At 72.4% G+C, this 55,692-nt stretch carries 56 protein-coding genes, 1 tRNA gene, 1 pseudogene and 1 riboswitch (2 of these 59 running past the window's edge); of the genes and pseudogenes, 35 read left to right on the forward strand and 23 right to left on the reverse strand.

Annotated elements, in window-relative coordinates:
• Nucleotides 1-79: the beginning of a DUF4190 domain-containing protein gene (locus tag ACF07V_RS27375; RefSeq protein ID WP_392158040.1), read on the reverse strand. It extends 728 nt beyond the left edge of the window; the window shows 79 of its 807 coding nt (coding positions 1-79); its start codon is at nt 77-79; its stop codon lies beyond the left edge, outside the window.
• A 382-nt stretch (nt 80-461) separates the two neighbouring features.
• Between ACF07V_RS27375 and ACF07V_RS27380 the strand changes: the two genes are divergently transcribed.
• The 7 genes from ACF07V_RS27380 to ACF07V_RS27410 all read left to right on the forward strand — a co-directional run bounded on the left by ACF07V_RS27380 (nt 462) and on the right by ACF07V_RS27410 (nt 9,556).
• Nucleotides 462-2,516 (forward strand): N-6 DNA methylase, encoded by a 2,055-nt coding sequence (locus tag ACF07V_RS27380; RefSeq protein WP_392158171.1) that lies wholly within the window; start codon nt 462-464, stop codon nt 2,514-2,516.
• A gap of 123 nt (nt 2,517-2,639) precedes the next feature.
• Complete coding sequence (locus tag ACF07V_RS27385) at nt 2,640-3,215, forward strand: hypothetical protein (protein WP_392158041.1); 576 nt, start codon at nt 2,640-2,642, stop codon at nt 3,213-3,215.
• On the forward strand, nt 3,212-4,822 hold the full coding sequence (locus ACF07V_RS27390; protein ID WP_392158042.1) for a protein kinase: 1,611 nt from the start codon (nt 3,212-3,214) through the stop codon (nt 4,820-4,822). Before ACF07V_RS27385 ends, ACF07V_RS27390 begins: the two co-directional genes overlap by 4 nt.
• A 122-nt stretch (nt 4,823-4,944) precedes the next feature.
• On the forward strand, nt 4,945-5,325 hold the full coding sequence (locus ACF07V_RS27395; protein ID WP_392158043.1) for a hypothetical protein: 381 nt from the start codon (nt 4,945-4,947) through the stop codon (nt 5,323-5,325).
• Between the two features lie 165 nt (nt 5,326-5,490).
• Nucleotides 5,491-7,638, forward strand: a complete 2,148-nt coding sequence (gene helR, locus ACF07V_RS27400) for an RNA polymerase recycling motor ATPase HelR (protein ID WP_392158044.1) — start codon at nt 5,491-5,493, stop codon at nt 7,636-7,638.
• Nucleotides 7,639-7,694: 56 nt separating this feature from the next.
• Nucleotides 7,695-8,129 carry a VOC family protein gene (locus tag ACF07V_RS27405; protein WP_392158045.1) on the forward strand — a complete coding sequence of 145 codons (435 nt, stop codon included), beginning with the start codon at nt 7,695-7,697 and terminating at the stop codon, nt 8,127-8,129.
• Nucleotides 8,130-8,917: 788 nt separating this feature from the next.
• Nucleotides 8,918-9,556: a hypothetical protein gene (locus tag ACF07V_RS27410; protein WP_392158047.1), complete on the forward strand. Its 639-nt coding sequence runs from the start codon at nt 8,918-8,920 to the stop codon at nt 9,554-9,556.
• On the opposite strand, the gene ACF07V_RS27415 is transcribed toward ACF07V_RS27410, so the two are convergent.
• Together ACF07V_RS27415 and ACF07V_RS27420 are read right to left on the reverse strand one after the other, a co-directional pair.
• Complete coding sequence (locus ACF07V_RS27415; protein ID WP_392158048.1) at nt 9,531-9,737, reverse strand: DUF397 domain-containing protein; 207 nt, start codon at nt 9,735-9,737, stop codon at nt 9,531-9,533. The two genes, ACF07V_RS27410 and ACF07V_RS27415, sit on opposite strands and share 26 nt — an antisense overlap.
• Nucleotides 9,725-10,564, reverse strand: coding sequence for a helix-turn-helix domain-containing protein (locus ACF07V_RS27420; protein ID WP_392158050.1), 840 nt, complete (start codon nt 10,562-10,564; stop codon nt 9,725-9,727). The genes ACF07V_RS27415 and ACF07V_RS27420 overlap by 13 nt, the downstream gene beginning before the upstream one ends.
• 145 nt (nt 10,565-10,709) lie before the next feature.
• Here ACF07V_RS27420 and ACF07V_RS27425 point away from each other — a divergent pair, with 145 nt between their 5' ends.
• Entirely contained in the window at nt 10,710-11,093 is a 384-nt protein-coding gene (locus ACF07V_RS27425) for a hypothetical protein (protein WP_392158052.1), read from the forward strand.
• Here the strand turns inward: ACF07V_RS27425 and ACF07V_RS27430 are convergent.
• Genes ACF07V_RS27430 through ACF07V_RS27440 form a run of 3 tightly spaced genes read right to left on the reverse strand, consistent with a single transcriptional unit; the run spans nt 11,090 to nt 12,695 of the window.
• The gene (locus ACF07V_RS27430) at nt 11,090-11,695 is read right to left on the reverse strand and encodes a GNAT family N-acetyltransferase (RefSeq protein WP_392158054.1); all 606 of its coding nucleotides are present in this window, start codon (nt 11,693-11,695) and stop codon (nt 11,090-11,092) included. The genes ACF07V_RS27425 and ACF07V_RS27430 overlap by 4 nt on opposite strands.
• 59 nt (nt 11,696-11,754) lie before the next feature.
• A complete protein-coding gene (locus tag ACF07V_RS27435) occupies nt 11,755-12,327 on the reverse strand; it encodes an HAAS signaling domain-containing protein (RefSeq protein WP_392158056.1) in 573 nt (190 codons plus the stop codon).
• Entirely contained in the window at nt 12,324-12,695 is a 372-nt protein-coding gene (locus ACF07V_RS27440; RefSeq protein WP_190105300.1) for a PadR family transcriptional regulator, read from the reverse strand. The genes ACF07V_RS27435 and ACF07V_RS27440 overlap by 4 nt, the downstream gene beginning before the upstream one ends.
• A 76-nt stretch (nt 12,696-12,771) precedes the next feature.
• Between ACF07V_RS27440 and ACF07V_RS27445 the strand changes: the two genes are divergently transcribed.
• The 5 genes from ACF07V_RS27445 (at nt 12,772) to ACF07V_RS27465 (ending at nt 16,343) form a co-directional block, all read left to right on the forward strand.
• Nucleotides 12,772-13,509 carry a DUF2625 domain-containing protein gene (locus ACF07V_RS27445; RefSeq protein WP_392158057.1) on the forward strand — a complete coding sequence of 246 codons (738 nt, stop codon included), beginning with the start codon at nt 12,772-12,774 and terminating at the stop codon, nt 13,507-13,509.
• 115 nt (nt 13,510-13,624) lie between these two features.
• Nucleotides 13,625-14,608, forward strand: coding sequence for a helix-turn-helix domain-containing protein (locus ACF07V_RS27450; protein WP_392158059.1), 984 nt, complete (start codon nt 13,625-13,627; stop codon nt 14,606-14,608).
• A gap of 143 nt (nt 14,609-14,751) precedes the next feature.
• Nucleotides 14,752-15,249 (forward strand): GNAT family N-acetyltransferase, encoded by a 498-nt coding sequence (locus ACF07V_RS27455; RefSeq protein ID WP_392158060.1) that lies wholly within the window; start codon nt 14,752-14,754, stop codon nt 15,247-15,249.
• A gap of 42 nt (nt 15,250-15,291) precedes the next feature.
• A complete protein-coding gene (locus ACF07V_RS27460) occupies nt 15,292-15,942 on the forward strand; it encodes a GNAT family N-acetyltransferase (RefSeq protein ID WP_392158061.1) in 651 nt (216 codons plus the stop codon).
• Nucleotides 15,939-16,343, forward strand: coding sequence for a hypothetical protein (locus tag ACF07V_RS27465; protein ID WP_392158063.1), 405 nt, complete (start codon nt 15,939-15,941; stop codon nt 16,341-16,343). The genes ACF07V_RS27460 and ACF07V_RS27465 overlap by 4 nt, the downstream gene beginning before the upstream one ends.
• On the opposite strand, the gene ACF07V_RS27470 is transcribed toward ACF07V_RS27465, so the two are convergent.
• On the reverse strand, nt 16,318-18,618 hold the full coding sequence (locus tag ACF07V_RS27470; protein ID WP_392158065.1) for a YfhO family protein: 2,301 nt from the start codon (nt 18,616-18,618) through the stop codon (nt 16,318-16,320). The two genes, ACF07V_RS27465 and ACF07V_RS27470, sit on opposite strands and share 26 nt — an antisense overlap.
• 126 nt (nt 18,619-18,744) lie before the next feature.
• Between ACF07V_RS27470 and ACF07V_RS27475 the strand changes: the two genes are divergently transcribed.
• The 4 genes from ACF07V_RS27475 (at nt 18,745) to ACF07V_RS27490 (ending at nt 21,647) form a co-directional block, all read left to right on the forward strand.
• The gene (locus ACF07V_RS27475; protein ID WP_392158067.1) at nt 18,745-19,728 is read left to right on the forward strand and encodes a glycosyltransferase family 2 protein; all 984 of its coding nucleotides are present in this window, start codon (nt 18,745-18,747) and stop codon (nt 19,726-19,728) included.
• Between the two features lie 80 nt (nt 19,729-19,808).
• On the forward strand, nt 19,809-20,453 hold the full coding sequence (locus ACF07V_RS27480; protein ID WP_392158069.1) for a SurA N-terminal domain-containing protein: 645 nt from the start codon (nt 19,809-19,811) through the stop codon (nt 20,451-20,453).
• 19 nt (nt 20,454-20,472) lie between these two features.
• Complete coding sequence (locus ACF07V_RS27485; protein ID WP_392158071.1) at nt 20,473-21,432, forward strand: nucleoside triphosphate pyrophosphohydrolase; 960 nt, start codon at nt 20,473-20,475, stop codon at nt 21,430-21,432.
• Nucleotides 21,429-21,647 (forward strand): hypothetical protein, encoded by a 219-nt coding sequence (locus ACF07V_RS27490; RefSeq protein WP_392158072.1) that lies wholly within the window; start codon nt 21,429-21,431, stop codon nt 21,645-21,647. Before ACF07V_RS27485 ends, ACF07V_RS27490 begins: the two co-directional genes overlap by 4 nt.
• 69 nt (nt 21,648-21,716) lie before the next feature.
• Here ACF07V_RS27490 and ACF07V_RS27495 read toward each other — a convergent pair whose 3' ends face one another.
• Together ACF07V_RS27495 and ACF07V_RS27500 are read right to left on the reverse strand one after the other, a co-directional pair.
• On the reverse strand, nt 21,717-22,373 hold the full coding sequence (locus ACF07V_RS27495; protein ID WP_392158075.1) for a hypothetical protein: 657 nt from the start codon (nt 22,371-22,373) through the stop codon (nt 21,717-21,719).
• A gap of 72 nt (nt 22,374-22,445) precedes the next feature.
• Nucleotides 22,446-23,657: a globin domain-containing protein gene (locus ACF07V_RS27500; RefSeq protein ID WP_392158076.1), complete on the reverse strand. Its 1,212-nt coding sequence runs from the start codon at nt 23,655-23,657 to the stop codon at nt 22,446-22,448.
• 224 nt (nt 23,658-23,881) lie between these two features.
• Here ACF07V_RS27500 and ACF07V_RS27505 point away from each other — a divergent pair, with 224 nt between their 5' ends.
• From ACF07V_RS27505 to ACF07V_RS27545, 9 genes are all read left to right on the forward strand, one after another.
• Nucleotides 23,882-25,177, forward strand: coding sequence for a cytochrome P450 (locus tag ACF07V_RS27505; RefSeq protein ID WP_392158078.1), 1,296 nt, complete (start codon nt 23,882-23,884; stop codon nt 25,175-25,177).
• 94 nt (nt 25,178-25,271) lie between these two features.
• Nucleotides 25,272-26,291, forward strand: coding sequence for a transglycosylase family protein (locus ACF07V_RS27510; protein ID WP_392158079.1), 1,020 nt, complete (start codon nt 25,272-25,274; stop codon nt 26,289-26,291).
• A gap of 258 nt (nt 26,292-26,549) precedes the next feature.
• Nucleotides 26,550-26,723: riboswitch (cyclic di-AMP (ydaO/yuaA leader) on the forward strand.
• Between the two features lie 3 nt (nt 26,724-26,726).
• Nucleotides 26,727-27,434 (forward strand): transglycosylase family protein, encoded by a 708-nt coding sequence (locus tag ACF07V_RS27515; RefSeq protein ID WP_392158081.1) that lies wholly within the window; start codon nt 26,727-26,729, stop codon nt 27,432-27,434.
• 360 nt (nt 27,435-27,794) lie between these two features.
• A complete protein-coding gene (gene eno / locus ACF07V_RS27520; RefSeq protein WP_382870488.1) occupies nt 27,795-29,081 on the forward strand; it encodes a phosphopyruvate hydratase in 1,287 nt (428 codons plus the stop codon).
• Between the two features lie 90 nt (nt 29,082-29,171).
• Nucleotides 29,172-29,642: a septum formation initiator family protein gene (locus tag ACF07V_RS27525; RefSeq protein ID WP_189805618.1), complete on the forward strand. Its 471-nt coding sequence runs from the start codon at nt 29,172-29,174 to the stop codon at nt 29,640-29,642.
• Nucleotides 29,643-29,669: 27 nt separating this feature from the next.
• Nucleotides 29,670-30,209, forward strand: a complete 540-nt coding sequence (locus tag ACF07V_RS27530) for a DUF501 domain-containing protein (RefSeq protein ID WP_392158082.1) — start codon at nt 29,670-29,672, stop codon at nt 30,207-30,209.
• The gene (locus ACF07V_RS27535) at nt 30,206-31,120 is read left to right on the forward strand and encodes an exopolyphosphatase (RefSeq protein WP_392158084.1); all 915 of its coding nucleotides are present in this window, start codon (nt 30,206-30,208) and stop codon (nt 31,118-31,120) included. The genes ACF07V_RS27530 and ACF07V_RS27535 overlap by 4 nt, the downstream gene beginning before the upstream one ends.
• 370 nt (nt 31,121-31,490) lie before the next feature.
• A complete protein-coding gene (locus tag ACF07V_RS27540; RefSeq protein WP_392158085.1) occupies nt 31,491-32,876 on the forward strand; it encodes an NAD(P)/FAD-dependent oxidoreductase in 1,386 nt (461 codons plus the stop codon).
• Nucleotides 32,877-33,068: 192 nt separating this feature from the next.
• Nucleotides 33,069-34,367 (forward strand): class I SAM-dependent methyltransferase, encoded by a 1,299-nt coding sequence (locus ACF07V_RS27545; protein WP_392158086.1) that lies wholly within the window; start codon nt 33,069-33,071, stop codon nt 34,365-34,367.
• Nucleotides 34,368-34,428: 61 nt separating this feature from the next.
• Here the strand turns inward: ACF07V_RS27545 and ACF07V_RS27550 are convergent, their stop codons facing one another.
• Both ACF07V_RS27550 and ACF07V_RS27555 read right to left on the reverse strand, forming a co-directional pair.
• On the reverse strand, nt 34,429-36,960 hold the full coding sequence (locus tag ACF07V_RS27550) for an ABC transporter permease (RefSeq protein WP_392158087.1): 2,532 nt from the start codon (nt 36,958-36,960) through the stop codon (nt 34,429-34,431).
• A gap of 53 nt (nt 36,961-37,013) precedes the next feature.
• Nucleotides 37,014-37,784 (reverse strand): ABC transporter ATP-binding protein, encoded by a 771-nt coding sequence (locus tag ACF07V_RS27555; protein ID WP_392158088.1) that lies wholly within the window; start codon nt 37,782-37,784, stop codon nt 37,014-37,016.
• A 391-nt stretch (nt 37,785-38,175) separates the two neighbouring features.
• Here ACF07V_RS27555 and ACF07V_RS27560 point away from each other — a divergent pair.
• Nucleotides 38,176-38,260, forward strand: a tRNA-Leu gene (locus ACF07V_RS27560).
• Nucleotides 38,261-38,268: 8 nt separating this feature from the next.
• Here ACF07V_RS27560 and ACF07V_RS27565 read toward each other — a convergent pair.
• Nucleotides 38,269-38,886 (reverse strand): hypothetical protein, encoded by a 618-nt coding sequence (locus ACF07V_RS27565; RefSeq protein ID WP_392158089.1) that lies wholly within the window; start codon nt 38,884-38,886, stop codon nt 38,269-38,271.
• Nucleotides 38,887-39,070: 184 nt separating this feature from the next.
• On the opposite strand from ACF07V_RS27565, the gene ACF07V_RS27570 reads away from it, so the two are divergent.
• Nucleotides 39,071-39,973, forward strand: coding sequence for a Bax inhibitor-1/YccA family protein (locus ACF07V_RS27570; RefSeq protein ID WP_392158091.1), 903 nt, complete (start codon nt 39,071-39,073; stop codon nt 39,971-39,973).
• A gap of 83 nt (nt 39,974-40,056) precedes the next feature.
• Here ACF07V_RS27570 and ACF07V_RS27575 read toward each other — a convergent pair whose 3' ends face one another.
• Nucleotides 40,057-40,614, reverse strand: coding sequence for a TetR/AcrR family transcriptional regulator (locus ACF07V_RS27575; protein ID WP_392158092.1), 558 nt, complete (start codon nt 40,612-40,614; stop codon nt 40,057-40,059).
• A gap of 103 nt (nt 40,615-40,717) precedes the next feature.
• On the opposite strand from ACF07V_RS27575, the pseudogene ACF07V_RS27580 reads away from it, so the two are divergent.
• Nucleotides 40,718-41,589: pseudogene (locus ACF07V_RS27580) on the forward strand (alpha/beta fold hydrolase).
• A gap of 13 nt (nt 41,590-41,602) precedes the next feature.
• Here ACF07V_RS27580 and ACF07V_RS27585 read toward each other — a convergent pair.
• Complete coding sequence (locus ACF07V_RS27585; RefSeq protein ID WP_189805629.1) at nt 41,603-41,833, reverse strand: DUF4287 domain-containing protein; 231 nt, start codon at nt 41,831-41,833, stop codon at nt 41,603-41,605.
• Nucleotides 41,834-41,942: 109 nt separating this feature from the next.
• On the opposite strand from ACF07V_RS27585, the gene ACF07V_RS27590 reads away from it, so the two are divergent.
• Nucleotides 41,943-42,272 (forward strand): hypothetical protein, encoded by a 330-nt coding sequence (locus ACF07V_RS27590; protein ID WP_392158093.1) that lies wholly within the window; start codon nt 41,943-41,945, stop codon nt 42,270-42,272.
• 39 nt (nt 42,273-42,311) lie between these two features.
• Here ACF07V_RS27590 and ACF07V_RS27595 read toward each other — a convergent pair whose 3' ends face one another.
• The 3 genes from ACF07V_RS27595 to ACF07V_RS27605 form a co-directional block, all read right to left on the reverse strand.
• Entirely contained in the window at nt 42,312-43,154 is an 843-nt protein-coding gene (locus tag ACF07V_RS27595) for a hypothetical protein (RefSeq protein WP_392158095.1), read from the reverse strand.
• A 356-nt stretch (nt 43,155-43,510) separates the two neighbouring features.
• Nucleotides 43,511-44,731: an acetyl-CoA C-acetyltransferase gene (locus ACF07V_RS27600; protein WP_392158097.1), complete on the reverse strand. Its 1,221-nt coding sequence runs from the start codon at nt 44,729-44,731 to the stop codon at nt 43,511-43,513.
• 482 nt (nt 44,732-45,213) lie between these two features.
• Entirely contained in the window at nt 45,214-46,200 is a 987-nt protein-coding gene (locus tag ACF07V_RS27605; protein WP_392158173.1) for an SGNH/GDSL hydrolase family protein, read from the reverse strand.
• A gap of 119 nt (nt 46,201-46,319) precedes the next feature.
• Between ACF07V_RS27605 and ACF07V_RS27610 the strand changes: the two genes are divergently transcribed.
• From ACF07V_RS27610 to ACF07V_RS27620, 3 genes are all read left to right on the forward strand, one after another.
• Nucleotides 46,320-47,708: a cystathionine beta-synthase gene (locus ACF07V_RS27610; protein ID WP_392158098.1), complete on the forward strand. Its 1,389-nt coding sequence runs from the start codon at nt 46,320-46,322 to the stop codon at nt 47,706-47,708.
• Nucleotides 47,709-47,959: 251 nt separating this feature from the next.
• Complete coding sequence (locus tag ACF07V_RS27615) at nt 47,960-48,439, forward strand: hypothetical protein (protein WP_392158099.1); 480 nt, start codon at nt 47,960-47,962, stop codon at nt 48,437-48,439.
• Between the two features lie 61 nt (nt 48,440-48,500).
• Entirely contained in the window at nt 48,501-49,334 is an 834-nt protein-coding gene (locus ACF07V_RS27620) for a MurR/RpiR family transcriptional regulator (RefSeq protein ID WP_392158100.1), read from the forward strand.
• 11 nt (nt 49,335-49,345) lie between these two features.
• Here the strand turns inward: ACF07V_RS27620 and ACF07V_RS27625 are convergent, their stop codons facing one another.
• The 6 genes from ACF07V_RS27625 to ACF07V_RS27650 form a co-directional block, all read right to left on the reverse strand.
• Nucleotides 49,346-49,717 (reverse strand): hypothetical protein, encoded by a 372-nt coding sequence (locus ACF07V_RS27625; protein ID WP_392158102.1) that lies wholly within the window; start codon nt 49,715-49,717, stop codon nt 49,346-49,348.
• Nucleotides 49,718-49,758: 41 nt separating this feature from the next.
• Entirely contained in the window at nt 49,759-50,193 is a 435-nt protein-coding gene (locus tag ACF07V_RS27630) for a roadblock/LC7 domain-containing protein (protein WP_392158104.1), read from the reverse strand.
• Entirely contained in the window at nt 50,193-50,957 is a 765-nt protein-coding gene (locus tag ACF07V_RS27635; protein ID WP_392158105.1) for a transcriptional regulator, read from the reverse strand. The genes ACF07V_RS27630 and ACF07V_RS27635 overlap by 1 nt, the downstream gene beginning before the upstream one ends.
• Nucleotides 50,954-51,346, reverse strand: coding sequence for a hypothetical protein (locus ACF07V_RS27640; protein WP_392158107.1), 393 nt, complete (start codon nt 51,344-51,346; stop codon nt 50,954-50,956). The genes ACF07V_RS27635 and ACF07V_RS27640 overlap by 4 nt, the downstream gene beginning before the upstream one ends.
• A 152-nt stretch (nt 51,347-51,498) precedes the next feature.
• Complete coding sequence (locus ACF07V_RS27645) at nt 51,499-51,978, reverse strand: SRPBCC family protein (RefSeq protein ID WP_392158108.1); 480 nt, start codon at nt 51,976-51,978, stop codon at nt 51,499-51,501.
• A gap of 44 nt (nt 51,979-52,022) precedes the next feature.
• Complete coding sequence (locus ACF07V_RS27650) at nt 52,023-53,360, reverse strand: diaminopimelate decarboxylase (protein WP_392158109.1); 1,338 nt, start codon at nt 53,358-53,360, stop codon at nt 52,023-52,025.
• A gap of 94 nt (nt 53,361-53,454) precedes the next feature.
• On the opposite strand from ACF07V_RS27650, the gene hutU reads away from it, so the two are divergent.
• The gene (gene hutU / locus ACF07V_RS27655) at nt 53,455-55,131 is read left to right on the forward strand and encodes a urocanate hydratase (protein ID WP_392158110.1); all 1,677 of its coding nucleotides are present in this window, start codon (nt 53,455-53,457) and stop codon (nt 55,129-55,131) included.
• A 17-nt stretch (nt 55,132-55,148) separates the two neighbouring features.
• A protein-coding gene (locus tag ACF07V_RS27660; RefSeq protein ID WP_392158175.1) for an allantoate amidohydrolase crosses the window boundary here: on the forward strand, nt 55,149-55,692 show its 5' end (the start). The gene runs 653 nt beyond the window's last position; 544 of the gene's 1,197 nt are visible here — the first part of the coding sequence; the start codon lies at nt 55,149-55,151; the stop codon falls past the right edge of the window.

Consider the following 55,692-nt stretch of genomic DNA (forward strand, 5'->3'; position numbering starts at 1 on the left):
CGAGGATCAGGGCCGCGGTGCCGAGGCCGTTGCGCATGACCTGCGGGGCGACGGGCGGGACCTGGGTGTCGTACGACATGGGTGTGTCCTCCCGGACGAAGAAGATGTCTCGTTCGATGGGTCAATCACAGCAGAGGCTGTGAACCGAGTCAACACGGTTCACGGAAAACGGGTCGACTCACACTGTGAAGTGGTGCGGCGCGTGTTCCTCGCTAGGATTGGTGTCACAGCCAGACGGCGAGTCAGGGGAGATGGGTCACGTGCCGGAGAACGCAGCAGAGGCGGGTGCGGAGCACACGGGTGGCACGGAACCCGGTGGCACGGAACCCGCTGCCGCGGAGACGCCCGCCGCCGAGGTGACCGCCTCCGAGACGCCCGCCGCCGAGGTGACCGCCGCCGAGACGCCCGCCGCGGAGGTGACCGCCGCCGAGACGCCCGCCGCGGACACGCCCGCCGCCGAGGTGACCGCCGCCGGGATCGCCCGGCTCGCCGGGGTCGGCCGGGCCGCCGTCAGCAACTGGCGCCGCCGCCACCCCGACTTCCCCAAGCCCGTCGGCGGCACGGAGACCAGCCCGTCCTTCGCCCTCGCGGACGTCGAGCGGTGGCTGCGCGCCCAGGGCAAGCTGGCCGAGGTCCCGCTCAAGGAGCGCGTCTGGCAGCAGGTCGCGGGCCACCCGGCCGGCGCCGTCACCGCCCTCGTCCACGCGGGCTGCGCCCTCCTCCTCGTACGGGACAGGTCCGCGGCCTGGCCCGCGCTCGCCGAGCTCTCCGACGAGCGGCTCGCGGAGGTGCTGCCGGTCGCCCTGGAGGAGACGCTCACCGAGCGCCTCGGCCCCGAGCGGGCCGTCCTCACCCCCACCAGCGCCGCGCTCGCCGCCTCCGTCCCGCTCCTGCGCGGGGCCGCCGAGCTCGCGGCCGGGAGCGGGGTCCGCGGGGCCTTCGAGTTCCTGCTCGGCCGTCACCTCGACGCCAACCCCCGGCAGTACACCCTCACCCCGCCCGGCCCCGCCGCCCTGATGGCGGCGCTCGCGGCGGCCCCGAAGGCGGGGCGCGGCGGTGCCCCGCTCACCGTGCTCGACCCCGCGTCCGGGACCGGCGGTCTGCTGAGCGCGGTCGAGCGTCCCGGCGCCGTCTGCGGCCAGGACGCCGACCACGACCTCGCCGCGCTCACCGCCCTGCGCCTGGCGCTCGCCACCGACGCCGACATCCGCGTCCGGACCGGCGACAGCCTGCGCGCGGACGCGTTCCCGACGCTCGCGGCGGACGCGGTCCTCTGTCATCCGCCGTTCAACGAGCGGAACTGGGGCCACGACGAGCTGGCATACGACCCGCGCTGGGAGTACGGCTTCCCGGCCCGCACGGAGTCCGAGCTCGCCTGGGTCCAGCACGCCCTGGCCCGCCTCCGCCCCGGCGGCACCGCCGTCCTCCTCATGCCGCCCGCCGCCGCCTCCCGCCGCTCCGGCCGCCGCATCCGCGCCGATCTGCTCCGCCGGGGCGCCCTGCGCGCGGTCGTCGCCCTCCCGGCCGGCGCCGCCCCGCCGTACGGCATCCCGCTCCACCTGTGGGTGCTGCGCCGGCCCGTCCAGGGCGATCGTCCCGCCGCCGAACTCCTCCTCGTCGACGCCGCGTCCGAGCAGGCGGGGCCGGGCCGGGAGGGCCGCGACCGGCTCGACTGGCCGGCCGTCCACTCCGCCGTACTGGACGCCTGGACGCCCTTCGACCGGGACGGGACCCTGCCGGGGACGCCGGGCGCGAGCCGTTCCGTGCCGGTCATCGAGCTCCTCGACGACGACGTCGACCTCGCCCCCGCCCGCCACCTGCCGCCGCCGGCCGCCGCCGAGGGCGTCGTGCAGCTGGCCGGGGTGCGCGAGCGGCTCACGGAGACGCTGCACCGGACCCGTGAACTGACCCCGCCGCCGGTGACCGACCCGGGCTCCGGCACCGGGTCCGGCCGGCCCACGACCACCGTCGGCGAACTCGCCCGCGCCGGAGCCCTGGCCCTGCGCGCCGGCGGCGTCGGCACGGCCCCCGCCGCCGCCCCGGTCGCGGTCCTCACCGACCACGACGTCCTCGCCGCCCAGCCGCCGTCCGGGACGCTGCCCGACGGCCCGCCCGAGGAGCCGGTGCTCCTCGCCGCCGGGGACGTCGTCGTCCCGGTCCTCGGCGGCGGCGCGGCCGTCCGGGTCGTCGACGCCGCCGCCGAGGGTGCCGCGCTCGGCCGCAACCTCCAGCTGCTGCGCCCCGATCCGGCGGCCCTCGACCCCTGGTTCCTGGCCGGTTTCCTCCGGGCCACCGCCAACACCCGGCAGGCCAGCAGCTACGCCTCCACCGCGACCCGGCTCGATGTGCGCCGGCTGCAGCTCCCGCGCCTGCCGCTGGCCGAACAGCGCAGGTTCGGGGAGCGGTTCCGGGCGCTCGCCGAGTTCGAGGAGTCGCTGCGGCTCGCGGCCCGCCTCGGCGACCAGCTGGTCCAGGGCCTTTACGACGGTCTGGCGGACGGCACGGTGGCCCCGTAGGCCCCGCTGGGGGAAGGGCGCTTCTGATCTGTTCGACAACGGTTCCGGGTATCCCGGAACCGTTGTCCGCGGGGGTGTATACGCTCGTCTCCGCACCCGATCCGTTCGAGCAGGAGCAGCTGGATGTACGGCCCCCCGCAGGCCCCGCAGGTTCCGCAGCCGCCGAAGAGCCCCGTCTCCGGTGGCCGGATCGCGTTGCTCGTCCTCTTCTCCGCCCTCGCGCTGCTGAGCTGCGGCCTGCTGGCGTGGGCGCCGATGCTGCACCTCGCGAGCGTCACCCGCAGGGCGCTGGACTGGACGCTGTTCGGCCTGACGTTCCTGGTGGCGGGCGGCCTCTTCACGTACGCGGGGGTCACCGGCGACCAGGAGCCCACCACCGCCGAGTCCTTCATCGGCGTCGGGGTCATGGTGCTCCTGGTGGCGGGCTCGATCACGTACTACCTGGTGACGGAGATCCGCCGGTTCGACCGGCCCGCCGCGCCTCCCGCGTTCCGCCCGCCGGGCTACGACCACGCCGCCGCCGTCACGGTCCCGAGCGCGATCGGGAACCCGAATCCGTACACCCGCCCGGTCGTCCCGCCGCCCGCCGCGCCCGCCCCCGCGCCCCGCATCGACCAGGTCCGCGCCGAGCTCGACGAGCTCAGCGACCTGCTCAGGAAGGACACCGGGAACGGCGGGGAAGGCGCGGGCGGCAGATGAACGGGCGGGTCATCGGCGGGCGTTACGAGCTCGCCACCGTCATCGGCCAGGGCGGGATGGGCCAGGTCTGGACGGCGTACGACGGACGGCTCGACCGCCGGGTCGCGGTGAAGCTGCTCCGGCCCGCCACCATGACCGGTCCCGCCACCGCCGCCGAGGAGCTCCGGCGCCGCTTCGTGCGGGAGTGCCGGGTGACCGCGCAGGTCGACCACCCGGGCCTGGTGACCGTGCACGACGCGGGCAGCGACGGCGACGACCTCTACCTCGTCATGCAGTACGTGGAGGGCGCGGACCTCGCCGACCACCTCGCCGAGCACGACCCGTACCCCTGGGAGTGGGCGGTCAGCGTCGCCGCGCAGCTCTGCGCGGTGCTCGCCGCCGTGCACGCGGTGCCGATCGTGCACCGCGACCTCAAGCCGCGGAACGTGATGATCCGCCCGGACGGGGCGCTGACCGTCCTCGACCTGGGCGTCGCCTCCGTCCTGGACACGGACACCACCCGGCTCACGCAGACCGGTTCGCCGATCGGCAGCCCGGCGTACATGGCGCCGGAGCAGGCCATGGGCGGTGCCGTGGGCCCGTCCACCGACCTGTACGCGCTGGGTGTCCTGCTCCACGAACTCCTCAGCGGGAACGTGCCGTTCGCGGGCTCCACCGCGCTCGGCGTGCTGCACCGCCATCTGCACGAGCCGCCCGCGCCGCTCCGGCAGCTGCGCCCCGAGGTCCCCGAGGCGCTCGAAGCGCTGGTCCTGCGGCTGCTCGCCAAGGACCCGCAGGCGCGGCCGTCCGGCGCGCACGAGGTGTACGAGCACCTGCTGCCGCTGCTTCCGGCGCGCGGGGCCCCGGCGGGGCCGATGGACCCGACCCGGCCGTTCCTGCGCCCGCACGCGCCCTGGCCGGACCGGGCGGCGGACCGGGTCGTGCCGCTGCCGCCGGTCCCCGTGCCGCCGGTCCCGGTGGCGCCGCCGTCCGTGCCGGCCGATCCCCGTACCGATCCGCGTACTGATCCCCGTTCGGATCCCCGGGTGTACGCGAGTGGTGCGCGGCCCGCGCGTCCCGACGTGGCCGCGGCCGTCGACGAGGTGAAGCGGCTGCTCGGGGAGGGCTCGCTCACCCAGGCCGTGGACATGCTGGGCGGGATCCTGCCGGCCGCGGCGGCCGAGCACGGCGAGGGGTCGCCGGTCGTCCGGATCCTGCGCAAGCAGTACGCGTCGACGCTGATGGACGACGGGCAGTACCGGCGCGCGCTGCCGGAGCTGCGCCGGCTGGCGGAGGACCGCGGGGCGGAGGCGGGTCCGGCGGACCCGCAGTTCCTGCAGTTCCGTTACGACGCGGCGCTGTGCCTGGAGCAGCTGGGGGAGACGGCGGCCGCGCTCGCGGAGTTCCGCGCGGTCCTGCCGTCCTACGAGCGGGATCTGGCGCGGGCCTTCGACATCCGGCAGCGGATCGGGCTGCTGCTTCTGGCGGCGGGCGAGTACGCGGCGGGTCAGGAGGAGCTGCAGCGGCTGCTGTTCGACGCGGAACGTGCGTACGGCCCGTATCACCCGCTTCCGGTGGAGTTGAGGCGGGCGCTCGACCATCAGCGGCAGCTGGGGCAGGGGCCCTGACGGGGTGACAGGGTCACGACTCGACAACTGATCACGTAGTGGATCTTCATGATCCTTTTTGACCGTTTTGGTGCATGTAGCCTTCGCGTCTGATCATGTCCGCGTCCCCCAAGGAATTCCACATGACGACGCCGTCCGCTCCGTTCACCCCCGAGCAGCCCGCCGCCCCCGCCAAGAAGGGTGGCGCCCTCCTGAAGAAGGTCGGCGGCATCGTCGTCGCGATCGTCGTCGCCGTCGCGGTGAAGCTCGGCCTCCCGCACCTCACGGGCGACGCCCCGGTGCACGCCGAGGCCGGCGAGTGCGTCACGGTCACCGGCCCCGACAACGACCCGAAGGTCGACACCGTCGACTGCTCCTCGGGCAAGGCGGACCTCTTCAAGGTCGTCAAGGTCATCGACAACACCTTCGACCTGAACAAGTGCGGCGAGGAGCTCTCCGCGCTCGCGCAGCAGCTGGGCTCGGACAAGTTCGTCCTCTGCCTGGACGAGGTCGCCGCGAAGTAGTCGCGCGCCTCACCCGTACAACGCGAAGGGCCGGAACCCGATGGGTTCCGGCCCTTTCCGCTATCTCAACGTATAGCGCACAGGGGGCCTTGCGGCAAGGCCCCCTCCGTGGCGCACAATCGCTCCTCGAAGCCAGAAGATGCGTGAAAACGGGGTATTTACTACATGACGTCCCTTACTGCCGGTGTGTTCGACCTCTCCGGCAACCTCTCCGCCAAGGCCGACCCGGCGCTCATCGCCGGCGACGAGCAGCACTTCGCCGCCATCGCCCGGTGCCTCGACGAGACGATCGCCGAGCTGTCCGAGCGGCTCGACGCCGAGCGGAAGGCGCCCGGCGGCGTCGGCCGGGAGGCGATGGACCGGGACGCGGAGATCCACCGGCTGAGCGGCCGCCTGCGGACACTGCGCCGCTTCGGCCTCGACCTGTGCCTGGGCCGCGTGGTCGGCACGGACGACCCCGAGCCCGTCTACATCGGCCGCCTCGGCCTCACCGACAGCACCGGCCGCCGGCTGCTCATCGACTGGCGCTCCCCGGCGGCGGAACCGTTCTTCGCGGCGACGCACGCCACCCCCATGGACCTGGCGAGCCGCCGCCGCTACCGCTGGACCGGCGGCCGGATCACCGACTACTGGGACGAGGTCTTCACCGCCGAGGGCCTCGAAGGGCACGCCGCGCTCGACGACCAGTCCGCGTTCATCGCCAGCCTCGGTGGCAACCGCTCGCCCCGGATGCGTGACGTGCTCGCGACGATCCAGTCCGACCAGGACGCCATCATCCGCGCGGGCTCGCGCGGCGCCCTCGTCGTCGACGGCGGCCCGGGCACGGGAAAGACCGTCGTCGCCCTGCACCGCACCGCGCACCTGCTCTACTCCGACCCGCGGCTCGGCCACCGCCGGGGCGGCGTGCTGTTCGTCGGCCCGCACCAGCCCTACCTGAACTACGTCGCCGACGTGCTGCCCAGCCTCGGCGAGGAGGGCGTACGGACCTGCACCGTGCGCGACCTGGTCGCCGAGGGGGCGAAGGCGCCGGCGGAGACCGACCCGGAGGTGGCCCGCCTGAAGTCCTCCGCGGACATGGTGCGGGCGATCGAGAAGGCCGTGGCGTTCTACGAGGAGCCGCCCACCGAGGGCATGACCGTCACCACCCACTGGTCGGACATCCCGCTGACCGCCGCCGACTGGGCGGAGGCCTTCGACGCGGCCGAGCCCGGGACCCCGCACAACGAGGCCCGCGAGCAGATCTGGGAGCACCTGGTCTCGATCCTCTTCGACAAGTACGACGGCGAGGAGATCCCCGAGGAGCAGTTCCGGAAGTCGCTGCGCCAGGACCGGGAGCTGACCGGGGCCCTCCACAGCGCGTGGCCGATGCTGGAGGCGGCCGACCTCGTCGGCGACCTGTGGACGGTCCCCGCGTACCTGCGGATGTGCGCGCCCTGGCTGACCCCCGACGAGGTGAAGCGGCTGCGGCGGGCGGACGCGCAGGCGTGGACCGTGTCGGACCTGCCGATCCTGGACGCGGCCCGGCAGCGGCTCGGCGACCCGGAGACGGCCCGCCTCAAGCTCCGGCGCAAGGCCACCGTCGCCGCCGAGCGCGAGCGGATGGCCGGGGTCATCGACAGCATCGTCGCGGCCGACGCGGACGGCGAGGGCGCGGTCACCATGCTCCGCGGCAAGGACCTCCAGGAGAGCCTGATCGACGAGAGCGCCCTGCCCACGGCCGAACTGGAACCGCTGGACGGTCCGTTCGCGCACATCGTGGTCGACGAGGCGCAGGAGCTGACCGACGCCGAGTGGCAGATGCTGCTGCAGCGCTGCCCGTCCCGCAGCTTCACGATCGTCGGTGACCGCGCCCAGGCCAGGAACGGCTTCACCGAGTCGTGGCGGGAGCGCCTGGAGCGGGTCGGCTTCGACCGCATCGGCATGACGTCCCTGAGCGTCAACTACCGCACGCCGGAAGAGGTCATGACGGAGGCCGAGCCGGTCATCCGCGCCGCCCTCCCGGACGCCAACGTGCCGACGTCCGTCCGCAGCAACGGCATCCCGGTCACCCACGCCCCGGTCGCCGAGCTGGAGGAGATCCTCGACGGCTGGCTCGACGAGCACGCGGAGGGCGTCGCCTGCGTCATCGGCGCGCCGGCGTTCGAGGAGCGCCCCCGCGTCCGCTCGCTCACCCCCTCGCTGTCGAAGGGCCTGGAGTTCGACCTGGTGATCCTGGTCGACCCGGACTCCTTCGGCGAGGGCGTCGAGGGCGCGGTCGACCGCTACGTGGCGATGACCCGCGCGACGCAGCGCCTGGTGGTCCTGACGTCCTGACAGGCCTCCCCGAAAAAGGAAATGAGCTGCTGAGGGCCCCCTGCTACGGTGGTCGGATGGCATCGATCAAGGAATTCCAGGTCACCATCGACTGCGCGGAGCCCGTGCGCCTCGCCGCCTTCTGGTGCGAGGTCCTGGGGTACGTCCTGCCGCCGGCCCCGGAGGGGTTCGACTCCTGGGAGGCGTACCGCCGTTCGGTGCCGATCGAGGAGCAGGACCGTTACTTCGCGTGCAGCGACCCCACGGGCAAGGGTCCGCGCCTGCTCTTCCAGCGCGTCCCCGAGGGCAAGGTCGTCAAGAACCGGGTGCACCTCGACGTGCGGGCCGGCACCGGACTCGTGGGCGACGAGCGCCTCGCGACGCTGGAGGCCGAGTGCGAGCGCCTGGTGAAGCTGGGCGCGACGCACCTGAACACGCTGTACGCCGACGAGGAGAACGAGTCCTGCATCAACATGCAGGACATCGAGGGCAACGAGTTCTGCCTCGACTGAGCGGATCCTCATCAGCGCCTGACGGTACGAAGCGGCCTCCACCCCTGCTGGGTGGAGGCCGCTTCGGCGTGCCGTGTCCGGGGTTTCCGCGACCCGGCCTGCGCCGACGTCCTTTAAAGCACCGGGGGAAAGAACCCACCACCCCCCACCTGCTCTGGGTGGTCACAGCTGAGGGCGCGCGGCCCGGACCTGCAGCCGGACCCGGCCCCGGACCTGCAGCCGGACCCGGAGCCGTCGCCGAAGCCGGTACGGGACGAGACCCCGGCCCTCCCCATCACCCCGGCCACCGAGCTGCTGCGTGACCTGCGCCGCCGCGACGCCCGCTTCCTGCTCTCCGCCCGGGACATCCGGCACCTGGCCCCGGCCGTCGACGCCTGGTTCGCCAGGGGAGCCACGCCCGACGCGGTCCGCCGCACGCTCCTCGCGGCTCTCCCGGAGACCCTCAAGCACCCGGCGGGGATCCTCTCCCACCGCCTGAACACCCTCCTCCCGCCACCACTCCCCACGGCGCCCTCGGTCAAGGGCCCACCGCCGATCCAGACCTGCGTCACCTGCGAAGAGTTCACCTTCCGCGCCTGGGAACCGGGCGGGTGCTCCGACTGCAAGGCGGACGCGGACGCGGCCGAGGCCGAGGCGGCGGCGAGGGCCTGGCTCCTCGCCTACGCGGCTGCATGCTGACGTGCACGAAGCGGTAGGCGATCGAGAGGAGTGCTGGTCCGAAGGTTCAGGCGCTGAGCCGCCACCGGAAACGGGGGGCCGGGTCGCCCGGGGCGTGACAGCCTCGGGGCATGTCCAATGACGTCGCGTATCCGATCTTCCGCAGCTCCGACCGCACCGAAGCCCTCCGCGTGGCCCGGGAGATGGTGGCGGTCGGCCTCCAGCCGGGCTGCGAGGTGAGCGTGGAGGCCGAGGCGCACAGCCTGGACGAGCTCAAGCGGCTGCGCGGCGAACTGCCGGACGCGTGGGTCATCTGCTGGGACGACAGGGGCGCCCCCGCCGAGCCGCCGCCGGGTCTCCCGGACCTGACGCACCCGCTCCACGCCCACGAACTGCCCGACGACCTGACCGGCGCGGAGCCGTACCTCCCGCTCGCCTTCGCGATCAACGAACAGCCCCTCGGCAGCGTCGAGGACCGCTTCGTGCACGCCGCCGGCGTCGCCCCGGCCGAGCTCCGCTGGGAGCACCTGGTCTGGCCGGAGGCGCCGGAGGACGGGGTGTACGGCGAGGAGGCCACGCACGCCGAGGTCACGCTCGTCCTCAACAACGACTCACGTGGACTCGACGTCCCCGCCGACACGCACCTGGTCCTCGTCCACGTCCGCCGCACCGAAACGCTCGACGGCCGCATGCCCTACGCGGAACGCCACGCGAAGTGGCTCGCCGAACGGATCGGCCGACAGGTCATCGGCCCCGGGCAGTGCCAGTGACTCCGTCGATGAAGGCCGTCCAGGCCTCGGCGCCGAAGACGAGCGTGGGGCCGGTGGGGTTTTTGGAGTCGCGGACGGGGACGTGGGGGAGGTGGTCGGCGACTTCGAGGCACTGGCCGCCGTCCTCGTTGCTGTACGAGCTCTTGCGCCAAGTGACGGTGCTCGGGTCTACGGCTCCCACGATGCTTCCTCCCACGTCCGCATGATGAACTTCCTTGAATCTGCCGGAGAAAGGGCCAGATCACGGACGAGATCGTATCGAAGCTGGAGTCGGTCGACGGCGGCTGTTTCCTCGACGAGTTCACCGGAGTAGGCGGTCTCCACCCAGGCCACCGTTCGGCCGTCCGTCGGCTTCAGGAACATCACGTCCGTGTTCGCGAGGCCGAGCAGTCCGGCGGAGTGTGGCACCACTTGGATGGTGACGTTCCGGCGGTCGCCCACCGCGAGGAGGTGTTCCAATTGCTCCTGCCACTGCGCCCGAACCGGTAGCGGCGTGCGCAGTACGGTCTCCGAGAGGATCGTGCGGAACGTCGGGGCGTTCTCCCCTTCCAGCAGGGCCTGCCGTCCCACGCGCGCCTCGATCTGCCGGGTCAGTTCGTCGCCCTCGAAGCCGCCGGCCCACTGCATCAGGCTGCGTACGTATGACTCGGTCTGGAGCAGGCCCGGCAGCAAATACGGCGCGTAGTGCCACAGGCTGATCGCCTCCGCCTCCAGCGTCATGTATCGCCGGTACCGCTCCTTGAACTGCGTCGGGTCCCCCACCGCCAGCTCCCACAGCGCCAGGAGCATCCGTCCCGTCCGGTAGTACTGGTCCAGCGCCTGGACCACCTCCGGGCCGCCGAGTGTCTCGCCCTTCTCCATCTTCGAGAACAGCGACCAGTCCCAGCCCGCCACCTCGCCCAGCTTCCGCAGGCTCAGGCCCCGTTCGGTCCGCAGTAACTTCAGTTCCTCCGCGAACCGCTTCCTCGGTTCCTGGCTGCGGCCCGTCACCACCCGTCTCGCCGGCATCGCGCGCACTCCCTTGTGGAAGATGTGGAACTACCCGCGCGACCTGGGGAAGTACAGCCCGACACCGCTCCGGGTTCCCTGTTTCCCGGTCCATTCTCGTAGCGCCGGGATCACAGAGGGTAGTCCACCGGAGGGAGCGGTATCCATGGAACTCGGAGCTTGGGTCTACGACCAAGTGGCAGGTGTGGTCGGTGAGTTCAAGGGGTCCGTCGGGCCCTACGCGATGCTCCGGCCGGTCGGCGGCGGCCGTGAGTGGCAGGCCGATCCCGCCGACCTCCGTCCGGCCACCCCCGCCGAGCGGCTGAGCGCGGGCGTGCGGGCGGCCAACGGGCGGGCCAGGGCGGGGGCGGTGGAGCCCGTACCCGATCCGAGCCGCCCGCCGGAGCCCGTACCGCACTGTGTCGCGTGTGCGCTGCTCGTACGGGACCGGCGGGCGGCGCGGGAGCGGTTCGACCACAGTGCGGTGACGGACGCGAACGTGCTGCTCCGGCGCCACCTGTGGCAGGACCATCCCCAGGGTCATCCCTAGGTGCGGGGCTCCCGCTTCATGGACCACAGGACGGGGCCGCCGCCCGGCAGGGAGAACTCGTCCCGTACGACGAAGCCGAAGTGCTCGTACACCGGCAGGTTGTCCGGCTTGGAGGACTCCAGGTAGACCGGCAGGCCGTCCGCGTCGGCCTTCGCGAGGCCGGAGCGGAGCAGGGCCGAGCCGTGGCCCTGGCCGCGGGCGGCGGGGTCGGCGCCGATGACGGCGAGGTACCAGTGGGGTTCGGCGGGCCCGTGCTCGGCGGCCGCCATCACGGCCTCCTGGAAGACGGGGGCGCGGTCTCCGAGGATCTCCACGAGCTGCTGGATGGTCTCCGCGTCGGGGACGGCCTTGTCCGCACCCTCGGGCGACACCCAGAAGGCGGCGGCCGACTCGGTCCGCTCGCAGACGCCGTGGAGGCCGTACTGCCGGGTGAAGAGGGTCGTGAAGTAGCGGACGAGGTCCGTCTCGCGCGAGGCGCCGTCGGGGAAGAACCACTGCATCATCGGGTCGTCGCCGAAGGCGGAGGCCAGGGTGTGGCCGACCGTGCGAGCGTCGTCGATCGTGGCCGTCTTCGGTGTGTTTGCCAGGGTCATAAGGGTCATTCTGCACCCGTAATGATCTTGGTCGGCGAGGGGGTCGCCCCTTCGGGTTCCGCCCCTGGTCAGGCCGCCTTGGGCTGGGTCCGGAGCAGTCGCACGGCCGCGACGGCCGGCAGCGTGATGCCCACGGCGAGGACGACGAGCAGCTCCGTCGGGCCGAAGCGGGCGGCCAGGAGGACGGCGCCGAGCGCGACGACGACCGGGGTCGCGAGGGTGAGGGCGGTCGCCAGGACCTTGGTGGCCCGGTCCCACGCGTCGGACGTCCACAGCAGGACGAGGCCCACGATCAGGGCGGCCACGGCGGGCAGGGAGCCGCCGAGTCCGGAGAGTCCCGTGATGCCGATCAGGACCGCGGTGACGACGTTCCGCGTCGGGGTCTTGGCCTTCGGCGCCTCCGGCGCGGCCGGTGCCTCCGGCTCCTCCGCGCGGGCCGCGGCCACGATCGCGGAGGGGCTGCCGAGCCGTTCGAGGGCCGCGCGGACGGCCTCCGGGTCCTCCTCGTCCCCGACGGCGACCGCGAGGTGTTCGCGCAGGTCGGCGAGGAGTTCCTCGCGGCGCCCCGCGGGCAGGAAGGACGCCTCCCGCTCGATCGTGGCCAGGTAGTCGGTCACGAGGGGGTGTTCGGTGCCGGTCATGCGGAGCCTCCGTGGGATGCGGTCAGGAAGTGGTCGACGCCGTCGCGGAAGCGCGGCCAGCTCTCGGCGAACTCGGTGAGCGCGGTCCTGCCCGGCGCGGTGAGCGTGTAGTAGCGGCGGGCGGGGCCGGTGGCCGACTCGCGCAGCTCGGTGTCGACGAGTCCGTCGCGGCGAAGCCGGGACAGCAGGGGGTAGATCGTGCCCTGGCTGGTGGTCATGACGCTGACCGCGGCCAGTTCGTCGAGGATCTCGACGCCGTAGCGCGGGCCGTCGCGCAGCAGGGCGAGGACGCAGTACTCCAGTACGCCCTTGCGCAGCTGACTGGCGACCTTTCCGGCCGCCTCGGATCTTGCTTCGCCAGGAACCATGTAATGCAAGATACCCCCGAGTGCGCCACCGATCAACGGCCGCCGATCAACGGGAGCCGCGTGCGACGATGCCCGGGTGCGAGAACTGCGTGAACTGAACGAGCTGACCCGGGTCGACGAGCCGGCGTGGCCGCTGCTCGAAGAGGAACTGCGGGCCGCGAAGGTGCCCGTCGAGGTGCTCGACCCCGACCCCGGACAGGCGGCGGCCACCCTCCTCCAGACGCAGGTCACCGTCCGCTCGTACCTGGGGGCGTTCCTCTTCCACACCGGCGGCGTGCTCGTCGACGACGGCTGGCTGCGGGTGTACGGCAGCCCGGCCGCCCACAACGACCGGCGGCTGCCCGGCCTCGCCCGGGTCAACGGCTACCCCGCCGAGCCCGACGCCGACTGGCGGCCCGCCGCCGGGCTCGTCGTCGCGCACGACGTGCTCGGCGGGGCCTTCGCGATCCAGGGCGGCACGGAGGAGGAGACCGGACTCCCGGGCAGCCCCGGCGAGATGGTCTACTTCGCTCCCGACTCGCTGCGCTGGGACGCCATCGGCGCCGGCTACGGGGCCTGGCTGTCGTGGGTGCTCGCCGGGGGTGCGGAGGAGTTCTACGAGGGGCTGCGCTGGCCCGGCTGGCGGGACGAGGTGCCGAGCCTGACCGGCGGGGAGGGGCTCAGCCTCTATCCGCCCCTGTGGTCGGCCGAGGCCCACCAGGACCTGGCCGGGACCAGTCGCGCGGTCGTCCCCCTGGAGCAGCTCCTCGGCCTCGGACGCGAGACGGCCCTGCAGCTCGACGGCGTCGACCCCGGCTTCCTCGGGACCCCGTGACGGCCTGCCGGAGGACCCTCCCCGGCGCGCCACGCCGAGCGCAAAACCCGGCGACAAACGCGTTCGCGCCACTGCATTCTGACCGCCGACAGAAGGCTCGACGGGGGAGCGTGCGATGTGGTCCGTGGTCTCGGCAGGGGAGTTGCCCGCTCAGGAACGATTCGACTGGTTCGCCGACCTCGTCACGCGGGAGGTGATGCCCACCGCGCTCAGCGTCGACCGGCCCGCCGACTTCCAGGCCGAGGCGGCCGTCCTCGACCTGAAGACCGTCCGCGTCGCGCGGTTCTCCTTCTCGCCCCTGCGCTCCCGCCGCACGCCCGCGCTGATCCGGCGCGGCGACCCGGAGCAGTACCAGCTGGGCCTGATGCGGCGGGGCGCCACCGTCCTGTCCCAGCACCGCAACGACTGCAGCGTCGGCGCCGGCGACCTGGTCTTCTGGGACACCTCGCGGCCCTCCGACGCGGCCATGCCCATCGACGCGGGGCCCGTGCAGCTGCTGATGCTCCAACTCCCGCGTGACGGCCTGCCCCTGCGGTCCCGGCGGATCGACCGGCTGCTCGCCAGCCGCATCCCCGGCGGCCACGGGCTCGGGGCGGTCCTCGCCTCCTTCCTCGGCTCCCTGGAGGGCCACGCGGGGCAGTGCGCGCCCGAGGACCTGCCACGCCTCGGCTCCGTCGTCGTCGACCTCGTCGCCGCCTGCCTCGCCCAGAACCTCGACGTCGAGGAACAGCTCCCCGCCGAGGCCCGGGCGCGGGCCCTGCTCCAGCGGATCCACACCTTCGTCGACACCCATCTCGGCGACCCCGACCTCACCCCGGCCGCCGTCGCCGCCGCCCACCACGTCTCCGTACGGACCCTCCACCAGCTGTTCCAGGCGCACGGCGACGGGGAGACCGTGCACGCCCGCATCCGGCGCCGCCGCCTCGAACGGTGCCGTGCCGACCTGGCCCGCCCCGAACTCCTCGGCCGTCCCGTGCAGGCCGTCGCCGCGCGGTGGGGGTTCAGCGGCCCGGCGGTCTTCAGCCGCGCCTTCCGGGCGGCGTACGGAGTCAGCCCCACCGAGTTCCGTGCGCTGAGCGTCAAGGAGGCCCGCGCCTGAGGCACAGCGGGACGGGCGGTCGCGTTCCTAGGCTCGGAGCCGTCCGGCAGGTTTCGAGAGGACGGGGGGACCACAATGAGCGCCGACGACAACGGACAGGCGATCTGGGACTTCGACGCGTGAACACACCACGGACAGACCTCGTGACGACCGTACGGACGGGACGGCTCGACCTCGTCCCGCTCGCCGTCGCGCACGCCGGCGAGATGGCCGGGGTCCTCGCCGACCCCGCCCTGCACACCTTCATCGGCGGCGCCCCGCCGACCGGGCCCGAGCTGCGGGCCCGGTACGAGCGGCTGGTCGCCGGATCGCCGGACCCGGCCGTCGTCTGGTGCAACTGGGTGGTGCGGCTCCGCGCCGAGGACCGACTCGCCGGGACCGTGCAGGCGACCGTCACCGGGGGCGGCCGGACCGCCGAGGTCGCGTGGGTGACCGGGACGGAGTGGCAGGGGCGGGGCATCGCCCGCGAGGCGGCCGGGGCGCTCGTCGGACTGCTCGTCGACCGGGGCGTCCGTACCGTCGTCGCCCACGTCCACCCCGACCACACGGCCTCGGCGGCCGTGGCCCGCGCGGCGGGCCTCGCGCCGACGGAGGAACGGCAGGACGGCGAGGTCCGCTGGGAGCTGCGGACCGCCCCGTAAACGAGGTGCGGCCGGGCGCGTCGGCTGTGCAGACTCGCCCCCGTGCTCACCGACCACTGGCCGCTCACGGCCCTCCGTGTCCGTTCCCCCCGCCTGGAGCTGAGGCTCCCCTCCGAGGAGGAGCTCGCCGAGGTGGCCGACGTCGCCGCGCGCGGCGTGCACGCCCCGGGCGCCCGGCCGTTCCTGACGCCGTGGACCGACCTGCCGCCCGCCGAGCGGGCCCGGCACGTGATCCAGCTGCACTGGAGCCGCCTCGGGCGGTGGACCCCGCGGGACTGGGCGCTGAACCTCGTCGCCTTCCACGAGGGGCGCCCCATCGGCATCCAGGACGTGCGGGCCGTGGACTTCGGCGTCCGGCGCGAGATCGTCTCCGGCTCGTGGCTCGGCCTCGATCACCAGGGCAGGGGCCTCGGCACCGAGATGCGGGTCGCCGTGCTGCACCTGGCGTTCGCGGAGCTCGGGACGGTCTCGGCGACGTCGCTGTCCTTCACCGACAACCACTCCTCGGCGACCGTCTCCCGCAAGCTCGGCTACCGCCCCGACGGCATCACCCGCGACGTCCTCCACGGCGAGGTCGTCGAATCCCTCCGCTTCCGCCTCTCCCGGGAGGACTGGGCCGCCCGGGACCACCCGCCGGTGACCGTGGACGGCCTGAAGGGATGCGAGGAGTTCTTCGGGATCGAGGGGCCGTGAGCGCGGAGACGTTCCTCCTGCGGTTCGTGGACGGCGAGCCCGCGGACCTTGACGTCGAGCGGTTCCGCCGGGAGGTCGAGCCGTACGTGGTGGCGGGGGCGCCGGAGCTCGGCGAGGTCCTCCTGCGCGCGGCGGACGGAGGGACGGCGGAGCTCTTCGTACGCGGCGGAGGCGCCGACGGACCGACGTCCCTGACGGCGATGCACCTCTCGCGCGGCGCCGTGCTCGACGTGCTCGCCCGCCTCGCCGACGCGCTCGGGGCCGTCGTCCTTCCCGTGGGCGGCGCCGCCCTCCTCTTCCACGAGGACCAGCGGAACCACCTCCCGGAACTCCTCCGGGAGGCGGCGCTCGTCGTCCCGCCCACGGGCGCCGCGGTCAGCGAGGCGATCGCCCGCTCCTGACACGCAGCAGGACCAGCCCCAGGAGCAGCAGCGCCGCCGTCCCCGCCGCCAGGCCCGCCCGCAGGCCCGGCGGCCGGAACGCGCACGAGAGTGCGCCGTCCCGGGCCGGGACGGCGAGGAGGCCGCCGTACGGGACGGGGGCGGCGCCCTCGCAGTGCCAGCCCGCGATGTGCGGGGTCGCCACGACCGCCGTGCCCGTGGTGCCCTGCGGGAGGGCGGCCCGTACGCCGGAGGCCGTGACCTCGATCGAGGTCGCCGCGCGCGCGTGGAGGGTCTTCACCGCCGCGTCCAGGCGGGTGTGGTCGAGGCAGCCCAGCTCGCCCGCCCCGGGAAGGACCGGCTTCAGGCCGGGGACCCGCTGGACGCCCAGCGAGGTCAGGGCCGCGCGCCGCTTGGGGGCGCCGCCGAGGAGGTGGACCGGGGCGTTCCCGCCGAGTCGGGCCGTGCCCGTCGCGTCCGGGGACCAGAGGAAGACCTCCGTACCGACCGGGCACGCGCCCGCGTGCGGAGCCTCGTACACCCGGGCGCCGAGGAGGAGTTCCTGGTTGCGGAAGGGCGACGGGCCGTAGACCGGGGGCGGGCCCGGGGGCCGTACCGTCACCAGCGGCAGGTACGCGTCCGTACGGACGACCTCGCCGTCCCGCCAGCGCGCCCCCACCCCGAACAGCGCGTCCGTCACCGGGTTGTCCAGGCTCAGCAGGTTCCGGCCGCGCGAGGTCCAGCCGCCGCCCAGCGCGGCCAGCGTCTCGGTCAGGACCTTCGGGGTGTGGCTGCTGTAGTACGCGGCGCCCTGGCCGCCCAGGAGCAGCGGATCGTTGCCCGCGACCCGGGGAAGCCCGGAGTCCGTGCGGTACGCGGGCCAGCCGTCGGCCGCCGCGAGCGCCGCCGCCCGCCGCTCGTGCTCCGCGCCCCACGGCGGGTAGTCGTCGAGCCGGGCGAGCCGCTCCCGGTCCGCGTACGCCGTCGTCGCCGCCGCCTGCCCGAGCAGGGTGCCGGTGACGAGGAGCGCGGCGAGGAGCCCGTACCGGCCCCGGCGGGGGAGCAGGAGCGCGCCCGCCACCGCCGCGAGGCCGGCGCCCGCGAGCAGCAGCGCCCACGGGGTGAGGAGGTCGCTCGGCAGGGCCCCGGCGGTGAGGGCCAGCACGACCGCCGCCCCGCCGAGGAGCGACCTGCGGTCCGGGAGGCCGTGTGCGAGACCCGTCCAGGCGGCGAGCACGAGGACGCCGGACAGGACGAAGGTCTGGCGGTACGGACTGCCGTTCGGGGTGGCGAAGACGTGCCAGAGCAGGTGCGTCGGGGTCCACTGCATCGACAGCGCGACCGCCGCGCACAGGCCGCCCCACAGCCACCGCTCCCGGCCCGGCGCGTCCCGGCGGAAGAGCAGCGCCCCCGCGAGCAGCGGCACCGCCGTGCAGACGAAGGCCGCCGGGGTCGCGAAGCTGTACGTCACCGGGAGCAGCCGGGCGAGCACGTCCGGGCCGGCCGCCGGGGCGAAGTCCCGGACCACGCCCGGGTAGGCGTGCCGGGAGCCGAGGAAGACCGGGACGAGGACGGGGGCCGCGAGGCCGATCCCGAGGGCCGTCGTTCCCGCCGCCCTGAGCAGCGTCCGCCACCGGAAGGAGTCGGTGAGCGCCAGGCGGACCAGGAGCACCAGGGCGGCGCCCAGGGTCGCCATGTACGCGGTGTAGAAGTTCGCGAGCCAGCAGACCGCCACGACCAGCGGGCCCAGGAGCGGCCGCCGGCCCTCCCGCACCCACTCGCCCACCAGGCAGAGCAGCGGGAAGGCGATCAGGCCGTCCAGCCACATCGGGTTGTACGTGCCCTCCGCGAGCGACCAGCCGCAGAGTGAGTACGAGGCGCCCAGGACCGACGCCCACCACCAGACGCCCGCCGGGCCGAGGCGCCGCAGCAGGAAGGTCATCGCGGCCGCCGCGAGCGCCGTCTTCAGGACGGTGATGCCGTACACCGCGTACTCGATGTCGCCGCGCGGGAAGAGCGCGACCAGCGGGGCGAAGGGGCTCGACAGATAGGTGCCGTAGTCGGGCAGGAAGCTCGTGCCCCAGCCGGCCCCCCAGTCGAGCAGCAGCCCGCCGTCCGCCCGGCCCCGCAGCAGGTCCCACAGGTGCGCGTGGAACGGCACGAACTGGTTGGCGAGGTCGTTGACGGCCCGGCGGCGCGGCCCGAAGGGGAAGACCCGGGCGACCGCGTCCCCGCCGCAGACGGCGACGGCGGCCAGCACGGCGGCGAGCAGGCAGGAGTGCTTGGTTTTCGGCATGACGGATCGAATATGACAGCGAAGGCGCGGGAAACGACGGGTCCGGCGGGCCAGTTCACGCGATGGTCGCCTGCTCGCCATCCACCCGGACCGGCCGGGACACCGGGCTCCGTTGTCGTGGTCCGCGTGCTGCTCTCGATCGTCGTCCCGTGCTTCAACGAGGAGGACGTCCTCGCCCGCTTCCACGACCGTGTGACCGCCGAACTCTCCCGTCTCGCCGGAGAGTTCGAGCTCGTCTACGTGGACGACGGAAGCCGGGACGGGACCCTCCCGCTCCTCCGGGAGCTCGCCGGACGTGACCCGGACCGGGTCCGCTACCTCTCCTTCAGCCGCAACTTCGGCAAGGAGGCCGCGATGCTCGCCGGGCTCCGGCACGCCGCCGGCGACGCCGTCGTCATCATGGACGCCGACCTCCAGCACCCGCCGGAGCTCGTGCACCGCATGGTCGCCCTGTACGCCGAGGGGTACGACCAGGTCGTCGCCCGCCGCACCCGCGAGGGCGACCGGGTCACCCGTACCCTCACCGCCCGCCTCTACTACTGGGCGATCAACCGGCTCGTCGACGTCGAGCTCGTTGACGGCGTCGGCGACTTCCGGCTCCTGTCGCGGCGCACCGTCGACGCCGTCATCGGCCTCGGCGAGTACAACCGCTTCTCCAAGGGCCTCTTCTCCTGGGTCGGCTTCCGCACCACGACCTTCTCCTACGAGAACGCCGTCCGCGAGCAGGGCCGCTCCAAGTGGAGCTTCGGCAAGCTCCTCAACTACGGCCTCGACGGGCTCCTCTCCTTCAACAACAAGCCGCTGCGGGCCGCCGTCCACCTCGGCCTCCTCCTCACCGTCGTCGCCCTCGGCTACGCGGCCTGGATCGTCGGCGACGCCCTCGTCAACGGCGTCGACACCCCCGGCTACGTCACCCTCCTCGTCGCCGTCACCGCCCTCGCCGGCGTCCAGATGGTGATGGCCGGACTGATCGGCGAGTACGTCGGACGCATCTACTACGAGGTGAAGCGGCGGCCGCACTACCTGTTCAAGGAGACGAGCGGAGGTTCGGAGGCGGCCGACACCCGGGTGACAGGTGAGTCGTTGTGGGAAACAGTCGCTCCGAAGTAGTGGCTCCGGCCCCGGCGACTCCCTACCATCGATCACCGCAAGGTCGTTCAACTGACGCACGACCAGCCCGGGAGGCTCCTTTGCACCGCCGCACTGCGCTCACCGTGTCCGCCGCCCTGCTCGCCGCGGCCCCGCTGCTCACCGCCTGCGGCAGTGACGCCCACCCAGGAGCGGCGGCCGTCGTCGGCGGCGAACGGATCCCGGTCTCCAGCGTCCAGGCCCAGGTCGAGGACGTGCGGGCCGCGCAGGCGGCCTCGCCGCAGTCCGCCCAGCTGGTCGCGGCCACCGGCGACCTCGGCCGCCGCAAACTCAACGTCATGATCTTCGACCGGGTCGTCGACAAGGTCGCCCGGGACCAGGGCGTCACCGCCAGCCGTGCCGAACTGCAGCAGACCCGGGCCTCCTTCGTCCAGCAGGCCGGCGGCGAGGACCAGCTCAAGGCCGTCCTCCTCCAGGAGCAGGGCGTGGCGCCCGACCAGATCGACGCCTTCGTCCGCCGCAACGTCCTCATGAACAAGATCGCGACCAAGCTGGGCGCCACCGACGACGCCGCGGGCCAGAAGAAGCTGACGGAGGTCTTCTCCGCCGCCTCCAAGGACCTCGCCGTCGACGTGAACCCGCGCTACGGCCGCTGGGACGACACCCAGGTCCGGCTCGCCGACACCACCGCGCCCTGGCTCCGCCAGATCAGCCAGGACCCGGCGGCCGTCCCGTCCGGTGCCTGAGTCCAGGTAGGTTCGAGGGGTGACTTCTGAGAGCCCCGGCCGCATCGTTCTGCTCACCGCCAGCCACCGCGTGGCCCCCGGACTGCTGTCCTGGCCCGCCTGGCAGGCGCTGGGCGCTGCCGACCGGGTGCTCTGCCCCGACGAGGACCACCCCCAGCTGCCCTACCTGCGGGAGGCCGGCGTCGCCGTCGAGCAGGCCCGGCCCACCGCCGAGGAGCTCGTCGAGGCCTGCGCCGGAGGCCGCACGGTCCTGCTGCTGCCCTCCGGCGAGGGGGACAGGGCGCTGACCGACGGCCTCGCCCGGCTCGCCGGCTCCGGCCGCGTCTCCATGCCCGACCTGGAGCTGCTGCCCGGCTCGTACGACCTGCCCGGCGCCCGCCTCCTCGACCTCGTGCAGATCATGGACCGCATCCGCCGCGAGTGCCCCTGGACCTCGCGCCAGACCCACCAGGGGCTCGCCAAGTACGCCATCGAGGAGGCGTACGAACTCGTCGAGGCGATCGAGGAGGGCGACCGGCAGGAGCTGCGCGAGGAGCTCGGGGACGTCCTGCTCCAGGTCGTCTTCCACGCGCGGATCGCCGAGGAGGACACGGAGGAGCCGTTCTCCGTGGACGACGTCGCCGGGACGCTCGTCGAGAAGCTGATCCACCGGCACCCGCACGTCTTCGGGGACGCGACCGCCGAGACCCCCGAGGACGTCCACGCGCACTGGCTGCGCACCAAGGCGATCGAGAAGCAGCGGGAGTCCGTCACCGACGGGGTGCCGCTCGGCCAGCCGGGCCTCGCGCTCGCCGCGAAGCTCGCGGGCCGGGCCCGGGCGGCCGCCCTCGACGTGAAGCTCCCGGCCGGCGAGGGCATCGGCTACGAGCTCCTCGCCCTCGCGTCCCGCGCGGAGGCCTCGGGCGTGGACCCGGAGGCGGCCCTGCGCGCGGCGGCCCGCACGTACCGGGACGCGATCCGCGCGGCGGAGGGGCTGTGAGCCGGGCACCGGGCCGGCGGAGGCCGGGCGCCGCCGACGCGCCGGGCGTGACGGCCCTCCTGCTCCTCTTCTCCGGGTGGGAGGCGGCGAGCGGCGGATCCCCGGCGTGGCTGCGGATCGGCGCCGCGCTGATCGCGATGGCGAGCGCCGTGTCGCTGGTGCGGTTCGCCGTGTGGCGCGCCCGGGGCGGGGACGGGGACGCGGACCGGGGCTGACGCCCCGGCCCACCGCGTGACGCGGTACGACCGGCCCACCGCGTCACGCGTGATGCCCGGCTCCCGGCCTCACGCGGGCGGGAGGAAGAACCTGATCGTCGTCGGACCCGTGTACACGAACTCGCCCGCCGGCAGGCAGTTCACGGCCGGGCGGGGGCCGAGGCCGTCGCAGTGCCGCGCGCTCAGCCGCATGTAGACCGTCGACGTGTGTTCCCCGGCGGTGAGCGAGGGGAGCGGATCGGAGGCGAGGAAGGCGAACGGGTTCCCGTCGAAGGGGGCGATCCGGCGGAGGGCCTCGGGGCCGAAGGTCCGGCTCTGCTCGCGGGCCGTGCCGAGGTCGCTGACGACCCGGATCCCCTGGAACTTCGAGACGAAGTCGTCCATCGGGTCGAAGAGCGTCGGCGTGTAGCCCCGCGGGTAGTGGGCGCGGTCGCCGTCGGGTGCCGTCCCCCAGGACGGCATGCTCCGGACCCAGCGTTCGCCGACGAACGCCTCTCGGCAGGCCGGCGGGCCGATGATCCGCTCGCTGATGCCGAGGAAGGTGTTGAGGTTGGTCCCGTCGGGACTGATGCAGTTGTGGTCCGCGGGCGGGACGGCGGCCGCCGTGACGGGCCGGGTCTGCGTCCGGGGATCGGCCTGGGCCTGGGCCTGGCCGGCGCCGGAGACCGCGAGGACCGCGGCCGCGAGCGCGGGGAGCACGGCCGCGCGCATCCGAGTGGGTGTCATGGCCCGAGCGTGGCCCGTGCCGACGGCCCGACCGGACCGGACACGCGTGTGCTGTGCCGCATGGCCTACGACTTACCCCTCCCGCGGCGCCCGGGCCTCCGGGTTGTGCCAGAGCGGGGCCGGCGGGCCCAGGAGGCGTTCGGCGGCGGAGCTCGGGCGGGTGGCGAAGCGGCCCACGGACGGCAGCGTGTCGTGGTGGATCCGCGCCGGGTCGGTGCCCAGCTCCTCCAGGACCTCGCGGACCTCCGTGACGAAGGCCGGCGGCCCGGCGAGGTAGACGTCGTGCGCCGACCAGTGGACGCAGGCCCGCAGGGCCTGGAGCAGCCGCTCGGTCGCCTGGTCCCTGCGCTGCCGGGGCGCGGCCGTGATGTAGGTGACGCTGAGCCGGGGGAGGCGCGCCCTCAGGAGCTCGGCGTCCTCGCGCCCGTACAGGTACTCCTTGGCGCGGGCCACCACGAACAGCCGGCCTTCGAGCTCCGGCTCGGTCCCGGCGGCCTCCGCGAGCAGCGCCCGCACCGGGGCCCAGCCCGTACCGCCGCATATATAGGTGCGGAGTCCGCCCGGCGGCGTCCGCGCGGTCAGCGCGCCGCCGGGGGCGCTGAGCCGCAGCACCTCGCCCGGGCCCGTCTCCTCGACGAGCGCCGTGCTCATGGCGCCCCCCGCGACCCGGCTGACGTGCAGCTCCACGGTGCCGTCGGGGCGGGGCGCGTCGGCGAGGGAGTAGGTGCGCCAGACGCGCGGGACCCGCAGCGTGCTGACGCTGACGTACTGGCCGGGGCGGAACGGCAGCGGCTGCCGGGGGCGGAGGGTGAGGACGGCCAGGTCGTCGCCGTACCGCTCGTGCCGGACGACGTCCGCGTCCCACCAGGCGGGCTCCCCGGCCCCGGCCGCGGTGTCGGCGCCCGCGAGCATCAGGTCGGCGACGAGGCCGTACGCCTCGGTCCACGCCTTCTCCGCCTCGATGGTCCAGGCGGCGCCGGCGGCGTGCGCGAACGCGGCGAGCAGGCTCTGCCCGACGGCGGCGTACAGCGCGGGGGAGGCGAGGAACTTGCGGTGGTCGCGGCCCAGCTGCCCCAGGTACGTCGCGAGGCCGGGGTCCTCCAGGTGGGTCACCACATGGGTGAGCGCGGCGAAGAGCCGGTCCCGCTGGGGGACCATGTCCTCGGGGAAGAGCTCGCGCACGCCGGGGTTGTGCCAGAAGAGGTGCGAGTAGAAGAAGGTGACGGCCTGGTCGGCCCGTCTCTCGACGATCGCGAACGTACTTCTGAGCAGTTGAGGATCCACTGACAAGAATCTAAGGCACAGCCTGTACCGCTTGATCACAGGTTCTCCACGAACGTGCCTCGTGGCGCCGCTCGTACGTGACTCCCGTTCCGCCCCGACGTGGCTTCATGGCGCCGCTCGTACGTGACTCCCGTTCCGCCCGGACGTGGCTTCATGGCGCCGCCCGTACGTGACTCCCGTTCCGCCCGGACGTGGCTCCCGGGCCCGCCCTGTACGGTCGTGCCGTGAGTACGACCCCCGGCCCCGCCCCCGCCCCCACGCTCTTCACCTGGGAGTTCGCGAGCGATCCGTATCCCGCCTACGCCTGGCTGCGGGAGCACGCGCCCGTGCACCGGACGACGCTGCCCAGCGGGGTCGAGGCCTGGCTCGTGACCCGGTACGCGGACGCCCGGCAGGCCCTCGCCGACCAGCGGCTCTCCAAGAACCCCGCGCACCACGACGAGTCGCCGCACGCGAAGGGGAAGACGGGCATCCCGGGCGAGCGCAAGGCCGAGCTGATGACGCATCTGCTCAACATCGACCCGCCGGACCACACCCGGCTTCGTCGGCTCGTCTCGAAGGCCTTCACCCCGCGCCGGGTCGCCGAGTTCGCGCCGCGCGTGCAGGAGCTGACGGACCGGCTCATCGACTCCTTCGTGGAGCGGGGGAGCGCCGACCTCATCCACGAGTTCGCCTTCCCGCTCCCCATCTACGCGATCTGCGATCTCCTCGGGGTGCCGCAGGAGGACCAGGACGACTTCCGGGACTGGGCCGGGATGATGATCCGGCACGGTGGAGGGCCGCGCGGCGGGGTCGCCCGGTCGGTGAAGAAGATGCGCGGCTATCTCGCCGAGCTGATCCACCGCAAGCGCGAAGGCCTGCGGCAAGAAGGGGCGGACGACCTGATCTCGGGGCTCATCAAGGCCTCCGACCACGGCGAGCACCTCACCGAGAACGAGGCCGCCGCGATGGCGTTCATCCTTCTCTTCGCCGGCTTCGAGACGACCGTCAATCTGGTCGGAAACGGACTTTACGCGCTTCTCCGGCACCCCGAGCAGCGCGCGCGGCTCCAGGACTCGCTCGCCGCCGGGGAGACCGGGCTCCTGGAGACCGGCGTCGAGGAGCTGCTGCGGTACGACGGGCCCGTGGAGATGGCGACCTGGCGGTACGCGACGCGGGAGCTGACCATCGGTGGGCAGGCGATCCCGGCGGGCGACCCGGTGCTCGTGGTGCTCGCCGCGGCGGACCGGGACCCGGAGCGGTTCGACGGGCCGGACACGCTCGACCTCGCCCGCCGCGACAACCAGCACCTCGGATACGGGCACGGCATCCACTACTGCCTCGGCGCCCCGCTCGCCCGCCTCGAAGGGCAGACCGCGCTCGCGACCCTGCTGACTCGGCTGCCGGATCTGCGACTTGCCGCGGATCCGTCCGAACTCCGGTGGCGGGGTGGGCTCATCATGCGTGGATTGCGCACGCTTCCGGTGCAGTTCTCCCCTTCCGTACCACTCTTGGCTACTGACGGACCATCAGGAATGTGATCTTTACGTGATCGGGGGGCGATCGACTTGTGACGGGCGTTCGAATGCCGCTACGTTTCCCGGCAGTCTCAGCCGTCACGCGAAAGGCGTTCCTATGCGTTCCGGGAACGGACGACACCGTCGCCCCCGTCAGGCCCCCGCCATCGTCGTCGCCGCGGGCGTGACCGGATCCGCCATGGCGCTGCCGCTGCTCGCCACCGGATCCGCGTCCGCCGCCGACGCCGCCACCTGGGACCGGGTCGCCGAGTGCGAGTCCGGTGGCCAGTGGAGCGCCAACTTCGGCAACGGCATGTACGGCGGCCTCCAGTTCACCCAGGACAGCTGGGAGCGGAACGGCGGCCTGACGTACGCGCCCAGCCCCGACCTGGCCAGCCGTGCCCAGCAGATCGCGGTGGCCGAGAAGGCGCTCGCCAAGGGCAGCGACGAGTGGGCCACCTGCGCTCCGATCGCCGGCCTGAAGAACGACGGCAAGGCCACTGGTGTGAACCCCGGCCCGGCCGCCGTCCCGACCACCCCCGCGGGCCCGCTCCCCGAGTCCAACCGCACCACGGGGAACGAAGGGTCCGCGGCGGGGCGGTCCGCCGCGTCCGCGACCCCCGCCACTCCCGCGACGCCCGCCACGCCGAGCGCTCCGGCGAGCTCCGCCACTCCGGCCGCGCCCGCCACTCCCGCGACCCCGGTCACGCCCGACGCGTCCGTTACGCCCGGTACGCCGGATTCGCCCGAGACGCCGAAGGGTGACACGCCGTCGGCCACACCCGGCACCGGCAAGCACCGGGGCGAGGCGGCCCCGGAGGAATCCGGCACAACGGACGACTCGGTCGAAACCGGTCGGCACGCCTCGGGTGCGGGCAAGTCCACGGAAAAGGTCGACGCCACGCCGGTGACTGACGAAGCGAAGAATTCGGGCGCAACGGACAGTCAGGGCACTTCGGGCGAGTACACCGTCCAGCCGGGTGACAGCCTGTCCGGCATTGCGGAGGAGAACGAACTCCCCGGAGGCTGGACCGCCCTCTATGACGCCAACAAGGGGACGGTGGGCGTCGATCCGGACCTCATCCTGCCTGGTCAGAGCCTTGACCTGACGGCCGGTTCGACGGCGACGGCAGGCTAGTTCGCGGGCTTATGTCCGGTTCTGGGCAAGTGAGACATGGGTCTCTTCGTCCCAACTGGCGTGTCACGTCCGCAAACTTTGCTTCCGTCACCTCTCACCTGCGCAAACACCGCCCACCGGAGGGCAAGTAGGGGCGATTTTTCCGCAATGAGCCTCTTTGAACTTCCGGTGGGTCTGTGTCTACGGTCGTGACCGCTCGCCACCGCGGGCCCCGTCGACCGAAACGCCGAATCCTGCCGTCGGCCGATGGGAACAGTCGTCGCGCAAGCGCCGAAGGCAGGAGTGGGGGACCCAAGGTAAGTGCCGGTCCCGGCCGTTGAGACAGACGGCCGACGATCGGCTTGGGGTGAAGCCGCGTGCAAGGACACGCGGCCGGGCAACTTTCCGGCCCGAACCCGACAGCTCACCTCACAGGCGTCGGTGAGGAGAATTCCCATGCTGTTTTCCGCCAAGGGCAAACACCGCCGTCCCTCCAAGGCCACCCAGGTCGCCGCGCTCGTCGGCGTCACCGGTGTCGCCGTCGCCGCCCCGCTGCTGACCGCGGGCACCGCCTCGGCCGCCACCACCGCCGAGTGGGACACCGTCGCCCAGTGCGAGTCCGGCGGCAACTGGTCCATCAACACCGGCAACGGCTTCTACGGCGGCCTGCAGTTCACCAACTCCACCTGGGCCGCCTTCGGTGGCACCGCCTACGCCCCGCGCGCCGACCTGGCCTCGAAGGCCCAGCAGATCACCATCGCCGAGAAGGTCCTCGCGGGCCAGGGCAAGGGTGCCTGGCCGAGCTGCGGCGTCGGCCTCTCCAGCGCCTCCTATGACGGCGGCGCCGCCGAGACCGCCCCGCAGCAGAGCGCGCCCCAGCCGGCCGCCCCGAAGCAGCAGGAGCGTCGCGCCGAGGAGCCGACCACCCGCAGCGAGCAGCGCCAGGCCCCGAAGGCCGCCGCTAAGAAGACCGTCACCACCCCGACCGGCAAGAAGGTCAAGAAGGGTGACGGCGAGTACAAGGTCGTCGCCGGCGACACCCTCAGCAAGATCGCCCAGGCGCACGGCGTCAAGGGCGGCTGGGCCAAGCTCTTCGAGCTGAACAAGGACGTCGTCGAGAACGCCGACCTGATCTACCCGGGCCAGCAGCTCCACCTGAAGTGAGCCCGGCGGCTCGCGTGAGTCCGGCGGCTCACGCGGCCCCGACGACCCTCCCGCGGTGACCACCCCGGTCCGGCGTGCCCTTCCCCCGTGCGCGCCGGACCGGGGTTTCCCCTTTCTACGGCGAAGCCGACCGCTTTACGGCGAACCCGACCGCTTCCACGGAGAAACCGACCGCCCCGAGGGTTACCGTCCAGTAGATCTGGGGTCCTTCGTCCCGTGATGCGTGCCCTTGGGTCCTTTTTCGTCCCAGGGGGCGGGCGCACGGCGGGCCGGAGCCCCCGAGCCGGTTAGGCTCTTGTCGCAAGGCCACGCGACCCTGCACGACCTTGCGTCACATCCAGCGTCACATCCCAGAAGGAGATGCTCGTGCCGTCCATCGACGTCGTCGTAGCCCGGGAAATCCTGGACTCCCGAGGCAACCCCACGGTCGAGGTCGAGGTCGGCCTCGACGACGGCAGCACCGGTCGTGCTGCTGTTCCGTCCGGCGCCTCCACCGGTGCGTTCGAGGCCATCGAGCTTCGCGACGGTGACCCGAACCGCTACCAGGGCAAGGGTGTCGAGAAGGCCGTCCTCGCCGTCATCGAGCAGATCGGCCCGGAGCTCGTCGGCTACGACGCCACCGAGCAGCGCCTCATCGACCAGGCCATGTTCGACCTGGACGCCACGGAGAACAAGGGCTCGCTCGGCGCCAACGCCATCCTCGGCGTCTCCCTCGCCGTCGCGCACGCCGCCTCCGAGGCCAGCGACCTGCCCCTCTTCCGCTACCTGGGCGGCCCGAACGCGCACCTGCTGCCCGTTCCGATGATGAACATCCTCAACGGTGGGTCGCACGCCGACTCCAACGTCGACATCCAGGAGTTCATGATCGCCCCGATCGGCGCGGAGTCCTTCTCCGAGGCCCTCCGCTGGGGCACCGAGGTCTACCACACCCTCAAGTCCGTCCTGAAGACCAAGGGCCTCTCCACCGGCCTCGGCGACGAGGGCGGCTTCGCCCCGAACCTGGACTCCAACCGCGAGGCGCTCGACCTCATCCTGGAGGCCATCAAGCAGGCCGGCTACGTCCCGGGCAAGGACATCGCGCTGGCGCTCGACGTCGCCGCGTCCGAGTTCTACAAGGACGGCAAGTACGAGTTCGAGGGCAAGTCCCGCTCGGCCGCCGAGATGACCGAGTACTACGAGGAGCTCGTCTCCGCGTACCCGCTGGTCTCCATCGAGGACCCGCTGTTCGAGGACGACTGGGCCGGCTGGAAGGTCATCACCGACAAGCTCGGCGCCAAGGTCCAGCTCGTCGGCGACGACCTGTTCGTCACCAACCCGGAGCGCCTCGCCCGCGGCATTGAGGAGGGCACCGCCAACGCCCTCCTGGTCAAGGTCAACCAGATCGGTTCGCTGACCGAGACCCTGGACGCCGTCGAGCTCGCCCAGCGCAACGGCTTCAAGTGCATGATGTCGCACCGCTCCGGCGAGACCGAGGACGTCACCATCGCCGACCTCGCCGTCGCCACCAACTGCGGCCAGATCAAGACCGGCGCCCCGGCCCGCTCCGAGCGCGTCGCCAAGTACAACCAGCTCCTGCGCATCGAGGAGATCCTCGACGACGCCGCGGTCTACGCCGGCCGCAGCGCCTTCCCGCGCTTCAAGGGCTGAGCTACTCCCTGAAGCAGCCTCCGTACGTCCCCGCACTCGGTCCCGTACCGTGTGCGGGGACGTCCGCGTGAACAGGGGAGGCGACACGACATGGCCGCGAAGGACCGGGACCGGTTCTCGACCGCGACCCGGATCAGGCTGCTCGGCGAGCAGACCGCCGCCCGTGTCTACCGCTCCCAGACCCGCCGCCAGGCCCGCCGCTCCCGGCTCACCGGCCGCGCGGCCTTCCTCGCCCTCGTGGTCTGCTCCCTCGTCGTGGCGCTCGCCTACCCGATGCGGAGCTACGTCTCCCAGCAGGGCGAGATCGCCGAGCAGGAGCGCCGGGCCGCCGAGGCCGCCCGGCGGGTCGAGGAACTGAAGGACGAGAAGGCCCGCCTCCAGGACCCGGCCTACGTCCGCCGCCTGGCCCGCGAGCACCTGCACTACGTGCTCCCCGGCGAGACCGGCTTCACCGTGAACGATCCCGACGCGGAGCAACGGCCCCGCGCCGACCAGGGGGCGGCCGACCGCCCCTGGTACGACAACCTCTGGGACGGCGTCGACCACGCCGACCGTCCCTGACCCCTCCGCGACACGAACAAGGCAGACATGGAAACGCCCCCTCCGCAGACCGAACGCACCGAGCCCACCGAGCAGGACATCGCCGCCTTCGAGCTCCAGCTCGGCCGGCCGCCCCGCGGCCTGCGCGCCATCGCGCACCGCTGCCCGTGCGGCAACCCGGACGTCGTCGAGACCGCGCCCCGGCTCCCCGACGGCACGCCGTTCCCGACCACGTACTACCTGACCTGCCCCCGGGCGGCCTCGGCCATCGGCACCCTCGAGGCCAACGGGGTCATGAAGGAGATGCAGGCCCGGCTCGCCACCGACCCGGAGCTCGCCGCCGCCTACCGGGCCGCGCACGAGGACTACATCGCCCGCCGTGACGCCATCGAGGTCCTGGAGGGCTTCCCGAGCGCCGGCGGCATGCCGGACCGGGTCAAGTGCCTGCACGTCCTCGTCGGCCACTCGCTGGCCGCGGGCCCGGGCGTGAACCCCTTCGGCGACGAGGCGCTCGCGATGCTGCCGGAGTGGTGGGCGAAGGGCCCGTGCGTGAACCCGTGCGGGGAGAAGGAAGAGGACGCGAAGTGACCCGGGTCGCCGGAATCGACTGCGGTACGAACTCCATCCGCCTCCTCGTCGCCGACATCCACCCGGAGACGGGCGACCTGATCGAGCTGGACCGGCGGATGACGATCGTCCGGCTCGGCCAGGGCGTCGACAAGACCGGCCGGCTCGCCCCCGAGGCCCTGGAGCGGACCTTCGCGGCCTGCCGCGCGTACGCCGAGGTCATCAAGGAGCTGGGTGCCGAGAAGGTCCGCTTCGTCGCCACCTCCGCCTCCCGCGACGCCGAGAACCGGCAGGACTTCGTGAACGGCGTCGTGGAGATCCTGGGCGTCGAGCCCGAGGTCATCACCGGCGACCAGGAGGCCGAGTTCTCCTTCACCGGCGCCACCGGCGAGCTGCACGGGGACGACCGGCGCCTGGTCGTCGACATCGGCGGAGGCTCCACCGAGTTCGTGGTCGGCAACAAGCACGTCGAGGCAGCCCGCTCCGTCGACATCGGCTGCGTCCGGCTCACCGAGCGGCACGTCCGCCACGACCCGCCGACCGCCGAGGAGGTCGCCGCGATCCGCGCCGACGTCCGTACCGCGCTCGACCTGGCCGCCGAGACCGTCCCGATCGACGCGGCCGAGACCCTCGTCGGGCTCGCCGGCTCGGTCACCACGGTCGCCGCGATCGCCCTCGGGCTCCCGGAGTACGACTCCGAGAAGGTCCACCACTCCCGGATCTCCGCCGAGCAGGTCGCCGAGGTGACCGAGCGGCTCCTCGCCTCCACCCACGACGAGCGGGCCGCGATCCCCGTCATCCACCCCGGCCGGGTCGACGTGATCATCGCCGGCGCCCTCGTCCTGCGGGAGATCGTGGAGCGCGTCGGGGCCCGCGAGGTCGTCGTCAGCGAGCACGACATTCTCGATGGGATCGCCCTATCCGTGGCATAGCGGGCGGCTATCGAGCCCTCCGGCGACAGCCCGTCGGAAAAGGTTCGTGAAGTTCTTCACAAGGAAAAGGGCCCTGATGGCGCCCGAGGAAGGTCATTAGGCCCTCCGAGGGGTGTCTCGGGGCCCTTTCGCAGGTGCGGAGGCCGATTCGCTCGATGTTTCCATCGTGTGAAGCGGGAGTCCGGTTCAGCGTTAACGGCCGCTCTCCAGGCCAGTTCACGGGGGGTGAACAACGTTCACCAGTGCACCCCGGTTCCTTTGCAGCACCATGACGTGGATCACGTGGGCGGCGGAGTGTAGCAGAGGTGTCCACAGAGCTTGTGAAGGGGCGCACGAGCACCCCCCTGGGGAGGGGTGGATACTCGATCCCATGAGCACCACGGAGCGTCCCAGGATCCTCGTAGTAGGCGGCGGGTACGTAGGCCTGTACGCAGCTCGGCGCATCCTCAAGAAGATGCGCTACGCGGAAGCGACCGTCACGGTCGTCGACCCGCGGTCGTACATGACCTACCAGCCCTTCCTCCCCGAAGCCGCCGCCGGCAGCATCTCGCCGCGTCACGTCGTCGTCCCGCTGCGACGCGTCGTCCGCGGAGCCGAGGTGCTCACCGGCCGGGTCACCACCATCGACCAGGACCGCAAGGTCGCCACGATCGCGCCGCTCGTCGGCGAGGCGTACGAGCTGCCGTTCGACTACCTGGTCATCTCGATGGGCGCGGTCTCGCGCACCTTCCCGATCCCCGGCCTCGCCGAGCAGGGCATCGGCATGAAGGGCATCGAGGAGGCCATCGGCCTGCGCAACCACGTCCTCGAGCAGCTCGACAAGGCCGACTCGACCACCGACGAGGAGGTCCGCCGCAAGGCGCTGACCTTCGTCTTCGTCGGCGGCGGCTTCGCCGGCGCCGAGACGATCGGCGAGGTCGAGGACATGGCCCGCGACGCCGCGAAGTACTACCAGAACGTGTCGCGCGAGGACATGCGCTTCATCCTGGTCGACGCCGCGGACAAGATCCTTCCCGAGGTCGGCCCGAAGCTCGGCCAGTACGGCAAGGAGCACCTGGAGTCCCGCGGGATCGAGATCTACCTCGAGACCTCCATGGACTCCTGCGTCGACGGTCACGTCGTGCTGAAGAACGGCCTCGAGGTCGACTCCAACACGATCGTCTGGACCGCCGGTGTGAAGCCGAACCCGGCGCTCGCCCGCTTCGGTCTGCCGCTCGGCCCCCGCGGCCACGTGGACTGCAACGAGAAGCTCCAGGTCAACGGCATGGACTACGTCTGGGCCGCGGGCGACAACGCCCAGGTCCCGGACATGGCCGCGATCAAGGCCGGCGTCCCGCGCGAGCGCGCCTGGTGCCCGCCGAACGCCCAGCACGCCCTGCGCCAGGCCAAGGTCCTCGGCGACAACGTGGTGGCCGGCATGCGCGGCTTCCCGCAGAAGGAGTACAGCCACGCCAACAAGGGCGCGGTGGCCGGACTCGGTCTGCACAAGGGCGTCGCGATGATCGTCATGGGCAAGGTGAAGATCAAGCTCAAGGGCCGTCTCGCCTGGTACATGCACCGTGGCTACCACGGCATGGCGATGCCGACCTTCAACCGCAAGATCCGCGTCTTCGCCGACTGGACCCTCGGCATGTTCCTCAAGCGCGAGGTCGTGTCGCTCGGCGCCATGGAGACGCCGCGCGAGGAGTTCTACGAGGCGGCCAAGCCCGCCCCGGCGCCGGCCGCCCCGGCGCAGGAGAAGGCCAAGGCCTCCTAAGCACCACCCGCAGTACCGAGCAGTACCAGCAGTACACGCAAGGCCGTAAAAGGGCCGTCCGCCATCCGTGGTGCGGACGGCCCTTCGCGTGTTTTGCCGACTTGTTGCGCGGGCCGGGACTGCAAACGCCTACGGACGGTGTTCCCTTGGTGACGAGCATTTCTGGGGCACGAGATCACGGAGGTGTGCACCATGGCCGACGCCGCGTCGCGGCTGACGACTCTCGCCGAGGAACTCCTCGGAGGACCGCTCCCGGTCCGTCTGCGAGCCTGGGACGGCAGTGAAGCCGGGCCCGCCGGCGGCCCCGTCCTGATCGTCCGCGACCGCCGGGCCCTGCGGAGGATGATCTGGAAGCCCGGCGAACTGGGCCTGGCCCGCGCCTGGGTGGCCGGCGAGATCGACGTCGAGGGCGACCTCTACACGCTCCTGGACCGCCTCTCGGGCCTCCTGTGGGAGCGCGGCGAGGAGACCAGGGGCCTCCTCGACTCCGTACGCGACCCCAAGCTCCGCGCCGCCGCCCGCTCCCTGCTGCGGCTCGCCGGGCCCCTGCCGCCGCCGCAGCCCCCGGCCGAGGAGATGCGCGGCCGCAGCGGCAGCCGGCACAGCAAGCGCCGCGACAAGCAGGCGATCAGTCACCACTACGACGTGGGCAACGACTTCTACGAGCTGGTGCTCGGCCCCTCGATGGTCTACTCGTGCGCCTACTGGACCGAGGACGGCACCCTCGAGGACGCCCAGCGCGACAAGCTGGACCTCATCGCCCGCAAGCTGAACCTCCAGGAGGGCGACCGGCTCCTCGACGTGGGCTGCGGCTGGGGCTCCATGGCCATCCACGCGGCCCGCGAGTACGGCGCCAAGGTCGTCGGCATCACCCTCTCCCGCGAACAGGCCGCCTACGCCCGCAAGAGGATCGCCGACGAGGGCCTCACCGACCTCGTCGAGATCCGCGTCCAGGACTACCGGGACGTCACCGACGGCCCGTACGACGCGATCTCCTCGATCGGCATGGCCGAGCACGTCGGCGCCGCGAAGTACCGGGAGTACGCCGACGACCTGTACGCCCTCCTCAAGCCCGGCGGGCGGCTCCTGAACCACCAGATCTCCCGGCGCCCCGAACCCGACGAGGAGGCCTACGAGGTCGACGCGTTCATCGACGCGTACGTCTTCCCCGACGGCGAACTCGCCCCCATGGGCCGCACCCTGACGACCTTGGAGGACGCCGGCTTCGAGGTCCGGGACGTGGAGGCGATCCGCGAGCACTACGCGCTCACGCTGCGCCGCTGGGTGGCCAACCTGGAGGGCGACTGGGACCGTGCGGTGCGGCTCACCTCGGCCGGCCGGGCCCGGATCTGGCGGCTCTACATGGCGGCCTCGGCGGTCTCCTTCGAACGCAACCGGATCGGCGTGAACCAGTTCCTCGCGGTGAAGACCCCGGTGTCGGGGGCGAGCGGCACGGCGCTGCGGCCGCGCGTCTGGAACGAGAAGGTCTGACGGACGCACGCGAAGGGCCGGCCTCCCGTGCGGGAGACCGGCCCTTCCTGTCGTACGGGGACTACTCGGCCTTGATCGCGGAGAGCATGTTCAGCTTCGCCGCGCTCCGGGCCGGCCACAGGGAGGCGAGGACGCCGACCAGGGCGGCCAGGACCAGGAAGAGCCCGATCCGGTCCCAGGGCAGGACCAGGGCGTAGCCCGGCAGGCTGCTCTTGAAGGTCTCGCCGATGGCCCAGCCGAGGAACGAGCCGAGGCCGATGCCGACGACCGCGCCGAACACCGAGATGACGACGGCTTCCAGACGGACCATCCGCTTCACCCGGCGCCGGTCGAGGCCGATCGCCCGCAGCATGCCGATCTCCTGCTGGCGCTCGAAGACCGACATCGCGAGGGTGTTGACGACACCGAGGACGGCGATGATCAGGGCCATGCCGAGCAGGCCGTACATGATGTTCAGCATGATGTTGATCGGGCCGCCGAAGGAGTCACGGATCTCCTTGTGGTCCATGACGGTGATCGCCGGGTTGTCACCCATGGCCTTCGACAGGGCGCGCTCGTGGGCCGCGCTCGCGCCGCCGTCCGTCGAGACGAAGATCTGGCGGATCTCCGACTGCTCCTCGTGCGCGTCGATCAGCTTGCGGTCCATGAGGACCGGCGAGACGAAGTCTCCGGCCTCGTAGACGGCGCCGACGGTCAGCCGGCCCTTCTGCTTGTCGAGGTACTCGACGGGGACGGTGTCGCCGACCTTCAGGCCGCGCTTCGTGGCGGTCTTCTCGTCGACGGCGATCTTGCCCTCGGCGAGCGAGGCCATCGAGCCGTTGACGACGTCGAGCTTGAGGACCTTCTCGATGTCGCCGGGGGTGACGCCGGAGGCCGAGACGTAGTCGCCCTTGATCTCCAGGGCGCCCGCCTGCTGCGGGGAGACCGCCGTGACGCCGGGGGCCTTCTCCAGGGCGGTGAGCGCCTCCTTGCTGAGGCTGTTGCCGCTGGCCATGGTGACCATGTAGTCGGCCTTGATCTGGTCGGTCGTCGCCTTGTCCAGGGCCGTACCGACCGTGGCGCCGAGGACCGAGAGACCGGTGACGAGGGTCAGGCCGATGGCCAGGGCGGAGGCGGTGGCGCCGGTGCGGCGCGGGTTGCGGACCGCGTTCAGGCCGGCGAGCTTGCCGGAGACGCCGAAGACGTTCACGAAGAGCGGGCGGATCACGGCGATCACGGGCCGGGACAGGAACGGGATCAGGACGATCACACCGATGAGGGTGAGGAAGGCGCCGCCCGCGATGAGCATGCGGCCGTCGTCGCCGCCCTGGCCGGCGCCGAGCACGATCAGGACGACACCGATCGCGGTGAGCGCGGCACCGATGGAGTTCCGGACGACCAGCGACTTGGTGCTCGCGGTGGCGTGGACGCTGCTCATCGCGGCGACCGGCGGGATCTTCGCGGCGCGGCGGCCGGGCAGCCAGGCGGCGAGCATCGTGATCAGGACGCCGACGCCGAACGCGGCCAGGGCCGGGGTGGCGCCGAGGACCAGGTCACCGTCCGGGACCTTCAGCTCGAAGGCGCTCATGGCCGAGCGGAGTCCGACCGCGAGGCCGATGCCGAGGACGTAGCCGACGGCGGAGGCGACGAGCCCCACCAGACCGGCCTCGGCGAGGACGGAGCGGGTGATCTGCCGGCGCGAGGCACCGACCGCGCGCATCAGGGCCAGTTCCTTGGTGCGCTGGGCGACCAGCATGGTGAAGGTGTTGGAGATCAGGAAGATCCCGACGAAGAGCGCGATGCCGGCGAAGCCCAGGAGGATCTGGTTGAGCGCGCCCATGCCGGCCTCGATGTCCTCGGCCTGCTGGTCGGCGAGGGCCGTGCCGGTCTGCGCGGTGGCGGCCTTCGGGACGACGGTCAGGACCTCGTCGAGGAGCTTGCCGGCGTCGGCGCCGGGGGCGGCGGTGACGGTCAGGTTCTGGAAGTAGCCGGGCTTCAGGTAGAGCTTCTGCGCGACGGGAGCGTCGAACAGGACGAGGCTGCCACCCGCGTTGACGGCGCCGTCCTCGGTGGTGAAGACACCGGCGAGCTCGTACTCCTTCACCGGGCCGTTGGTGGCGACGCGGACGGTGTCGCCGACCTGGTAACCACCCTTGTCGGCGGTGTCCTTGTCGAGCGCGATCTGCGTGTCCCGCGTCGGGCCGCTGCCCGTGACGAAGGTGTACGCGCGGTCCTTGCCGTCCTTGCCGGGGGAGAAGTTGGCGCCCTTGTTGGCCCAGCCGGCGCCGATCAGCTTGCCGTCCTTGTCCGGCACACCGGCGAAGCCGTCGACGCGCGGGGAGACGGAGGCGACCCCGTCGAGCCGCGCGACCTTGTCGACGACCTGCTGGGAGAGGCCGGGGGTCTTCCGGGCCTCCTCGGGGTTCGGGTACATCTCGACGGCGACCGCGACGTCGTCGTAGCTCTTGGCCGACTGGTTGCGGAAGGCCTGGGACAGGGTGTCGGTGAAGACGAGGGTGCCGGAGACGAAGGCCACGCCGAGCATCACGGCGAGGACGGTCATCAGCAGCCGCGCCTTGTGCGCGAGGACATTGCGCAGGGCGGTACGGAACATGGGAGGGTCCTGGAGTTCGAGGGGGCGACGGGCGGAGGCGGTTCGGTTCCGCGTCAGCTCGTACGGCCCTTGGCGTCGAAGGCCTTCATGCGGTCGAGGACGCCGTCCGCCGTCGGGCGGAGCATCTCGTCGACGATGCGGCCGTCCGCGAGGAAGATCACGCGGTCCGCGTAGGAGGCGGCCGTCGCGTCATGGGTGACCATGACAACGGTCTGGCCCAGCTCCCGCACCGAGTTGCGCAGGAAGCCGAGGACCTCGGCGCCCGAGCGGGAGTCCAGGTTTCCGGTCGGCTCGTCGCCGAAGATGATCTCGGGGCGGGAGGCGAGGGCGCGGGCCACGGCCACGCGCTGCTGCTGGCCGCCGGAGAGCTCGGACGGGCGGTGGCTGAGCCGGGCGGAGAGGCCGAGCATGTCGATGACCTGCTGGACCCACTGCTTGTCGGCCTTGCGGCCGGCGATGTCCATGGGCAGCGTGATGTTCTCCAGGGCCGTCAGCGTCGGCAGCAGGTTGAAGGCCTGGAAGATGAAGCCGATCTTGTCCCGGCGCAGCTGGGTGAGCTGCTTGTCCTTCAGGGTGGAGAGCTCCGTCTCGCCGATGCGGACCGAGCCGGAGGAGAAGGAGTCCAGGCCGGCGACGCAGTGCATGAGCGTCGACTTGCCGGAGCCGGAGGGGCCCATGATCGCGGTGAACTCGCCCTGTCGGAAGTCCACGCTGACCCGGTCGAGCGCGACCACCTGGGTCTCGCCGTGTCCGTAGACCTTCGTGAGATCCGTGGCGCGGGCGGCCACCGCGGTGGCGCGGGACACGGTGGGGGTGGTGGTCACGGGAGGACTCCTGTCACTGCGACGGCGATTCGGGAACCCCTCCATCGTGTCGAGCGTTATGGCCCCGGTCGTCCGTCCACATGCCCGTTCCCGGGGCAGTCTGGAGTCTGACCCGGGGGTCGTTCCGTCCTCCTTTGGTATGACGGCGCCCCTGAGAGGCGCCTCCGCGCGGAGGGCCCGGCGGAGGTGACAGACCTGCGACGACTTTTCGTCATTCCAGGGGGTGCCGCTTTGCGCCTGCGCCCCCCGTCACAGTTTGGCGAAAGGGCTCCCACCTGCACTGACGCACCCTCAGACGTCAATAAAATAAGACAACATCGGGCCGACGTTCCGCTGATCGGGGGAAACCGTCCCGATAGGCTCATGTGCCAACGCGGAGCTTCGCGGCGACGCCCGGATGGTGGAATGCAGACACGGCGAGCTTAAACCTCGCTGGCCTTCGGGCCGTACCGGTTCGAGTCCGGTTCCGGGCACCACGGTTTCGCTACTGCGGCAGACGGTCCAGCAGCCAGGAGCCGTACTCCTTGGAGAGGAGCGGGCCGGTCTGCCCGTCCTCGCCCCTGATCTCGTCGTCGGCCCAGTCGTCGGCCAGGCCGTCGCTGGCGCCGCTGTCGAGGAGGCGGAGGCGGCGGGGAATCCTCGGCCCGTTCAGGCGGCTGAGCTCGGCCTCGTCCTCAAAGGCGGGCGCGGCGCCGTTGTGGGTGAAGTGGAGGCCCGTCCGGTGGTCCTCCGCCCGGTGTTCCAGGCTCGCCAGGGCGTAGCGGGCGGCGAGGGCGCCGTGGCCGGTGCCGCCGACGACCAGCGGCTCGGAGCCCAGCACTTCCGCGATGGCGCGCTTGACGGCGTTCTCGACGGTGCCGCCGGCCCCGGTCATGGTGCTGTCGGCGGCGAGGGCGACCAGGACCAGGTCGAGGCCCCGCGCCTTCGTCTCCGCGAGGAGCGAGTACGAGCCGTGGTCCGCGCTCCCGATGAGCGCGTCGGGCTCCGTGCCGGCGTCGCCGACCAGGATCAGGGGCCTGGTGAGGTATCCGTTGTCGTTCGCGGGGAAGGTGTACGCGGCTCCGCCGCGCAGCTCCCAGGTGTCGTTCGGCTGAGTGGTCATCGGCTCTCCTCTGCGGAGGGGTGGTTCCGTACGGGGGGAGCGTGGCGGAGCGGGGTCCTCCGCCGCCGACGAAGATCGAAAACTTACGGGAAAAGATCCTCCTCGAGCACTAGGGAGTTTCTTTTGCCTACCCATTACTCTTGACGCAAGACCGCGCCGTGCGGTCTTGCCATGGAGGAGTGAGATGAGGAGCAGCAACCCGGTCTTCTCGCGACGGGGGTTCAGCCGCGACGCCGGCTACGCGGGCTTCAACGCGCAGCAGCCGCAGGCCGGGGGCCCCGCCGTCGGAACCAACCCGTACGCCCAGGGCGACCCGTACGCCCAGGGCGCGGCGAACCCGTACGCGACCAACCCGTACGCCCCGCAGGACGTCCAGCTCGGCGCCCCGCAGCAGGCCCGCGGCAATGTGATGACGATCGACGACGTCGTGAGCCGTACGGCCATGACGCTCGGCACGGTCGTGCTCACCGCCGTCCTGTCCTGGCTGCTGCTGCCGGTCGACCCGGCGAACCTGGGCAAGTCCTACGGCATCGCCATCGGTGCCGGCCTGGTCGCGATGGTCCTGTCGCTCGTCCAGTCCTTCAAGCGCAAGCCGTCTCCCGCGCTGATCCTGGCCTACGCGGCCTTCGAGGGCGTCTTCCTCGGCGTCATCTCGGCCGCCGTCTCGACGTACATCGCCGACGGCGTGGTCATCCAGGCGGTCCTGGGCACGATGGCGGTCTTCGCCGGTGTGCTCATCGCCTACAAGATGGGCTGGATCCGCGTCACCCGCCGCTTCTACGGCTTCGTGATCGCCGCCGCGATCGGCTTCACGCTGCTCATGCTGACCAACCTGCTGTTCGCCGTCTTCGCCGGCGGTGACGGCCTCGGCTTCCGCAGCGGTGGCCTCGGCATCGCCTTCGGCATCGTCGGCATCATCCTGGGCGCCTGCTTCCTCGCCCTCGACTTCAAGCAGGTCGAGGACGGCGTGACGTACGGCGCGCCGCGCGAGGAGGCCTGGCTGGCCGCCTTCGGTCTCACCATGACCCTGGTGTGGATCTACCTGGAGATGCTGCGTCTGCTGTCGATCCTTCAGGGCGACGACTGACGCACCCCCTGACTCGGGGGGAAGGGCCCGTCCGGCTTCGTGCCGGGCGGGCCCTTCCGTATGTGTGTCTGGTTCATGCGTGTCTACTTCGCGGCGTCCAGCAGGACCCTCGCCGCGGCCTTCGCCTGCGCGGCCGGTTCGGGGGAGCCGGTGATGCCCGCGACGGCCATGGCGCCGTTGGCGAGCAGGGCCAGCTGGTCGGCGAGGACGGGCGGGGCGCCGAGGGCGTCGGTCTGCTCCGCGAAGTAGGCCCGCAGGGCCTCCTTGTGGTCGCGGGCGATCGTGGCGACCGCCGGGGTGACCCCGCCGAGCTCCCCGAAGGTGTTGATGAACGCGCAGCCGCGGAAGCCGGGCTCCGCGAACCAGCCGGCCAGCCAGTCGAAGACCGCGAGGGCCCGCTCGTACGGCCCCTCGGCGGCCCGTGCGCCATGCCCGGTGAGCGCTGCCCGCACGGCCTCGTCGCGGCGCCGCAGGACGGCCTCGACCAGGAGCTCCTTGGACGGGAAGACCTGGTAGAGCCGCTTCAGGGAGACCCCCGACGCGCCGCGGATGGCGTCCATGCCGACGGCCTGCACCCCCCGCTCGTCGAAGAGCCGCTCCGCGGTGTCGAGCAGCTTCAGCTCGGCCGTTTCCGCGTCCATCGTCCGATCACCCCTTGCGTGGAGAACCATCGTTCTCGTAGTCTACAGGGCATCGGGAGAACGCTCGTTCTCTCGATCGGAAACCGGAAACGGGGAGTCAGCCATGTCCGCATACGCCCTGCGCGCCCGCACCGTCACCGTCGACGGGCTCGACGTCTTCTACCGGGAGGCCGGCGACCCGGCGAACCCCACCCTCGTCCTGCTGCACGGCTTCCCGTCCAGCTCGCACATGTACCGGGGGCTCATCGCCGAGCTCGCCGACGCGTACCACCTGATCGCCCCGGACCACATCGGCTTCGGCGCCTCCGCCGCACCGGCCGTCGAGGACTTCGCGTACAGCTTCGAGAAGCTCACCGAGATCACGCTCGGACTCCTCGACCGGCTGGGCGTGGAGAAGTTCGCGCTCTACATCCAGGACTACGGAGCGCCGATCGGCCTGCGGATCGCCTCGCGCCACCCCGAGCGCGTCACCGCGATCGTCAGCCAGAGCGGCAACGCCTACCTGGAGGGGTTCACGCCCTTCTGGGACGTGCTGTTCGCCCACGCCGAGGACCGGGCGGCGAACGAGGCCGGCGTACGGGAACTGCTGACCGCCGAGGCCACCCGCTGGCAGTACACCCACGGCGTCCCCGCCGACCGGCTCGACCGGATCGGCCCCGAGACCTGGACCCTGGACCAGGCCGGCCTCGACCGGCCCGGAAACAGGAGATCCAGCTCCAGCTCTTCTGGGACTACCAGTTCAACCTGGACGGCTACCCGGCCTTCCAGGAGTACTTCCGCACCCACCGGCCGCCGTTGCTCGCGGCCTGGGGACGCGGCGACGAGATCTTCGGGCCGGCCGGTGCGGAGGCCTTCGCCCGCGACCTGCCGGACGCCGAGATCCACCTCCTGGACGCCGGGCACTTCGCCCTGGAGACGCACGGCGAGGAGATCGCCGCACTCGTCCGCGACTTCCTCGGCCGCCATGTGAAGTGACGGGAGACCGGTCTCAGAGCAGTCTGCGGGCCGCCCGCCGCAGGTCGTACTCGTGGATGATCGCCTTCGCGTGGCCGTACGCCAGCTCGTGCGCCCCGCGGAGCCAGCTGACCCGCTCCTCGAAGCGGAGGAGGGAGGGGCCCTCCTCGACGGTGCGCATCCAGTCGGCGATCTCACGACCGGTGCGGCGCGGGATCCGGGCCAAGAGGTTGCGGTGGGTCTCTTCGGAGAAAGTGTGGGACATCGGCGCCTCCGGACGCTTCGTACCGTGTGCTTCTCGTACTCCTTCCCGTCACCGTGCCGAAGCCTTCGGCCGTTGGCAAGGGGCCCGGGAGGGCGCGTAGGGTCGCGGCGTGCACGATACGAGTGAGTTGACCACCGCCGTCGAGCGGTTCGCCGACCGGCTGCGGGCGGCCCCGCAGAGCCGCCTCAAGCAGGTCGCGGCGGCCGAAGGTCTCGCCCTGGCCAGGGAGTTGGCGGTGCGCGCCCAGCGCGCCGAGAACCCGGACCGGGAGCCCAGGACCATGCCGGACGCGGGCCTCTTCGTGGTCGGGGACCAGCTCGCCGTCGCCGGGAACGATCTGGCCGAAATCCTGCGAACGGCCCCGGCCGGCTCCCACGAGGGAGAGCTGGACGAGGCCGTGAGGCTGGTACGGGAGGCGGCGGAGCGCGCGGGGCTCTGAGACGGCCGCTCCGGGGCCCTGGAGGGCCCCTGTGCGGCTCTAGAGGGAGGCGATGACGCGGTCCGCGAGGATGTAGACGTTCTCCTCGTCCGAGTCGCCGTACGAGAAGGTCAGGGCGAAGGCGCCCGAGACGCCCGAACCACCGAGCAGGACCGGGGTGCGGCCCGAACGCAGGGCCTCCGCGAGGCGCTCCGCGGTCTCGCGGTGCCCCGGGGTCATGCAGAGCGTGGTGCCGTCCGCGAAGACGTACACGTCGAGGGTGCCGAGCGGGCCCGGGCGCACGTCGGTCAGCGCGGTACGGGTGTCCGCGAGCTCCTCCAGGCGGGCCACCGTCCGCTCGTGGTCGGTGACGACGGGCGTCTGCACCGGCACGAAGTCCGGGTGCGAGGGGTGCCGGCGGCGGGCCGCGGCGAGCTCCGCCGAGTCCTCGGGGTACTCGTCGAAGGTGTCGAAGGCGTCCATCGGGTCGGGGCCGTCGAGCGCGGCGGCCTCCGCCTCCATCGCCTCCAGGGCCATCGCCTCCAGGCCCACGAAGTCGGCCTGGCGCGGCACGAACAGCGTGCCGTCGTCGACCGGGCCGCCCAGACCGCCCAGCAGGGACGGGGCGTCGGCCGCGTCACGGGCCTCCTGCGCCGCCCAGAAGGCGCGCGCCTCCGCCAGCTCGCGCTCGCGCTCCTCGGCCAGCGCCTCGGCGACCGCGGCCCGTATCTCGGCGGCGGGCGTGGCGCGGGCCGCGGGGACCGTGGCGCCGTGACCGGCGGCCAGCTCGCCGCGGAGGGCGGTGACCTCCTTGCGGAGACCGTGGACGGCGTGCAGGGCAGCAGCGCCCACGGCCGTGGCGGCGGCCGTGGTCAGCAGCAGGGCAAGAGACATGGCGCTCACTGACGTACTCCCGATTCCGAGTCGATCCCCCGACTTCCTACATCAGCTTGTCCTGGGGTGGTGCCCGCTGTCAGTGCATTACGTCACGAATTGGACAGGTATTTCTGCCAGGAGTTTAGTCCCGAAACCGTTCTGACCTGGGAAAACGAAGTCCCCCGGGACGTAGGTCACATCCTGGGGGAGATTCGGTCACGGCTCGGACGCGGAGCGGTTGACGCGCTCGGCGCATGGAGAGCGGGGGATCAGCCCGCCCCTGTCGGCTCAGTCGCTCGCTTCTTCGGTCGCACCGGGCTTCGCCACCGCTGCGGGCAGGTGCCGCCTTCGTTCCTCAGGCGACCCCTGCCCTCCGCTACGGCTCAGCTCAGTCGCTCGATGACCATCGCCATGCCCTGGCCGCCGCCGACGCACATGGTCTCCAGGCCGAACTGCTTGTCGTGGAACTGGAGGCTGTTGATCAGCGTGCCGGTGATGCGGGCGCCGGTCATGCCGAAGGGGTGGCCGACGGCGATCGCGCCACCGTTGACGTTCACCTTGTCCAGGTCGAGGCCCAGGTCCTGGTAGGACGGGATGACCTGGGCGGCGAAGGCCTCGTTGATCTCGGCGAGGTCGATGTCGCCGATGGTCAGGCCGGCGCGCTTGAGGGCCTGCTTGGACGCCTCGACCGGGCCGAGGCCCATGATCTCGGGGGAGAGGCCGGAGACGCCGGTGGAGACGATCCGGGCCAGCGGGGTCAGGCCGAGCTCGCGGGCCTTGGTGTCGGACATGATCACGAGGGCGGCGGCGCCGTCGTTCAGCGGGCAGCAGTTGCCGGCGGTGACCAGGCCGTCGGGGCGGAAGACCGGCTTGAGGCCCTGCACGCCCTCCAGCGTGACGCCGGCGCGCGGGCCGTCGTCCGTCGACACGACCGTGCCGTCGGGCAGCGTGACCGGGGTGATCTCGCGCTCCCAGAAGCCGTTCTTGATGGCCTGCTCGGCGAGGTTCTGCGACCGTACGCCGAACTCGTCCATCTCCTGGCGGCTGATGCCCTTCCAGCGGGCCAGGTTCTCGGCGGTCTGGCCCATCGCGATGTACGCGTCCGGGACGATGCCGTCCTCGCGCGGGTCGTGCCAGCTGGAGCCCTCGGAGGCGGCGACCTGCGCGGTGCGGGCCTCGGCCTCGGCGAAGAACGGGTTGTGCGTGTCGGGCAGCGAGTCGGAGTTGCCCTTGACGAAGCGGGACACCATCTCGACACCGGCCGAGATGAAGACGTCGCCCTCGCCCGCCTTGATCGCGTGCAGCGCCATGCGGGAGGTCTGCAGGGAGGAGGAGCAGTAGCGGGTGATCGTGCAGCCCGGCAGGTGGTCCATGCCCATCTGCACGGCGACGATCCGGCCCAGGTTGTTGCCCTGCTCGCCGCCGGGGAGGCCGCAGCCGAGCATCAGGTCGTCGATGTCGCGCGGGTCCAGCTCCGGGACCTTGGCGAGCGCGGCCTGGATGATCCTGGCGGTGAGGTCGTCCGGCCGCAGGTCCTTGAGGGAGCCCTTGAAGGCCCGGCCGATGGGCGAGCGGGCGGTCGAGACGATCACGGCTTCGGGCATCACGGCTCCATGAGGGTGCGGAGTGGGCGGACTGAAAGGGAAGTTACCCGTACGTACCGCCGGGGTCACCGTTGCCGGTATGTGATGCGGACCTCTTTTCTAAGCGAGCGCTCAGGCGGGGCGCCCCCGGCCCACCCCGCCGTGCGGGCAATCGTCCCGCAGGGCGGGACGGGTGGGCACACGGGACGGCGCCCCCAGCGGCGCCTCCGCGTTCCGCGCCCTGACCCGCACCCCCAGCGTGCCGCGCAAAGGGGTGCGGGTCCAGGCCTGGAAGCCTCTGGCGCCGGCAGGGCGCGGGTCCGTTGTGCCCACCCTCCCCCAAGCTCTCGGCTTCGCTCGAGCAGGGGGGACCCCCATCGCCCCGGCGGAACGCATGCCCACAACGGGGGTGGGCGGGGGCACCGCCCCGGCGGGAGGAGCGCCCACAACGGGGGCGGCGTGGGCACCGCCCCGGCGGGAGGGGCGCCCACAACGGGCGGGGGTCACGTCTGGGCGTCCTCCGGGGTGGGGGCCGGGGTTTCCGCGGTCGGGAGACGGCGGCGCCGGCGGTGTTTCAGGAGTGCCCACGGAGCACGCGCCCCCGTGACCTCCGTCCCCGCCTCCTTCGCCGCCTCCGCAGCCGCCTTCGCCACCGGAAGCATGTCCTCCCGCCGCTCCGGCTCCAGCCGGTCCGTTTCCGGCCAGACGCCGAGCGCCGCGCACAGCGTCGGCAGGATGGCCATCGCCGCCGTCGCGTACCCCTCCGCCGAGGGGTGGAAGCTGTCGATCCCGAACATCTCGCGCGGGTTCGCCGCGAACTCGGGCCCGAGGAGGTCGCCCAGCGACACCGTCCGCCCGCCCTGCTCGACGACCACGATCGTCTGCGCCGCCGCGAGCTGCCGCGAGGCCCGCCGGGCCAGCCAGCGCAGCGGCTGGTAGACCGGCTCGATCGTGCCGAGATCCGGGCAGGTGCCGACCACCACCTCCGCGCCGGTCGTCCGCAGCCGCCGTACGGCCGAGGCGAGGAGCCGTACCGACTCCGTCGCCGGCAGCCGGTGCGTCACGTCGTTCGCGCCGATCATGATCACGCACACGTCCGGCGGCCCGAGCGGCTGCGCGAGCAGCAGCGAGACCTGCCGCTCCAGGTCGTCCGAGCGCGCCCCCGACAGCGCCACGTTCCGCAGCACGACCGGCCGCTCCGCCACCGCCGCGAGCCCGGAGGCGAGGAGCGCCCCCGGGGTCTGACCCGAGCGGCGGACGCCCTGGCCCGCCGCCGTGGAATCACCCAGAAGGGCCAGCCGCAGGGGGTCCTCCGTGCCGAACGCGCGGCCGTAGAGGCCGTCCGCCACCGGCGGCAGCGGCGCCGGTGCGCCGTAGACCGTGCGCTTGGCCAGCTGTGCCTCGGCCAGGAGGACCCCCACCGCCGCCACCCCGATCAGCCCGATGCTCCCGCCGCCGTACGCCGCACCCGCCGCGATCCGCCGCGCCACCCTCGCCCTCGACATGGGGGCCGTCACCTCCTTCAAGCCGTTCAGGGTCTAACTGCCCCGTAACCCGCTCCGACTACGCATACGCTGGCCACACCATTACGGAGACCCCGGAGATTACGGTGCAATTCCACGACTCGATGATCAGCCTCGTCGGCAACACCCCGCTGGTGAAGCTCAACAACGTCACAGCGGGCATTCAGGCGACCGTTCTGGCCAAGGTCGAGTACTTCAACCCCGGAGGCTCGGTCAAGGACCGGATCGCCGTGCGCATGATCGAGGCGGCCGAGCAGAGCGGGGAGCTCAAGCCCGGCGGAACCATCGTCGAGCCCACGTCCGGCAACACCGGCGTCGGCCTGGCGATCGTGGCCCAGCAGAAGGGCTACAAGTGCATCTTCGTCTGCCCGGACAAGGTGTCGCTCGACAAGATCAACGTCCTGCGGGCCTACGGCGCCGAGGTCGTGGTCTGCCCCACGGCCGTCGACCCCGAGCACCCGGACTCGTACTACAACGTCTCGGACCGCCTCGTGCGGGAGACGCCGGGCGCCTGGAAGCCCGACCAGTACTCGAACCCGAACAACCCGCGCTCGCACTACGAGACCACCGGTCCCGAGCTCTGGGAGCAGACGGACGGGAAGATCACCCACTTCGTGGCGGGCGTCGGCACCGGCGGCACCATCTCCGGCACCGGCAACTACCTCAAGGAGGTCAGCGGCGGGACGGTCAAGGTCATCGGCGCGGACCCGGAGGGCTCGGTCTACTCCGGCGGCTCCGGCCGTCCCTACCTGGTCGAGGGCGTCGGCGAGGACTTCTGGCCGACCGCGTACGACCGGAACGTCACGGACCGGATCGTCGCCGTGTCCGACAAGGACTCCTTCCAGATGACCCGCCGCCTCGCCAAGGAGGAGGGCCTCCTCGTCGGCGGCTCCTGCGGCATGGCCGTCGTCGCGGCCCTGGAGGTCGCCAAGGAGCTCGGCCCCGACGACGTCGTCGTCGTGCTGCTCCCGGACTCGGGCCGCGGCTACATGTCGAAGATCTTCAGTGACGAGTGGATGGCCGGGCACGGCTTCCTGGAGGACACCTCCACCGCCACCGTCGCCGACGTCCTGCGCCACAAGGAGGGCGTCATGCCCTCCCTCGTCCACATGCACCCGGACGAGACCGTCGGCCAGGCCATCGAGGTGCTGCGCGAGTACGGCGTCTCCCAGATGCCCATCGTGAAGCCCGGCGCCGGCCACCCCGACGTCATGGCCGCCGAGGTCGTCGGCTCCGTCGTCGAGCGCGAGCTGCTCAACGCCCTCTTCACCAAGAAGGCCTCCCTGGAGGACCCGCTGGAGCAGCACATGAGCGCGCCGCTGCCGCAGGTCGGCTCGGGCGAGCCGGTCGCCGACCTGATGTCCGTCCTCGGCGAGTCCGCCGACGCGGCGATCGTGCTGGTCGAGGGCAAGCCGACCGGCGTGGTGAGCCGTCAGGACCTGCTGGCCTTCCTGGCCAACGGCGGCTCGAAGTAGGCGGCACGAAGCAGTTCGCGCAACTGGTACGAGGGCGACACGTACCCGCAGCACCCGCTTAACACGCGTCCGGCACATTGGTGGTTGTCGGCGTCACGGACTTCCGGAGCGGCTCCCGGGCCTCCAGAGACGCCGCGGACGCGGTGACCGGCCCTGACCCGGGCCCGTGTCTCTCGCGGGGACCGCCGTCGTCCCGCCCCCCGGTGACGGGGGTGCGGCGGTCCCCGCGCCAACCACGTCGTCAGGAAGCCGTGAAGACAGAACGAAGAGGCGGAACCGCGCCCTGGGCCAAGGTCCTGGGCGCGGTTCTGCTCGTTCCCGCCCTGGCGCTCGTCACGCTCCACGCCCTCGCCACGGCCCGCGAGTCCGGCCGGAAGGACGAGGCCTTCGAGGCGACCCGGGCGGACGCGGAACGGTTCGCCGGCCTCCTCGCCCCGGAGGGCGGCACGCCCTCCGAGCAGGACGTCCGCGAGGCCCTCGACCGGTTCGCCGGCGACGGCCCGCACCTCGGGTCGCTCGCGGGGGTGCGTCCCACGGAGCACGGCACCCGGGTCCTCGTGCTGTTCTCCCGCCCGTACGAGCGGACCGTGGTCGTCTTCGGGCCGGCCGAGGCCATGGCCGTCCGCTGTTTCACCATCGAGCTTCCGGAGACCGCCCGGGTCCGGCCCCGGGTCACGGCCCACGGGCCGGAGGAGTCCTGCACGGCGATGGCCGCCCACCCCTCGCCCTGAGCCCGCCGACTGCATATCCTTATGCAAGGTCTTATGTGGGTGAATAGATGAAGGGGGCGGCATGAGCGACAGCCCGGCCGGTCGGCTGCAGGCGCTCTTCGAGGGGCACCGGCTGACACCGACGCAGCGGCGGATCGCGCACTCCATGGTCCGGCGCGCCGGCGACGTGCCGTTCCTGTCCAGCGTCGAGCTCGCGGAGCTGGCCGGGGTCAGCCAGCCCTCCGTCACCCGCTTCGCCGTCGCCCTCGGCTTCGACGGCTACCCGGCGCTCCGCAAGCACCTGCGGGAGAGCATGCCCGCGGCCGCCGAGGAGAACTCCGGCCACAACGAGTACCAGCAGGCCGTGCTCGCCGAGATCGAGAACCTCCAGCACCTCGCCGGGCTCCTCGCCGACCCCGCGCCCGTCGAGCGCGCCGGCCGGCTCCTCGCCGGGTCCCGGCCGCTGCCCGTGCTCGGGCTGCGGGCCGCCTCCTCACAGGCCCGCGGCTTCGCCTACTTCGCCGCCAAGGTGCATCCGGACGTCCGGCTCCTCGACGAGGGCGGCTCGATGCTCACGGACCGCATCGACGCGGTCGTACGGGCCGGGGCCACGGCCCTGCTCTGCTTCGCGCTGCCCCGGCACCCCAAGGAGGTCGTCGAGGCCCTGGAGTACGCACGGGCGGCCGGGCTCACGGTCGTGACCGTCGCCGAGTCGGCCTTCGCGCCCGTCGCCGTCCACAGCGACCTGCTCATCCCGGCCGCCGTCGGCACCGGGCTCGCCTTCGACACCGCCTGCGCGCCGATGCTCCTCGGCCGGGTCCTCCTGGAGGCCATGGCCGACGAACTCCCCGACGCGCAGGCGCGTCTGGAGGAGTTCGACACGAAGGCGGCGGCCCGGGGCCTGTTCGTCGAGTAGGGGGTGTCCCCTCAGACCTCCAGCTCGGCCTCGATCTTCTTCAGCTGGTGGCGGGCCATCGCCAGGTTCGCGCGGCTCTTGTCGAGCGCCAGGTAGAGGAAGAGGCCGTTGGTGCCGCGCCCCTTGAGGAGCCGGATCAGGTGGTACTGGCCGCCGAGGGTGATGAGGATGTCCTCGATCTCGTCCTTGAGGCCCAGCATCTCCATCGTTCGGACCTTGGCCCGGACGACGTCGGTGTTGCCGGCCGCGGCCATGTTCAGATCGAGGTCCTTGCCGCCGCCGATCGTGCCGAGCGCCATGCCGCTGGTGTAGTCGACGAGGGCGGCGCCGATCGTGCCTTCGATCTGGGCCGCTTCCTTGAGGGAGGTTTCGGTGTTCGCCATGGGTCTCGTACTTCCTTCTGGGTTCGGTGAATCCGTACGGGTCAGTTCAGGTCTCTGCGTTCCAGCGCGCCGTCGACGAGTTCCCCTATCCGGGTGCTCGCCCTGCGGGCCTCCAGATGGAGCCGCCCCACGTTGATCCGGGGTTCGGCGAGCAGCGTCAGGACGGCCGAGCCGCCCGCCGCGTACGTCGCGACATAGCCGTCCTCGCCGCGTACGAGCAGCTCACGGAAGCGGCCCTGCCCGGTGGTGTCGGTCAGCCGCTGGCCGACGCCGAGCGCCGCCGCGGTCAGCGCGGCCACGCTCTCCGCCTCGCCGTCGACCGTGTCGTGGGCGAGGACGAGGCCGTCGGCGCTGGCCGCCAGGGCTCCGGTGAGCTGGGGCAGCCGGGCCCGCAGCCGTCTGAGCTCGCCGAGGACCTCGGCTTCTGCGGTCATGAGCTGTTTCCTTTCGGCGCGCAGGCGCAGGGCACGCCTCATCACAGGTGTGCCTCCAGGGCGTCACGGAGCCGGCGCAGCAGGGCGATGTCGGGATCGGCCACCGGCGGTGCCGGTAAGAGCACCGGCGGGGGCGGTACGGAGTCGGGTTCCGGCGGCGTCTCGACGAGCCCGGCGGCGGCGAGGCGCCGCACGTCGATCAGCGTGTGGAAGGCGGGGCGGCCGAGCAGCCGGGCCAGCTCCGCCGGGGTCCGCTCGCCGTCGGCGGCGGCGAGCAGCGCGCGCTGCCGGGCCCCCACGGTCTGGCCGGGGGAGGCGGGGCGCGGCACGACCGGGGCGGTGTCGACGGAGGCGTACGGCCATACGGCGTCGAGGAGTTCGCGGCGGCGTACGGTCTCGCGCTCGACGGCCTCGGCGGAGACCGGCCGCACCGTCCCGAACCAGTGGCCCACCCCGTACCGGAAGCGGGTCGGCCCGCTGGTGGGGGAGAGGGCGAAGAAGGCCGCGTCGAAGACGGCGCCGAGGTGGCATATCTCCAGCTCGCCGTCGTGCAGCCGGCCGCTGTCGACGAGGAAGCGGCCGACCGCGCGGTGGGCCCCGGCCCGGTCGACGGCCTCGTCCCAGCCCTCGCGGGGCAGCCGGCCGCCGGTGGTGAGGAGGACGTCGACGCCGGGGGCGGCGGGGGACTCGGCGTGCACGACCCGGCCGTCGACGAGGTAGAGCGTGCCGTGGTCGCGGAGCAGGGCGCCGGTGGCCTTCTCGGCGGCGAGCCGGACCAGCATCGGGGAGACGGCCGTCCGGTTCATCCGAGGACCAGTCTCTCGGCGAGGTCGCGGAGCCGGAGGCGGGCGAGGGCGAGGTTGCCGGAGTCGCGGTCGAGCCAGAGGTGGAGGAAGACGCTGCTGTCGAAGGAGGTCTCGACGAAGCGGAGGACGTGGTAGCCGGCGCGGGTGGTGAGGATCAGGTCCTCGACGGGCGGTTCGCCGCCGGGGCCTTCGCCCTCTGCGGTGAAGGAGTCGAACTCGGCTGCGGAGCGGGCGAGTTCGGCGGTCTCGGCGGCCGTCGTCTCGTGGTCGCCGACCGGTGAGTCGCCCGCCGTCCCGAGCGCGAGCCCGCTGGTCCAGTCGACCAGGGAGGCGCCCCGGGCCCCGGGCAGGGCCATGGCCTCCCGTAGGCACTCGTCGATTCCGGGCACGCGGATTCCCCTCCCGATGCGGCGTGCGAACGTACGGCAGTGACGGTGACGCTACTGAACGTTCGTGCCCCGGGGAGGCGTTCTGGCATTTTCCATCGGAACATGCCGCTGTCTGACTCGAATTGATCCGAAAGGATCTCCGGAGGGGTCGATCAGCCGCGCGACTCCACCGTGTGCGCGATGTCGGACAGGTCCTTCGCGAGCGCCTTCGCGACCGCCTTCGCCCCGAACCGGGCGAGCAGCCGGGCGACAAGACCGATGGTGCGGCCGCCCGCCGGCCGCGCGGAGAAGGCCATCCGCAGGGTGGTGGACCCGGCGCCGTCGGGCGTGAGGGTGAGCTCGGAGACGTAGTGCATCCCGTGCGACTCGGCGACCGTGACGTACCGGTCGGGCGGCTCGCACTCGGTCACCGTCATCTCCTCCGTCGCCTCCTTGCCCAGCATCCGCCGGGTCTCGCGCCAGCGCGTGCCCACGCCGAAGCCGCCCTCGGTGAGCACCTCCACCCGGTCGACGCCGGAGAGGACCCGGGGCATGTCCCGCAGGTCGGTGATCGCCTCCCAGACCCGCCCGGGGGAGGCGGCGACCCGGCGCTCGGCGACGACGGAGGTGGTGTCCGTACCCGTTCCAGTCATGACCTCATCGAAACCGGGCCGCTCCCGACGCGCTACCGGACCGGCTACCCGGCGTGCTGCCGGACCAGCGCGTCCGCCCGCGCCCCGCCCGCCTCGGCGACGATCTCGTCGAGGGTCTGGGCCGCGCGGACGGTCGTGAAGGTCACCTCCCCGTCGTCGTCGACCGTGAACCCGTGGATCCCGGGCCGGGGCAGGCTGTTGTACGCGTAGTGGTGGGCGAAGTAGTACGCGCCGGTGTCCGGGACCGCCACGACGTCCCCCGGGTGCAGCAGCGGCAGGGCGCGGCCCGTGGCGAGCAGGTCCCCGGCGAAACAGGCGGGGCCCGCCACGTCCTGGACGGTGACGTCGCCGGTGCGGGGCCGGCCCTCGGAGTCGTACGCGAGGACGCGCAGCGGCCAGGACTCGGGGGCGTAGACCGTACGGGTGGCCAGCTGCACGCCCGCGTGGGTGACGGCGATCGGGCGGCCGCCGGACGTCTTCGTGTACTCCACCCGGGCGAGGACCGTGCCGTGCTTGGCGAGCAGGGAGCGCCCGAACTCGGTGACGAGCCGGTAGCGGCCGTCGAAGAGGCCGGGGACGGTGTCGGCGAGCAGCCGGGCGTACTCCGCGTACGTCGGGGTCTCCTCGTCGGAGGTGAAGTTCACCGGGAGCCCGCCGCCGATGTCGAGGGTGTCGATCTGCTGCCTGCCGGCCGCCCGGTTGATCTCCTCGGCCAGCGCGTACGCCTCGCCGACCCCCTGGGCCATGAGGGCGAGCGGGATGCCCTGGGAGCCGGTGTGGGTGTGCAGCCGGGTCAGCCAGGGCCGCTCCAGGTAAGCGGTGACGACGGTCTTGCGGGCGCCTTCGTCGCGGAGCGCCACGCCGAACTTGGAGGTGGCGGTCGCGGTCGAGAGCGCGCCGATGGAACCGGCCCCGACCTGCGGGTTCACCCGGAGCCCCAGCGGTGAGGCGGTGGGGGCGGAGGCGACGAGCGCGTCGAGGCGGGCCAGCTCCTGGAGGTTGTCGGCGTTGACGGCGATCCCGAGCGCGAGGGCCTGGCGGAGCTCGGCCGGGGTCTTGGCGGGGGAGTCGAGGACGGTGTGCGCGGGCGGGACGCCGGCCGCGCGGGCGAGGGCCAGCTCGCCGGGGCTCGCGACCTCGACGCCGAGCCCGGCTTCGTGGAGCAGGCGCAGGACGGGGACGAGCGGGGTGGCCTTCACGGCGAAGGCGTGCAGCACGTGTGCGTCGGTGACGGCGGCGAAAGCGCTGGTCAGGGCCGCGGCGGAGGCGCGGATGCCGGCGGTGTCGAGAAGGGCGACGACCGGTTCGGCGGGGGAGAGGAGTCCTTGATCGACGGTGGCTCGGACGGCGAGATCGCGACGGGAGGAGGCCATGGGATCCATCCTCGTCCACCGTATGGCCGGTACGCCCTGTTGACTACAACTATTCAGCGAGCCAAGATGTGAATATCTGAACGACATCCGAGGAGGCACCCCCATGTCAGGACCCCGCCCCGTGCGAGCCGCCCGCGGTACGGAACTGAGCGCCCTGGGATGGCAGCAGGAAGCCGCCCTCCGGATGCTCCAGAACAACCTCGACCCCGAGGTCGCCGAGCACCCCGACAAGCTCGTCGTCTACGGCGGCACCGGCAAGGCCGCCCGCGACTGGCGCTCCTTCGACGCCATGGTCCGCACCCTGCGCACCCTCAAGCAGGACGAGACGATGCTCGTCCAGTCCGGCCGCCCGGTCGGCGTCATGCAGACCCACGAGTGGGCCCCCCGCGTCCTCCTCGCCAACTCCAACCTCGTCGGCGACTGGGCCAACTGGGAGGAGTTCCGCCGCCTGGAGCAGCTCGGCCTCACCATGTACGGCCAGATGACCGCCGGCTCCTGGATCTACATCGGCACCCAGGGCATCCTCCAGGGCACCTACGAGACCTTCGCCGCCGTCGCCGCCAAGAAGTTCAACGGCACCCTCGCCGGGACCATCACCCTCACCGCCGGCCTCGGCGGCATGGGCGGCGCCCAGCCCCTCGCCGTCACCATGAACGACGGCGTCGCCATCTGCATCGACGTCGACCCGCGCGCCATCGAGCGCCGCATCGAGCACCGCTACCTGGACGTCAAGGCCGACAACCTGGCCCACGCCCTCCAGCTCGCCACCGAGGCCCGCGACCAGAGGAAGCCGCTCTCCATCGGCCTCCTCGGCAACGCCGCCGAACTGCTCCCGCAGATGCTCGCCGAGGGCGCCCCGATCGACATCGTGACCGACCAGACCTCGGCCCACGACCCGCTCTCGTACCTCCCGATCGGCGTCGCCTTCGACGACATGGCCGACGCCGCCGCCAAGGACCCGGCCGGCTTCACCCAGCGCTCCCGCGAGTCGATGGCCAAGCACGTCGAGGCCATGGTCGGCTTCATGGACGCCGGCGCCGAGGTCTTCGACTACGGCAACTCGATCCGCGGCGAGGCCCAGCTCGCCGGCTACGACCGCGCCTTCGCCTTCCCCGGCTTCGTCCCCGCCTACATCCGCCCGCTGTTCTGCGAGGGCAAGGGCCCGTTCCGCTGGGCCGCCCTCTCCGGCGAGGCCTCCGACATCCACAAGACGGACAAGGCGATCCTCGACCTCTTCCCCGAGAACGAGTCCCTCCACCGCTGGATCAAGATGGCCGGCGAGCGCGTCCACTTCCAGGGCCTCCCCGCCCGCATCTGCTGGCTCGGCCAGGGCGAGCGCGACAAGGCGGGCTCCATGTTCAACGACATGGTCGCCGACGGCACCCTCGCCGCGCCCCTCGCGATCGGCCGCGACCACCTCGACTGCGGCTCCGTCGCCTCCCCGTACCGCGAGACCGAGGCCATGCTCGACGGCTCCGACGCCATCGCCGACTGGCCGCTGCTCAACGCCATGGTGAACGTCGCCTCCGGCGCGTCCTGGGTCTCCATCCACCACGGCGGCGGCGTCGGCATGGGCCGCTCCATCCACGCCGGCCAGGTCTCCGTCGCCGACGGCACCAAGCTCGCCGGCGAGAAGATCCGGCGCGTCCTGACGAACGACCCCGGCATGGGCGTCATCCGTCACGTCGACGCCGGCTACGACATCGCCGAGCGCGTCGCCGACGAGAAGGGCGTCCGCGTCCCGATGCGCGAGGGCTCCGACGACGAGGCCTCGGCGTGAGTGCCACCTTCCACGCCATGTGGCGGTCGCTGCGGCCCATCGGCCGCAGCGCCGCCTCCGGTGGCTACCGCCGCTACGCCTGGACCGAGGCCGACGCCGACTGCCGGCTCTGGTTCCGGATGCAGGCCGAGGCCCGCCGCCTGGACGTCGAGACCGACCGCAACGGCAACCAGTGGGCCTGGCTCGGCGACCCGACGGCCGGCGACGCCGTCGTCACCGGCTCCCACCTGGACTCCGTCCCCGACGGCGGCGCCTTCGACGGCCCCCTCGGCGTCGTGTCCGCCTTCGCCGCCCTCGACGAACTCCGCGCCCGCGGCGTCTCGTTCAAGCGGCCCCTCGCCATCGTCAACTTCGGCGACGAGGAAGGAGCCCGCTTCGGCCTCGCCTGCGTCGGCTCCCGTCTCACCGCCGGCCGGCTGACGAAGGAGCAGGCGTACGAGCTCCGCGACGCCGACGGGATCAGCCTCCCGCAGGCCATGGAGGCGGCCGGGTACGACCCCGCCGCGATCGGCGCCGACCCCGAGCGGCTCGCCCGCATCGGCGCCTTCGTCGAGCTCCACG

The sequence above is a fragment of the Streptomyces sp. NPDC015661 genome, assembly GCF_043077765.1.
In the GTDB taxonomy this organism is placed as follows: Bacteria; Actinomycetota; Actinomycetes; order Streptomycetales; family Streptomycetaceae; genus Streptomyces.

Coding starts and splice junctions, on each gene's coding strand:
- ACF07V_RS27385 (WP_392158041.1), top strand. CDS start 2,640: ATGTACGGCCCCCCGCAGGCCCCGCAGGTTCCGCAGCCGCCGAAGAGC.
- ACF07V_RS27390 (WP_392158042.1), top strand. CDS start 3,212: ATGAACGGGCGGGTCATCGGCGGGCGTTACGAGCTCGCCACCGTCATC.
- ACF07V_RS27395 (WP_392158043.1), top strand. CDS start 4,945: ATGACGACGCCGTCCGCTCCGTTCACCCCCGAGCAGCCCGCCGCCCCC.
- helR (WP_392158044.1), top strand. CDS start 5,491: ATGACGTCCCTTACTGCCGGTGTGTTCGACCTCTCCGGCAACCTCTCC.
- ACF07V_RS27405 (WP_392158045.1), top strand. CDS start 7,695: ATGGCATCGATCAAGGAATTCCAGGTCACCATCGACTGCGCGGAGCCC.
- ACF07V_RS27410 (WP_392158047.1), top strand. CDS start 8,918: ATGTCCAATGACGTCGCGTATCCGATCTTCCGCAGCTCCGACCGCACC.
- ACF07V_RS27420 (WP_392158050.1), bottom strand. CDS start 10,564: ATGCCGGCGAGACGGGTGGTGACGGGCCGCAGCCAGGAACCGAGGAAG.
- ACF07V_RS27425 (WP_392158052.1), top strand. CDS start 10,710: ATGGAACTCGGAGCTTGGGTCTACGACCAAGTGGCAGGTGTGGTCGGT.
- ACF07V_RS27430 (WP_392158054.1), bottom strand. CDS start 11,695: ATGACCCTTATGACCCTGGCAAACACACCGAAGACGGCCACGATCGAC.
- ACF07V_RS27435 (WP_392158056.1), bottom strand. CDS start 12,327: ATGACCGGCACCGAACACCCCCTCGTGACCGACTACCTGGCCACGATC.
- ACF07V_RS27440 (WP_190105300.1), bottom strand. CDS start 12,695: ATGGTTCCTGGCGAAGCAAGATCCGAGGCGGCCGGAAAGGTCGCCAGT.
- ACF07V_RS27450 (WP_392158059.1), top strand. CDS start 13,625: ATGTGGTCCGTGGTCTCGGCAGGGGAGTTGCCCGCTCAGGAACGATTC.
- ACF07V_RS27470 (WP_392158065.1), bottom strand. CDS start 18,618: ATGCCGAAAACCAAGCACTCCTGCCTGCTCGCCGCCGTGCTGGCCGCC.
- ACF07V_RS27495 (WP_392158075.1), bottom strand. CDS start 22,373: ATGACACCCACTCGGATGCGCGCGGCCGTGCTCCCCGCGCTCGCGGCC.
- ACF07V_RS27510 (WP_392158079.1), top strand. CDS start 25,272: ATGCGTTCCGGGAACGGACGACACCGTCGCCCCCGTCAGGCCCCCGCC.
- ACF07V_RS27515 (WP_392158081.1), top strand. CDS start 26,727: ATGCTGTTTTCCGCCAAGGGCAAACACCGCCGTCCCTCCAAGGCCACC.
- eno (WP_382870488.1), top strand. CDS start 27,795: ATGCTCGTGCCGTCCATCGACGTCGTCGTAGCCCGGGAAATCCTGGAC.
- ACF07V_RS27525 (WP_189805618.1), top strand. CDS start 29,172: ATGGCCGCGAAGGACCGGGACCGGTTCTCGACCGCGACCCGGATCAGG.
- ACF07V_RS27530 (WP_392158082.1), top strand. CDS start 29,670: ATGGAAACGCCCCCTCCGCAGACCGAACGCACCGAGCCCACCGAGCAG.
- ACF07V_RS27540 (WP_392158085.1), top strand. CDS start 31,491: ATGAGCACCACGGAGCGTCCCAGGATCCTCGTAGTAGGCGGCGGGTAC.
- ACF07V_RS27545 (WP_392158086.1), top strand. CDS start 33,069: ATGGCCGACGCCGCGTCGCGGCTGACGACTCTCGCCGAGGAACTCCTC.
- ACF07V_RS27550 (WP_392158087.1), bottom strand. CDS start 36,960: ATGTTCCGTACCGCCCTGCGCAATGTCCTCGCGCACAAGGCGCGGCTG.
- ACF07V_RS27565 (WP_392158089.1), bottom strand. CDS start 38,886: ATGACCACTCAGCCGAACGACACCTGGGAGCTGCGCGGCGGAGCCGCG.
- ACF07V_RS27570 (WP_392158091.1), top strand. CDS start 39,071: ATGAGGAGCAGCAACCCGGTCTTCTCGCGACGGGGGTTCAGCCGCGAC.
- ACF07V_RS27575 (WP_392158092.1), bottom strand. CDS start 40,614: ATGGACGCGGAAACGGCCGAGCTGAAGCTGCTCGACACCGCGGAGCGG.
- ACF07V_RS27585 (WP_189805629.1), bottom strand. CDS start 41,833: ATGTCCCACACTTTCTCCGAAGAGACCCACCGCAACCTCTTGGCCCGG.
- ACF07V_RS27600 (WP_392158097.1), bottom strand. CDS start 44,731: ATGCCCGAAGCCGTGATCGTCTCGACCGCCCGCTCGCCCATCGGCCGG.
- ACF07V_RS27620 (WP_392158100.1), top strand. CDS start 48,501: ATGAGCGACAGCCCGGCCGGTCGGCTGCAGGCGCTCTTCGAGGGGCAC.
- ACF07V_RS27625 (WP_392158102.1), bottom strand. CDS start 49,717: ATGGCGAACACCGAAACCTCCCTCAAGGAAGCGGCCCAGATCGAAGGC.
- ACF07V_RS27630 (WP_392158104.1), bottom strand. CDS start 50,193: ATGAGGCGTGCCCTGCGCCTGCGCGCCGAAAGGAAACAGCTCATGACC.
- ACF07V_RS27635 (WP_392158105.1), bottom strand. CDS start 50,957: ATGAACCGGACGGCCGTCTCCCCGATGCTGGTCCGGCTCGCCGCCGAG.
- ACF07V_RS27645 (WP_392158108.1), bottom strand. CDS start 51,978: ATGACTGGAACGGGTACGGACACCACCTCCGTCGTCGCCGAGCGCCGG.
- ACF07V_RS27650 (WP_392158109.1), bottom strand. CDS start 53,360: ATGGATCCCATGGCCTCCTCCCGTCGCGATCTCGCCGTCCGAGCCACC.
- hutU (WP_392158110.1), top strand. CDS start 53,455: ATGTCAGGACCCCGCCCCGTGCGAGCCGCCCGCGGTACGGAACTGAGC.